At 66.4% G+C, this 57,671-nt stretch carries 49 protein-coding genes (1 of these 49 running past the window's edge); 16 read left to right on the forward strand and 33 right to left on the reverse strand.

Annotation, left to right across the window (positions count from 1 at the left end):
* Positions 1–118: 118 nt before the first annotated feature.
* Complete coding sequence (gene hpnI / locus U5A58_RS18660) at positions 119–1,408, reverse strand: bacteriohopanetetrol glucosamine biosynthesis glycosyltransferase HpnI (RefSeq protein WP_321962561.1); 1,290 nt, start codon at positions 1,406–1,408, stop codon at positions 119–121.
* Between the two features lie 703 nt (positions 1,409–2,111).
* On the opposite strand from hpnI, the gene U5A58_RS18665 reads away from it, so the two are divergent.
* A complete protein-coding gene (locus U5A58_RS18665) occupies positions 2,112–3,116 on the forward strand; it encodes an LLM class flavin-dependent oxidoreductase (protein WP_321962562.1) in 1,005 nt (334 codons plus the stop codon).
* 46 nt (positions 3,117–3,162) lie between these two features.
* On the opposite strand, the gene U5A58_RS18670 is transcribed toward U5A58_RS18665, so the two are convergent.
* On the reverse strand, positions 3,163–4,152 hold the full coding sequence (locus tag U5A58_RS18670; RefSeq protein WP_321962563.1) for an alpha/beta hydrolase: 990 nt from the start codon (positions 4,150–4,152) through the stop codon (positions 3,163–3,165).
* Positions 4,153–4,681: 529 nt separating this feature from the next.
* Between U5A58_RS18670 and glgC the strand changes: the two genes are divergently transcribed.
* The 5 genes from glgC (at position 4,682) to U5A58_RS18695 (ending at position 10,540) form a co-directional block, all read left to right on the forward strand.
* Positions 4,682–5,947, forward strand: a complete 1,266-nt coding sequence (glgC, locus tag U5A58_RS18675; protein ID WP_321917902.1) for a glucose-1-phosphate adenylyltransferase — start codon at positions 4,682–4,684, stop codon at positions 5,945–5,947.
* Positions 5,948–6,026: 79 nt separating this feature from the next.
* Positions 6,027–7,517, forward strand: coding sequence for a glycogen synthase GlgA (gene glgA / locus U5A58_RS18680; RefSeq protein ID WP_321962564.1), 1,491 nt, complete (start codon positions 6,027–6,029; stop codon positions 7,515–7,517).
* Positions 7,518–7,689: 172 nt separating this feature from the next.
* Positions 7,690–8,562: a pyridoxal kinase PdxY gene (gene pdxY / locus U5A58_RS18685; RefSeq protein ID WP_321962565.1), complete on the forward strand. Its 873-nt coding sequence runs from the start codon at positions 7,690–7,692 to the stop codon at positions 8,560–8,562.
* 96 nt (positions 8,563–8,658) lie between these two features.
* Complete coding sequence (locus tag U5A58_RS18690) at positions 8,659–9,120, forward strand: hypothetical protein (RefSeq protein ID WP_321962566.1); 462 nt, start codon at positions 8,659–8,661, stop codon at positions 9,118–9,120.
* 196 nt (positions 9,121–9,316) lie between these two features.
* The gene (locus tag U5A58_RS18695) at positions 9,317–10,540 is read left to right on the forward strand and encodes a branched-chain amino acid ABC transporter substrate-binding protein (protein WP_321962567.1); all 1,224 of its coding nucleotides are present in this window, start codon (positions 9,317–9,319) and stop codon (positions 10,538–10,540) included.
* A gap of 7 nt (positions 10,541–10,547) precedes the next feature.
* Here the strand turns inward: U5A58_RS18695 and U5A58_RS18700 are convergent, their stop codons facing one another.
* From U5A58_RS18700 to U5A58_RS18710, 3 genes are all read right to left on the reverse strand, one after another.
* A complete protein-coding gene (locus tag U5A58_RS18700) occupies positions 10,548–12,509 on the reverse strand; it encodes a DUF3857 and transglutaminase domain-containing protein (RefSeq protein ID WP_321962568.1) in 1,962 nt (653 codons plus the stop codon).
* A gap of 7 nt (positions 12,510–12,516) precedes the next feature.
* Entirely contained in the window at positions 12,517–13,503 is a 987-nt protein-coding gene (locus U5A58_RS18705) for an AraC family transcriptional regulator (protein ID WP_321962569.1), read from the reverse strand.
* Between the two features lie 89 nt (positions 13,504–13,592).
* A complete protein-coding gene (locus U5A58_RS18710) occupies positions 13,593–14,843 on the reverse strand; it encodes an aminotransferase class I/II-fold pyridoxal phosphate-dependent enzyme (RefSeq protein ID WP_321962570.1) in 1,251 nt (416 codons plus the stop codon).
* A 156-nt stretch (positions 14,844–14,999) separates the two neighbouring features.
* Between U5A58_RS18710 and U5A58_RS18715 the strand changes: the two genes are divergently transcribed.
* On the forward strand, positions 15,000–15,878 hold the full coding sequence (locus U5A58_RS18715; RefSeq protein ID WP_321917915.1) for a LysR substrate-binding domain-containing protein: 879 nt from the start codon (positions 15,000–15,002) through the stop codon (positions 15,876–15,878).
* Positions 15,879–15,921: 43 nt separating this feature from the next.
* Here the strand turns inward: U5A58_RS18715 and U5A58_RS18720 are convergent, their stop codons facing one another.
* From U5A58_RS18720 to U5A58_RS18735, 4 genes are all read right to left on the reverse strand, one after another.
* Entirely contained in the window at positions 15,922–16,572 is a 651-nt protein-coding gene (locus U5A58_RS18720) for a hypothetical protein (protein ID WP_321962571.1), read from the reverse strand.
* Between the two features lie 234 nt (positions 16,573–16,806).
* The gene (hutC, locus tag U5A58_RS18725) at positions 16,807–17,502 is read right to left on the reverse strand and encodes a histidine utilization repressor (RefSeq protein WP_321962572.1); all 696 of its coding nucleotides are present in this window, start codon (positions 17,500–17,502) and stop codon (positions 16,807–16,809) included.
* 29 nt (positions 17,503–17,531) lie between these two features.
* Complete coding sequence (gene hutH / locus U5A58_RS18730) at positions 17,532–19,067, reverse strand: histidine ammonia-lyase (RefSeq protein WP_321949147.1); 1,536 nt, start codon at positions 19,065–19,067, stop codon at positions 17,532–17,534.
* Between the two features lie 124 nt (positions 19,068–19,191).
* Complete coding sequence (locus tag U5A58_RS18735; RefSeq protein ID WP_321962573.1) at positions 19,192–20,124, reverse strand: LysR family transcriptional regulator; 933 nt, start codon at positions 20,122–20,124, stop codon at positions 19,192–19,194.
* 116 nt (positions 20,125–20,240) lie between these two features.
* On the opposite strand from U5A58_RS18735, the gene U5A58_RS18740 reads away from it, so the two are divergent.
* Together U5A58_RS18740 and U5A58_RS18745 are read left to right on the forward strand one after the other, a co-directional pair.
* Positions 20,241–21,146 carry an NAD-dependent epimerase/dehydratase family protein gene (locus U5A58_RS18740; RefSeq protein ID WP_321962574.1) on the forward strand — a complete coding sequence of 302 codons (906 nt, stop codon included), beginning with the start codon at positions 20,241–20,243 and terminating at the stop codon, positions 21,144–21,146.
* Between the two features lie 106 nt (positions 21,147–21,252).
* Positions 21,253–21,435, forward strand: coding sequence for a hypothetical protein (locus U5A58_RS18745; protein WP_028208331.1), 183 nt, complete (start codon positions 21,253–21,255; stop codon positions 21,433–21,435).
* Positions 21,436–21,506: 71 nt separating this feature from the next.
* Here U5A58_RS18745 and U5A58_RS18750 read toward each other — a convergent pair whose 3' ends face one another.
* From U5A58_RS18750 to U5A58_RS18760, 3 genes are read right to left on the reverse strand one after another with little or no spacing between them, the layout of a single operon-like run.
* Positions 21,507–22,247 (reverse strand): thioredoxin family protein, encoded by a 741-nt coding sequence (locus tag U5A58_RS18750; protein WP_321962575.1) that lies wholly within the window; start codon positions 22,245–22,247, stop codon positions 21,507–21,509.
* A gap of 34 nt (positions 22,248–22,281) precedes the next feature.
* On the reverse strand, positions 22,282–22,620 hold the full coding sequence (locus U5A58_RS18755) for an SRPBCC family protein (protein WP_321962576.1): 339 nt from the start codon (positions 22,618–22,620) through the stop codon (positions 22,282–22,284).
* On the reverse strand, positions 22,620–23,069 hold the full coding sequence (locus U5A58_RS18760; RefSeq protein ID WP_321962577.1) for a metalloregulator ArsR/SmtB family transcription factor: 450 nt from the start codon (positions 23,067–23,069) through the stop codon (positions 22,620–22,622). The genes U5A58_RS18755 and U5A58_RS18760 overlap by 1 nt, the downstream gene beginning before the upstream one ends.
* Before the next feature lie 141 nt (positions 23,070–23,210).
* Between U5A58_RS18760 and U5A58_RS18765 the strand changes: the two genes are divergently transcribed.
* Entirely contained in the window at positions 23,211–23,606 is a 396-nt protein-coding gene (locus U5A58_RS18765; RefSeq protein WP_321962578.1) for a hypothetical protein, read from the forward strand.
* A gap of 121 nt (positions 23,607–23,727) precedes the next feature.
* On the opposite strand, the gene U5A58_RS18770 is transcribed toward U5A58_RS18765, so the two are convergent.
* A complete protein-coding gene (locus U5A58_RS18770; protein ID WP_321912285.1) occupies positions 23,728–25,128 on the reverse strand; it encodes an NCS2 family permease in 1,401 nt (466 codons plus the stop codon).
* Positions 25,129–25,660: 532 nt separating this feature from the next.
* Between U5A58_RS18770 and U5A58_RS18775 the strand changes: the two genes are divergently transcribed.
* Together U5A58_RS18775 and U5A58_RS18780 are read left to right on the forward strand one after the other, a co-directional pair.
* Positions 25,661–26,698, forward strand: a complete 1,038-nt coding sequence (locus tag U5A58_RS18775) for a PRC-barrel domain-containing protein (RefSeq protein ID WP_321962579.1) — start codon at positions 25,661–25,663, stop codon at positions 26,696–26,698.
* A gap of 11 nt (positions 26,699–26,709) precedes the next feature.
* Entirely contained in the window at positions 26,710–27,963 is a 1,254-nt protein-coding gene (locus tag U5A58_RS18780; RefSeq protein WP_321912289.1) for an MFS transporter, read from the forward strand.
* A gap of 183 nt (positions 27,964–28,146) precedes the next feature.
* Here U5A58_RS18780 and U5A58_RS18785 read toward each other — a convergent pair whose 3' ends face one another.
* Complete coding sequence (locus tag U5A58_RS18785; protein ID WP_051482004.1) at positions 28,147–28,620, reverse strand: DUF3331 domain-containing protein; 474 nt, start codon at positions 28,618–28,620, stop codon at positions 28,147–28,149.
* A 792-nt stretch (positions 28,621–29,412) separates the two neighbouring features.
* A complete protein-coding gene (locus tag U5A58_RS18790) occupies positions 29,413–30,321 on the reverse strand; it encodes a LysR family transcriptional regulator ArgP (protein WP_321962580.1) in 909 nt (302 codons plus the stop codon).
* A gap of 143 nt (positions 30,322–30,464) precedes the next feature.
* Here U5A58_RS18790 and U5A58_RS18795 point away from each other — a divergent pair, with 143 nt between their 5' ends.
* Positions 30,465–31,082 carry a LysE/ArgO family amino acid transporter gene (locus U5A58_RS18795; protein WP_321962581.1) on the forward strand — a complete coding sequence of 206 codons (618 nt, stop codon included), beginning with the start codon at positions 30,465–30,467 and terminating at the stop codon, positions 31,080–31,082.
* Positions 31,083–31,128: 46 nt separating this feature from the next.
* Here U5A58_RS18795 and U5A58_RS18800 read toward each other — a convergent pair whose 3' ends face one another.
* The 5 genes from U5A58_RS18800 to wecB form a co-directional block, all read right to left on the reverse strand.
* On the reverse strand, positions 31,129–32,058 hold the full coding sequence (locus U5A58_RS18800) for a hypothetical protein (protein ID WP_321962582.1): 930 nt from the start codon (positions 32,056–32,058) through the stop codon (positions 31,129–31,131).
* Between the two features lie 9 nt (positions 32,059–32,067).
* The gene (locus U5A58_RS18805; RefSeq protein WP_321962583.1) at positions 32,068–34,614 is read right to left on the reverse strand and encodes a bacteriophage N4 adsorption protein A; all 2,547 of its coding nucleotides are present in this window, start codon (positions 34,612–34,614) and stop codon (positions 32,068–32,070) included.
* The gene (locus U5A58_RS18810; RefSeq protein ID WP_321962584.1) at positions 34,611–36,791 is read right to left on the reverse strand and encodes a glycosyl transferase family protein; all 2,181 of its coding nucleotides are present in this window, start codon (positions 36,789–36,791) and stop codon (positions 34,611–34,613) included. Before U5A58_RS18810 ends, U5A58_RS18805 begins: the two co-directional genes overlap by 4 nt.
* On the reverse strand, positions 36,788–39,091 hold the full coding sequence (locus U5A58_RS18815; protein WP_321962585.1) for a cellulose synthase: 2,304 nt from the start codon (positions 39,089–39,091) through the stop codon (positions 36,788–36,790). The genes U5A58_RS18810 and U5A58_RS18815 overlap by 4 nt, the downstream gene beginning before the upstream one ends.
* A gap of 126 nt (positions 39,092–39,217) precedes the next feature.
* Complete coding sequence (gene wecB, locus U5A58_RS18820) at positions 39,218–40,447, reverse strand: non-hydrolyzing UDP-N-acetylglucosamine 2-epimerase (protein WP_321962708.1); 1,230 nt, start codon at positions 40,445–40,447, stop codon at positions 39,218–39,220.
* A gap of 518 nt (positions 40,448–40,965) precedes the next feature.
* Between wecB and U5A58_RS18825 the strand changes: the two genes are divergently transcribed.
* The 3 genes from U5A58_RS18825 to U5A58_RS18835 all read left to right on the forward strand — a co-directional run bounded on the left by U5A58_RS18825 (position 40,966) and on the right by U5A58_RS18835 (position 43,860).
* A complete protein-coding gene (locus U5A58_RS18825; RefSeq protein ID WP_321962586.1) occupies positions 40,966–41,958 on the forward strand; it encodes a ferritin-like domain-containing protein in 993 nt (330 codons plus the stop codon).
* Between the two features lie 190 nt (positions 41,959–42,148).
* A complete protein-coding gene (locus tag U5A58_RS18830; RefSeq protein ID WP_321962587.1) occupies positions 42,149–42,898 on the forward strand; it encodes an electron transfer flavoprotein subunit beta/FixA family protein in 750 nt (249 codons plus the stop codon).
* A gap of 14 nt (positions 42,899–42,912) precedes the next feature.
* Entirely contained in the window at positions 42,913–43,860 is a 948-nt protein-coding gene (locus U5A58_RS18835) for an electron transfer flavoprotein subunit alpha/FixB family protein (RefSeq protein ID WP_321962588.1), read from the forward strand.
* A 100-nt stretch (positions 43,861–43,960) separates the two neighbouring features.
* Here the strand turns inward: U5A58_RS18835 and U5A58_RS18840 are convergent, their stop codons facing one another.
* From U5A58_RS18840 to U5A58_RS18900, 13 genes are all read right to left on the reverse strand, one after another.
* Positions 43,961–44,764 carry a CoA ester lyase gene (locus U5A58_RS18840; protein ID WP_321962589.1) on the reverse strand — a complete coding sequence of 268 codons (804 nt, stop codon included), beginning with the start codon at positions 44,762–44,764 and terminating at the stop codon, positions 43,961–43,963.
* Positions 44,761–46,140 (reverse strand): MmgE/PrpD family protein, encoded by a 1,380-nt coding sequence (locus U5A58_RS18845; RefSeq protein ID WP_321962590.1) that lies wholly within the window; start codon positions 46,138–46,140, stop codon positions 44,761–44,763. The genes U5A58_RS18840 and U5A58_RS18845 overlap by 4 nt, the downstream gene beginning before the upstream one ends.
* Positions 46,141–46,185: 45 nt before the next feature.
* On the reverse strand, positions 46,186–47,364 hold the full coding sequence (locus tag U5A58_RS18850; RefSeq protein ID WP_321962591.1) for a CaiB/BaiF CoA-transferase family protein: 1,179 nt from the start codon (positions 47,362–47,364) through the stop codon (positions 46,186–46,188).
* A 15-nt stretch (positions 47,365–47,379) separates the two neighbouring features.
* Complete coding sequence (locus tag U5A58_RS18855) at positions 47,380–48,543, reverse strand: acyl-CoA dehydrogenase family protein (protein WP_321912316.1); 1,164 nt, start codon at positions 48,541–48,543, stop codon at positions 47,380–47,382.
* A 38-nt stretch (positions 48,544–48,581) separates the two neighbouring features.
* Entirely contained in the window at positions 48,582–49,427 is an 846-nt protein-coding gene (locus U5A58_RS18860) for an FAS1-like dehydratase domain-containing protein (RefSeq protein WP_321962592.1), read from the reverse strand.
* Positions 49,428–49,585: 158 nt separating this feature from the next.
* On the reverse strand, positions 49,586–50,374 hold the full coding sequence (locus U5A58_RS18865) for a citryl-CoA lyase (protein WP_321962593.1): 789 nt from the start codon (positions 50,372–50,374) through the stop codon (positions 49,586–49,588).
* A gap of 32 nt (positions 50,375–50,406) precedes the next feature.
* Positions 50,407–51,276 (reverse strand): MaoC/PaaZ C-terminal domain-containing protein, encoded by an 870-nt coding sequence (locus tag U5A58_RS18870; protein WP_321949129.1) that lies wholly within the window; start codon positions 51,274–51,276, stop codon positions 50,407–50,409.
* A 21-nt stretch (positions 51,277–51,297) separates the two neighbouring features.
* Positions 51,298–52,089 (reverse strand): enoyl-CoA hydratase/isomerase family protein, encoded by a 792-nt coding sequence (locus U5A58_RS18875; protein WP_321962594.1) that lies wholly within the window; start codon positions 52,087–52,089, stop codon positions 51,298–51,300.
* Complete coding sequence (locus tag U5A58_RS18880; protein WP_321962595.1) at positions 52,086–53,222, reverse strand: lipoyl protein ligase domain-containing protein; 1,137 nt, start codon at positions 53,220–53,222, stop codon at positions 52,086–52,088. The genes U5A58_RS18875 and U5A58_RS18880 overlap by 4 nt, the downstream gene beginning before the upstream one ends.
* Entirely contained in the window at positions 53,219–54,394 is a 1,176-nt protein-coding gene (locus tag U5A58_RS18885) for a hypothetical protein (RefSeq protein ID WP_321962596.1), read from the reverse strand. Before U5A58_RS18885 ends, U5A58_RS18880 begins: the two co-directional genes overlap by 4 nt.
* A 45-nt stretch (positions 54,395–54,439) precedes the next feature.
* Positions 54,440–55,639, reverse strand: a complete 1,200-nt coding sequence (locus tag U5A58_RS18890) for an acetyl-CoA C-acetyltransferase (RefSeq protein ID WP_321962597.1) — start codon at positions 55,637–55,639, stop codon at positions 54,440–54,442.
* 59 nt (positions 55,640–55,698) lie between these two features.
* On the reverse strand, positions 55,699–56,988 hold the full coding sequence (locus U5A58_RS18895) for an acetyl-CoA hydrolase/transferase family protein (RefSeq protein ID WP_415774260.1): 1,290 nt from the start codon (positions 56,986–56,988) through the stop codon (positions 55,699–55,701).
* 2 nt (positions 56,989–56,990) lie between these two features.
* On the reverse strand, positions 56,991–57,671 hold the 3' portion of the coding sequence (locus tag U5A58_RS18900; RefSeq protein ID WP_254356156.1) for an SDR family NAD(P)-dependent oxidoreductase. It continues 225 nt past the right edge of the window; the window shows 681 of its 906 coding nt (coding positions 226–906); the start codon falls outside the window, past its right edge; its stop codon occupies positions 56,991–56,993.

The raw sequence follows: 57,671 nt of genomic DNA on the forward strand, positions 1-57,671 counted from the left end.
CGATGAGTGCTCCGGGTACCCGGGGTGTGTCGGGTGATGATTGAGGTGACAGTCGCATTCGAGCGGGATTCAAGCGGGTATCAAGCGGAAATCAAGCGCCAGCATTGGAACGACGCGTTCAACGAGCGTCCGATCCTTCTACGGCAGGCCGCTGCCCGCGCGCGCGTGCGGCCATGGCGGAAGGCGCTTCGGCCTCGGGATTGGCGACGCTCACGCGTACGCCGCGCCAGATCACGTGCGAGCCGAACGCGGCGGAAAGCCACTGCAGGGCCAGCAGCACATCGCGCAGCGGCACGAGCGGCAAATCGCGCCAGAACGCTCGCCAGCTTCCGCTTGCTCGCGCGTGCAGTATCAAACGTGCAATGATACCCGCCGTCGTGGCCGTGGCGAGCGAGGCCAGCGCGGCACGCGTCGTCGCGCACGCGCCGATGCCCGCCCCCGCCGCGAGCAAGCCGTATAACAGCGCGCCCAGCACGAGCCACGGCGTGGGAAACGTAATGAACAGTGAAGCGAAGCCCGCCGGATTCACCGAGCGGATCGTGCGCAGCCAGCGGGTCTCGCGCAGCCAGAGCGAGCCGAACGTCGGCTCGATCACGTCGGTGGCCACCACCACTGGCGCGAGCACCGTGGCAAGGCCGTGATCGCGCGCGTAACGGGCAAGCAGATAGTCGTCGGCGAGGCAGTCCTTGAGCGCGGCGAATCCGCCGATGCGTTCGAGCGTCGCGCGGGAAAGCGCGAGCGTCGCGCCAAAACCGAACGCGCGCGAGCCCGTGGAATGCGCCACGCGCACCGAGGGCGCGAACCACTCGTTGATGAACAGCGCGCCCACGCGCGGCCAGAAACCGCCGATGCTGCGGGCGCTGTAGAGACAGGTCACGACGCCTACGTCCGGGTCGGCCAACGGCGCGGTGACGATCTCCAGATAATCGGGTTCGACGGCGATATCGCTGTCGGCCACGACGATCGCGTCGTAACGCGCGCGCGCAGCCAGATTGATGAGGTTGCTCACCTTGAGATTGCTGCCATGCACGCGCGGGTCGATCACGAGTTCGATGTCGTGGCCCGGGTAAGCCGACTGCAGCCGGCGCACGACGGCGATGGCCGGATCCGCCGGCGAGGACACGCCGAACAGCAATTGAAAGCGCGGATGCCGCTGCTCGCAGAAGGTCGCGAGATTTTCGTAAAGGCGCGGCTCGGCGCCGCACAAGGGCTTGAGCACGCTCACGGGCTGCGGTTGCGCACGGCGCGCGCGGCGCGCGGCTTCGCGCACGAGCGCGGCGGAACCGAGGCGCGGCATGGTGAGCGCGGCGACGAGGCCGTAGAAAGCGGCAACGCTGCACAGCACGACCACGCCCCAGACGAGCACGGGCCAGGGCGCCGGCATGGCGAAAACCTGCGACACCGTCATGGCGCGCCGCCTAGCCGGTTTACGTGGGGCAACCCGCGCTCGCCGGCGGCTGCGCGCAAGGGGTGATACTCCTGCGGTGCCCCGACCGGAATTCGCGTTCCACCACGTACCATTTCCCTGCCCTGAAAATCCAGAAATAAACCGCGCATCGTAGCCGTATTACGCATTGAAGGCTAGAAACCCGACAATTGATGCCGGTTTGCATGATGCAAGGCAATTGAACAAACAAAACAAATGGAGATAAACCGTCGCATGAAACGACTGAATATGGTCGATCCCCGATTCGACGCGGAAAATTGTATCAGCAAGCACTGTCGCCTGCTTCCGACAGACGCGGGAAAATGCGTTGCGAAAGCTGCAAAAACGTAACTATTTCAGCTATTACACAACCGCCTTCCAGAGCTTTTTCGCTCCGAAAAAATTCGGTAAGCATATAGCAATGATTCTTTAATGAATTTGAATTAAAACGCGCGCTTTGTATTTAAACAAGAGTAGTTCTCGTTAATATTCAAATCGAATGGGCGTAGAAAAAATCCGCCCTGTCTGAATCCACGCTGGTGGCATGGGTTCCTGGTGGCCCCCAGCACGAACAAAAGTGCTTTGGCACAATGGCCGCACCTTGCGACTGCCTTGCGGCTGCGTGTCGAGAAACCGGCGCACCGCATGCGCGTTCGTGCTTTCCATACCAGGCCCAGGCTAGCCCATGACCCTATTCTCCGTACTCGACCTCTCGCCCATCCCGGCGGGCTCCCATGCCGGTGCCGCCCTGCAAAACACGCTCGATCTCGCCCGGCATGCCGAACACCTGGGCTACCACCGCTTCTGGCTGGCCGAGCATCACAACATGACGGGCATTGCGAGCGCGGCGACCTCGGTCGTGATCGGCTACGTGGCGGGCGGCACCCAAACCATCCGCGTGGGCTCGGGCGGGATCATGTTGCCGAACCACGCCCCGCTCGTGATCGCCGAGCAGTTCGGCACGCTCGAAGCGCTCTACCCCGGTCGCATCGACCTTGGCCTCGGGCGCGCGCCCGGCACCGACCAGACCACGGCGCGCGCGCTGCGCCGCGACCTGCAGGGCAGCGCCGACAGCTTCCCCGACGACGTGGCCGAACTGCAGCGCTATTTCGCCGCCCCCGTGGAAGGCCAGCGTGTGCGCGCCGTGCCCGGCGCGGGGTTGAACGTGCCGCTCTATATCCTCGGCTCGAGCCTGTATGGCGCGCAGCTTGCGGCGGCCATGGGCCTGCCGTTCGCGTTCGCCTCGCACTTCGCGCCCGACCATCTGCTCACGGCGCTGCGCCTCTACCGTTCGCAGTTCCGTCCATCTGCCGCACTCGCGAAGCCCCATGCGATGGTCGGTGTGAACGTGTTCGGCGCGCCCACGAACGAAGAAGCGCGTTTTCTCTTCACCTCGCTACAGCAGCAGTTCGTGAATCTGCGGCGCGGTACGCCGGGGCAGCTGCCGCCGCCGGTCGAGCAGATCGCGGCGAACGAGTTCGAGCTGGCCGGCGTGTCGCACTCGCTCGTCTGCTCCGTGGTGGGCGACCAGGAAACCGTGCGCGCGGGCCTCGCTTCGGTGATCGAGCAGACCGGCGCGGACGAACTCATCGTCACCGCGCAGATCTACGACCACGCGGCGCGGCTGCGTTCGTTCGAGATGGCGGCGCAGGCCCGCGACGAACTGAAGGAAGCCGCCGCGGGACGGTAACCGGAACGCGCCGCTTGCGTCGCGTTCGGCAAAGGCGCACGCACTCCTAGTGCGATGGGTTCAACGCGTCGAGCCCCTTGAGCAGCGCGGCATGAAACGCCTGCGGGTCCTGCATCTGCGGCGCGTGCCCGAGGTCGGCGAACTCCACGAGCGTCGCGTGGGGAATGGCGCGCTGCGCAGCTTTGGCCAGCACCGGATAGTGCCCGAGCTGCGCACGCACCTCGGGCGGTGCGAGATCCTTGCCGATGGCGGTCGTGTCCTTGTCGCCGATGAGCAGCAGCGTCGGCATCTGCAGCTGGCCGAGTTCGTAGACCACCGGCTGCGTATAGATCATGTCGTACAGCAGCGCGGAGTCCCACGCCACCTGCGCCTTGCCGGACCCGCGATACATGCCCGCGAGCATCTGCACCCACGGCTCGTAGGCTGGCCGCCACTGCCCCGCGTAATAGGTGGCCTGCTCGTAGCGGCGAATGCCGTCGGCGCTCGTCTTCAGCTCGCGCGCGTACCAGTCGTCCACCGAAATCGAGGGCACGCCTTTCGCCTTCCAGTCTTCGAGCCCGATCGGGTTCACGAGCACGAGCTGCTCGGTTTCCTGCGGATACATGAGCGCATAGCGCACCGCCAGCATGCCGCCCGTCGAATGGCCGATGATCGTCGCCTCATGCACGCCGAGCGCCGCGAGCAGCGCGTGCGTGTTGCGCGCGAGCTGCTGGAAGCTGAACTGGTACGAAGCGGGCTTGCTCGATTTGCAAAAACCGATCTGGTCCGGCGCGATCACGCGGTAGCCCGCGGCATGCAGCTCGCGGATGGTGGCGTCCCACGTCGCCGCGCAGAAGTTCTTGCCGTGCAGCAGGACCGCGGTGCGTCCGTTCGGTTTCGCGGGCTGCAAATCCATGTACGCCATATGCAGCGTTTGCCCCTGCGAAACGAACGCAAAGTCATGCACGGGGTGCGGATACTCGAAGCCCTGCAGTTCGGGGCCGTACGCGAGACCGTCGGGCGTCTGGGTCGCGGCTTGAGGTGAAGACGCGGTCATCGGCGCTGCGCCGCTCGCCTCTGTCCCGGCGGCGAAAGCGCCATGACAGAACGCGGCCGCACTCAATGCGGCAACGAAAGGGGCAAAACGGGCAAGCGTGTGGTTCAGGATGGCTCTCATCGATCAGGAGTCGGGCAAAAGGTCGGACAGAAAACAGCACGCCGAAATGGCGCCGGTACAGCCAGCGATTCTAGCGGCCCCGCCCTGCTCCTGCCCGCTTGTGCGCGCGGCATGCCGCTTGCTCTGCTTGTTCCACTCGTCCCGCTTATTCCGCCTGCTCCATTCGCTGCTCACGAACGCCTCGCACGAATGTGGCGCGCATGTCCGGACCCGCTGACAGGCAATTCGCGCTACGCTAGAACAGTCAATTCAGGACGCACGAGACGTCCGCGGCGCACGGCACGCGTGCTGCATTGCGCAACGCGCCGCATCAGGGACGCGACAGGCACACCAGAGAAGGACCGCACTGGCCCGGGCAGGACGAGGCGGGCCGCGGCGGCCGCACCGGGGGCACAACAAGGAGACGACCATGGAAACTCCGGCAAGCCTCAACGATCTGCAACGCACCACCCTCGCCATCGTGCTCGCTGGCGGCCGCGGCACACGCCTCGGGCCGCTCACCAACAAGCGCGTGAAGCCGGCCGTGTACTTCGGCGGCAAGTACCGCATCATCGATTTCGCACTGTCGAACTGCCTGAATTCGGGCATCCGCCGCATCGCGGTCGTCACGCAGTACAAGGCGCACTCGCTCTTGCGCCACCTGCAGCGCGGCTGGGGCTTCCTGCGCGGCGAATTCAACGAGTTCCTCGACCTGTGGCCCGCGCAGCAGCGTGTGGAAGGCGCGCACTGGTACCGCGGCACCGCCGACGCCGTGTACCAGAACATCGACATCATTCGCTCGATTCGCCCGAAGTACGTGGTGGTGCTGGCGGGCGACCACATCTACAAGATGGACTACACGCGCATGATCGCCGACCACGCCGCGAGCGGCGCCGACTGCACGGTGGGCTGCATCGAGGTGCCGCGCATGGAAGCGCGCGCGTTCGGCGTGATGGCCGTGGACGAGACGCGCCGCGTGACCGGCTTCGTCGAGAAGCCCGACGATCCGCCCGCCATGCCCGGACGCCCCGACATCGCGCTCGCGAGCATGGGCATCTATGTGTTCGACACGACCTACCTCGTCCAGCTGCTCGAAGAGAACATTTCGCGCTCGGCCACCGATCACGACTTCGGCAAGGACATCATTCCGCGCGTCGTGAGCGACGGTCACGCGATCGCCCATCCGTTCAGCATGTCCTGTGTGTCGTCGGACCCGGCCGCCGAACCCTACTGGCGCGACGTCGGCACCGTCGACGCCTACTGGTCCGCCAATCTCGATCTCGCTTCGACCATTCCCGCGCTCGACCTCTACGACCGCAACTGGCCAATCTGGACCTACCAGGAGCAGTTGCCGCCCGCCAAGTTTGTGCGCGACCTGAATGGTCTGCAGGGCTCGGGCACCAACCTGATCGTGTGCGGCGGCAGCGTGATCTCGGGTTCGCAGATCTCGCGTTCGGTGCTCTCGTCGAATGTCGTCGTGCAGTCGTTTTGCAACATTGCCGAGGCAGTCTTGTTGCCACAGGTGACGGTGGGCACGAGTTGCCGGCTGCGCAAGGTCGTGGTGGACCGCGGCTGCACGATTCCCAACGGCACCGTGATCGGCGAAGACGCCGCGCGCGACGCCGAACGCTTTTATCGCACCGAGAGCGGTGTCGTGCTGGTCACGAGCGAGGCGCTGGCGAAGTTGCCGGGCTAGCTGAGTGCCTGGCGAGGTTCATACGCTCAAGGACGCGCCAACCCGCAAGCAACCCGAGCACCGAGAGGACTGACTCCCGATGACCATTCGCGTCCTGCACGTAGCCAGCGAGCTGTATCCGCTGCTGAAGACCGGCGGCCTCGCCGACGTCACCGCCGCCCTGCCCGCCGCGCTGATCGAACTGGGCGCCGACGCGCGCCTGCTGCTGCCGGGCTTCGCACCCGTCGCGGCGGGTCTCGAGGACCTGCGGCCCGTCGCACGTCTTGCGCACACCTTCGGCGCGCCCGAGGCCACGCTGGAACTCGGGCGCCTGCCCGGCAGCGAGCTTGCCGTCTACATGATCCGCGCCGACGCCTTCTATGCACGCCCCGGCAACCCCTACCTCGACGCCGAACACGTGCCCTATGGCGACAACGCGCAGCGTTTCGCGCTGCTCGGCTGGAGCGCGGCGCAGCTCGCGCTGCATCTCGATCCCGACTGGGCGCCCGCCATCGTGCAGGCGCACGACTGGCACGCGGGGCTCGCGCCGGCCTATCTGCGCGCGGCGGCGCGCGAGCGCGGCAAGAGCGTGGCGCCCGGCGGTGCGCGCTCGATCTTCACGATTCACAACCTCGCGTACCAGGGCATCTTCCCCGTTCAGCAGTTCGACTCCCTCGGCCTGCCACGCGACTTTTTCGACATGCATGGCGTGGAGTTCTATGGGCAGCTTTCATTTCTGAAAGCCGGTCTCTATTTCGCCGACAAGATCACAACGGTGAGCCCGACCTATGCGCGCGAGATTCAGACGGTCGCCCAGGGCGGCGGCCTCGAGGCGCTGCTGCGCGGACGCGCGCACGATCTCGTCGGCATCCTCAATGGCGTGGACTACGCCGTGTGGAATCCCGCGAGCGACGCGGCCATCGCCACACGCTATTCGGCCATGCGCCAGAGCGGCAAGATGCACTGCAAGGCCGCTTTGCAGGCGCGCTTGAAGCTCGCCCAGAAGCACGACGCCCCGGTGTTCGGCGTGGTGAGCCGGCTCACCGAGCAAAAGGGCCTCGACCTGCTGCTTGCGGCGTTGCCCGAGATCGTCGCGCGCGGCGGCCAGCTCGTCGTGCTCGGCACCGGCGACGCCAGCCTCGAACAGGGCTATACGCGCGCCGCGCAGCAGCATCCCGAATCGGTGGCCGTGGAGCTTGGTTTCGACGAGACGCTCGCGCACGAGATCGTTGCGGGCGCCGACGTGATGATGGTCCCCTCTCGCTTCGAGCCGTGCGGCCTCACGCAGCTCTACGCGCTCGCTTACGGCGCCCTGCCGCTCGTGCACCGCGTGGGCGGACTCGCCGATACGGTGGTCGACGCGTCGCTCGAAAATCTCGCCGATGGCCTCGCGACCGGCTTCGTGTTCGAGCGCTTCGAGCCCGACGCGCTCGCGGCCGCGATCCGCCGCGCCTTCGCGTTGTATGGGCGCAGCCGCGACTGGCGCGAGACGCGCTCGCGTGCAATGCAGCAAGACTTCGGTTGGGCGGCATCGGCGCAACGCTACATGACGCTCTATCGCGAACTGACCGGTCAAAACAGCGCGGCTTAGCGCTTTCCCACGCGAATTCCAGTCGATTGGCAAGCACCGTTGCGGGCGCGCATGCAACACCGCGCCCACGCATCCATCGACTGCGTACGGCGAATTCGGTTATCGTTGCTGCACCTGCGCAAGGCGCGGCGTGCGTTGCGCGCCGCAAGCCACAACGAAATCTGGACCGGCCATGAAAAATGTTCTGAGCATCCAGTCGCACGTCGTGTTCGGTCACGCGGGCAACAGCGCCGCGGTGTTTCCCATGCGCCGCCTCGGTGTGAACGTCTGGCCGCTCAACACGGTGCAGTTCTCGAATCACACGCAATACGGCCACTGGAGCGGCGCCGCCATCGGCTCGGACGAAGTCGTGGATCTCGTCGAAGGCATTGGCGCGATCGGCGTGCTGCCGCGCTGCGACGCCGTGCTATCGGGGTATCTGGGAGCGCCCGAGCAGGCCCAGGCCGTGATCGAGGTGGTGCGCGCCGTGAAGGCCGCCAACCCGCAGGCGCGCTACTTCTGCGACCCGGTGATGGGCACGCTCGACAGCGAAAAAGGCTGCCGCGTCGAGCCCGGCATCCAGGCGTTCCTCGTGCGCAACATGCCCGAGGTCGCCGACGCGATGATGCCCAATCACAGCGAACTACAACGGCTCGTGGGCCGCGAGATCGAAACCGCCGAAGAAGCCGTGCTCGCGTGCCGCGAAGTGCTCAGGCGCGGCCCGAAGCTGATCCTCGTGAAGCATCTGCTCGACCGCAACAGCCCCGCCGACCGCTTCAACATGCTCGTCGTGACCGAGCACGAAGCCTGGCTCGGCCAGCGCCCGCTCTACCCATTCGCGCGCCAGCCGGTGGGCGTGGGCGACGTGACGAGCGCGGTGTTCGTCGCTCGCCTGATGCTCGGCGACTCGATGCGCCGCGCGTTCGAGCACACGCTCGCGGCAGTGAACGCCGTGGTGAAGGCGACCTACGACGCGGGCCGTTACGAACTGGAGATCGTCGCGGCGCAAGACCAGATCGCGCGCCCGCGAGAATGGTTCGATGCCTGGTCGGTGGATGCCGCCTAGACTAAGGAGGTGCGCGCGCGGCCTATAATGCGGTCCGCATGATATGCGGCGGCGGCGGAAGCGGCCGCGGCGCCCACCGTCTTTAGAGAATGACCGATGTCCGATTCAATCCGTAGCGAACAGGAAGAGTATTTCGAGCAGCTTTGCCTTGCCGTCGACGCCGGCGAGACGCACGAGCAGGAAGCGATCGAATACTTCGAGGAACATAGTCACGAAAGCGATTTCGACGCCGCCGTGTGGCTCGACATCGCGCTTTACCATGCGCCCGACGTCGCGCGCGGCATCATCGACTTCGTCGACGAAAGCGACCGCCAGCGCAGCGACATTGCCCAAACCATTGCCGACACGCTCGACATCTCGTACGGCGACGACGAATGCGAACGCTTCGAAGCGACGATTCGCTTCGCGCTCGCCAACAGCATTCCCGTGGATCTCGATGTGGTGCTCGACGGCTGCAATCGCGCGCTCGACGACCTCGAAGGCTGGGCGAGCGCCGACACCATGGCGCCGCTCGTGGGCCTGCGCGACGCGCTCTTCGAACTGCAACGGGACAACTAGTTCTATCCGCACGAGCAAGCAGCCGTTCGTAAAACACGTTCTGGCAAGCCGCAGCCGCTAACCGCAAGACCCAGCAAAGCCTGGCAAGACCCGAAGACGAGACGCCCCGCCTACGCGCCACGGCCGGCGCGCGGCGCGGCGTACCCGGAAAAAACGCACACAAGAGCACCGCGCCGCTGCCGCGCAAGGAGTCACGATGAGTCTCGCCACCGCGCCCAGATCCGCCACCGCCTACGCATTTGCCACGGCGTGCCGTGCGAGCGGTAAGCGCCGCAGATTGGGCAAGCTTGCAGCCGGACTCCTGATCGGCACGCTGTGCGCAATTGGCACCGGCAGCAGCGCGCTGGCCGCCGGGCCACTCGACGTACGCATCGGTTTCGTCTCGCCGCTCTCCGGCGACTACGCGAACTACGGCCGCGACCTGGAAAACGGCGTCCAGCTCGCCCTTGACGAAGCGAACGCGCAAAACCTCAAAATAGGCGAGCAGACGGCGCACTTCGAACTCGTGCCCATCGACGACCGCAGCGACCCGCGCCTCGGCGTGCAGGCCGCCGCAACGCTCGCGAACGAGGGCGTGAACGCCGTGGTCGGCCACTTCAACTCGGGCTCGGCCATTCCGGCCTCGCGCATCTACGAAAGCGCCGGCATACCGATGATCAGCCCCGCCGCCACCAATCCGGTCATCACCTCGCAAGGCTTCGCCAACACCTTCATGGTGATTGCAAACGACGCGCAAAACGCAGGCGTAGCCGGCGCTTGGGCCGTGGACGTGATGAAAGCCAAACGCGTCGCCATCATCGACGACCGCACCGCGTTCGGCCAGGGCGAAGCCGACGTGTTCGAGCACGCGGTGCGCGAGCATGGCGGCAACGTGGTCGCGCGCGAGTTCGCGGAAAGCATCGCGAGCGACTTCGGTCCGCAGCTATCGAAGATCAAGGCCGCCGATGTCGACCTGCTCTACTTCGGCGGCCTCGCCCACCAGGGCGCGGCGCTCGTGAAGCAGATGAAGGCGCGCAGCATGAACGCGCAGTTCGTGGGCGGCGGGGGCGTCGCGAACGCCGACTTCACCCGCGACGCGGGCGCGGCCGCCGAAGGCGCAATGGCCTGGGAATACGGCCGCCCGCTCGCGCAACTGCCCGAGGGCCCGCGCTTCGAGCAGGCCTATAAAAGCCGCTTCGGCACCGACGTGCTCGCCTACGCGCCGTTCGGCTACGACGCGGCGTGGGCCGCGATCCATGCGATGGTCAACGCGAAGTCGGCAAAGCCCGAGGTGTACCGCAGCGCGCTCAAGGCGCTCGCCTTCGACGGCGTGACGGGCCGCATCGCCTTCGAGCCGGATGGCTCGCTCAAGAACGGCGCCTCCACGCTCTGGCAGGTGAAAAAAGGCGTGTGGGTGCCGGTGACGACGCGCGGCGGCTGAGCGCCGCTCATCGCGCCTGCGCCGCAGGCGCCGCCCGCACGACGATCTGGGCATGCGTGTCGCGCTCGATCCGCAGGAGCGTGTCGCGCATCTGCGCGAATTCGTCGGCTGTGCACATCTGGTGGCCAAAGCGCGCCGATAGCCGCCGCTCGATCTGCACCGTGCGCGAGCGCGCGTCGAACACGTAGTGCGATGTGTAGTCGACAAACGCGTCGCTCACTTGCGTATCGTGCGGCACGTCGGTCACGCGCGCGAACGCGGGCAGTTCGATTTGCGCGCTCTCCGCAAACTCACCCCCGATGCACGCCCACGGTTGCGTCCGGCGCGGCTGGGCAAGCCAGCTGTCGATCTGCGTGGCGATGCCGCCCGTGAAACTGCTCGTCGCGGGAATCGCGGTCGTGCCGTCGCGCCAGACCATATGATCGAGCGTGCCTTGCATCGTCACCGAAAACGGGCCGTCGGTCGCGTCCGTCGCGCTCGTGCTCACGCGCGCGCTGCCTGCGAGGCCCGTGAGCCGCAGGCGTTGCGTCGCGAGTTGCTGCGCCCCCGCGTGCGTCGCACGGCGAAACGAATTGCGCTCGGGCTCGGCACCCGCGCCCTCGTCTTGCACGTAATAGCTGTAGGCGGCGTCGCCGGATGGGGCGATGTCAAGCGAGAGGCGCGCCGTGCGCTCGCGCCGCTCGGTCGCGGGCGTGCGCGAGAGCACGCCCTGGTCGACGAGCAGTACGGGCCGGTCCATCGCGCCCGGCGGCAAGTAGCCGAACGCGTAGCCGCCCGACGACGTGTCGGCGTACACGCCCAGGTCGGGTAGCCACGCGATCGCGTGATTGATCGCGTGCGCGCCATAGCCCGGCACGTCGGGCAGTGTGTAGACGGGGCCGAGATTGAGCAGCACGGGCTCGGCGCGGATGCCCACCGCCGCCAGCAGCGCGCTGAAAAGCGCCACGTGGTCCTTGCAGTCGCCGTAGCGGTTGCGCAGGATATCGGTCGCGCGATGCGGCACCGCTGCGGTCTCGCCAAGAAAGAGCGCGACGTAGCGAATGTTGAAACGCATCCAGTCGTAGATGCGGCGCGCCTTCTCGCGCGGGTCGCTCACGTCCGACGTGAGCGCAAGCGCCAGCGACGCAATGGCCGGATCGGCCGAGGTGGTGTCGGCGGCGGCTGCGCGGTAGCGCGCGGCGAACGCGGCGAAGTCGGGCACGGTGGAAACCATCAGCCGGTCGCCCCAGTTCACGTAGGCCACCGCGCCCGCTTCGAGCGGCGCATAGGGGCCGTGCCGGTAGTCGAAAGCGTAGCGGGTGCGGCCGTTCGCCGTCTCGGGGGCGAGCGCCGTATAGCCGCGCGCATCGGCATGAAGCGGCACGTTGGCGGGCAGATCGAAGATGAGGCGTTGAAATTCGACGGGTTCGCCGGTCGGCTCGACGAAGTACGAGAACGTGCCCGCTTCCAGCGCTTTCGCACGGCGCTTCGCAAAATGCAGATGCACGCGCGAGCCGACCTGGACGCCAGGAAAGATCACCGTGCGCAGCACGCCGTCCTCGAACGTGGGCGCGCCCGCCGAGCGCGGCTCCTGCACGTCGCGTATGCCGCTCGCGCCAACGGCGTGCGTGGTGCCGTCCGGGTCGATGGTTTCGGCCGCGAGTTTCGTGATCGTTTCGATATCCTTATTGAACCAGACGTAGCGCTGGGCAATCTCGTCCACGCCGGCAGTCGTGTTCGCGCGCAGCACGGTGTCGTCGTCCTCGACGACCGAGCCGTCCTGCTGCACGACGAAAAGATGCACGTCGCGCTCGAGCGTGAACGGAGGGAGGTCGATTTGTGCGGCACTGCCGGGGGCCCCGGTGATGCCGGGGCTTCCGTCGCTCGCTTGTGCGCGGGCTTGCCCGCTCGCGAACGCAAGGGTCAACGCAAGGGTCAACGCAAGGCACGACGCGACCGCGGCGCGCCTGAACCACTCGCCTCGCGTCATGGTCGCCTCAGGTGCGCACTGCCGCTTGCGCGGCGTTCGGCCATGAGGTCTGCGCGAGGTGGCGCCCGCGCTGCGCGGCACGCCACGCACGCGGACTCGCGCCGAACTCCGCGCGAAACGCGGCGTTGAAGTTCGACAGGTCATTGAAGCCACTCGCGAGCGCAACGTCGACGATTCTCGCTTCGTCGTCGGCGGCGAGACGCAGCGCGGCGGCGCGCAACCGCGCACGCAGCAAATACTGATGCGGGGTCACGCCGGCAACCGCCGAGAACGTGCGCAGAAAATAGAACTCGCTCACACCCGCCGCGCTCGCAAGGCTGGCAAGCGTATGCGCGTCGTCGGGCGTCTCGTCGATCAGGCGCAGCGTCGCGACCACGCGTGCCGCCGCGGCGGCGCCCGGCGTGGCTGGCGCAAGCGCGTCCTTGCCGCTCGCCACCACACGCAAGGTCGCGAGCGCCAGTTCCAGTGCGATTTCATCCCACGCTGCGCCGCCGAACTCGCTCGCGTGACTCCGTTCCTGCGCGAGCGCGTCGGTGCAAGCGTGCGCCACGAGCGGCGCGAGCGCGCGCACCGGCGGCACCCGCGCGGCCCGCCAGCGCCTCGCGCCTGGCGCGAGCCCCGCGGCCGCGGCCTGCTCGTCGAGCCAGGCCGGGTCGTAATGGAACGAAAGGCAGCGGTCGCCCGCCGCATGACGATGCCCACATTCGAAGCAGGCACCGGTTTCGCCCAGCATGAGCGCGCCGGGCGTCATGAGCGCGCGTGCGTTGCCGCTGCGGTAGCCGAACACGCCTGCCGCCACGATGGCGAGGCACGCGCTCGAGTGGCGCTCCTCGTAAGGCCGGTCGCCGGGCCCGAGCGTACAGACGACGTCGTCGACCGACCAGCCCGCGCCCGCCGCGAGCGCACGCGCCGTCGGCGCACGGCCACTATCGGCGCGGCCTTCGCGCTCGCGCTGGGCAAGCGCGCGTTGCAGGGAAGCGGCGAGACCTTGCACGGCAACCTCGCGTGAGTTTGGCTACATTCGTGGGCTACGTCTGCCGTTGTAGCACATCGACGCGAGAGCCGCCGAGCCGGCCCTGAGCGCTACGCCGTGCGTTCGTCGACGGCGCGCAGCAGCGAAAGCGCGATGCCCTCGGCGGCGAGGCGCACCTCGTCGAGCGACGGATACGACGGCGCAATCCGCAGATGGCTGTCGTGCGTATCGACGCCATACGGAAACGCCGCGCCCGCGGGCGTGAGGACGAGGCCCGCCGCCGCCGCGAGTTCGACGGTGCGCCGCGCGCAGCCCTCGGGCGCGTAAAGGCTGATGAAATAGCCGCCGCGCGGCGCGTTCCAGCTCACACCGGGCACGGCGGCGAGGCGCGCGCGGAACACCTCGTCGACAGCGTCGAACTTCGGCTTGAGAAGCGCTCGATGGCGCGCCATCAGTTCGGTGAGCGTTGCGCGGTCGCGCAGAAAGCGCACGTGGCGCAACTGGTTGAGCTTGTCCGGCCCGATGGTGCGCACGGCCGAATGCCTCTGCCACCAGGCCACGTTGCGCGGCGCCGCGGCGAGCCACGCGAACGCCCCGCCGCCGAACGTCACTTTCGAAAGCGATGCGAACATCTGCGCGCGCTGCGCATGACCCGCCGCCGCGCAGGCCTCGAACACGTCGAGCGTCGCAAGCGCTTCGTCGGTGAGAGGGTGGAAGCGGTAGGCATCGTCCCAGAAGAGACGGAAGTCGGGCGCGGCTGGCATGGCGGCGAGACGCCGTATGACCTCGTCGGACCAGATCGCGCCCGTCGGGTTGCTGTAGAGCGGCACGCACCACATGCCCTTGATCGACGGATCGTCGCGCACCAGCGCTTCCACGCGGTCCATGTCGGGGCCGTCCTCGCGCATCGGCACGGCGATCATGCGCACGCCGAGCGCCTCGCAGATCGCGAAGTGGCGGTCATAGCCGGGCACCGGGCACAGGAAGGCGATCTCGCCCTGCGCGCGCCACGGCGCGCCGATGTCCGCGCCCTCGCCCACCGGCACGCCATGCAACAGCGCGAACGTCAGCGCGTCGTGCATCAGTTCGAGGCTCGAATTGCCCGCCGCGATCACCTGCGCGGCCGGCACGCCGAGCAGTTCCGCGCCCAGCTCGCGCGCCTCGGGCAAGCCGCTAGCGAGGCCATAGTTGCGGCAATCGAAGCCGTCGCGCGCGAGGTACCCCGCCTGCCCCGCTTCGTCGATGAGGGCCTGCGAAAGATCGAGCTGCTCGGGCGAAGGCTTGCCGCGCGACATGTCGAGCCGCATGTTCAGTTGCTGGAATCGTTCGTAGGTTAAATCGACGGGCGGCGACATCAACATGGGCTTCTCCCAGAAGCGAAGAACTGCGGCTAAGAACTGCGGCGAAGGGCTGCGCGGGGAACGGCGCGAAAGGTCGGTACGTCCCCAGTATCGGCCTGCCCCCGCGTTCAGACAAACGCGTTATATTGAAGCCTTCTATCAATTTTTCTTATACCAATGAAGACCCTCGACCTCGACGTGCTCGCCATGGTGGTGGCCGTCGCCGACGCCGGCAGCTTCGTGCGCGGCGCCGCGCTCGTGCACCGCTCGCAGGCGGCGCTCAGCATGCAGATCCGCGCGCTCGAGGAATCCATCGGCAAGCCTCTCTTCATCCGCGCGCCGCGCAGCGTCACGCCCACGCCCGACGGCCAGACGCTCATCGCCTACGCGCGGCGCATGCTCGCGCTGCGCGACGAAGCGTGGGCCTCGCTCGCGCACCCGGAGGTGACAGGCCGCGTGTCGATCGGCGTGCCCGACGACTATGCGTCTTCCCTCATGCCGCCGGTGCTGCGCAAGTTCTCGGCGAACTGGCCGAAGGTGGAAATTCAGGTGATCGGGCTGCCGAGCAGCGCGCTCATGCCGCTCCTGAAAGACAACAAGATCGACCTCGCCTGCATCACGCGCACGCACGGACTGGCGGGCGAGTTCATCCGCTTCGAGCCGATGGTGTGGGCCGCACCGCCCGCGGCGGTCAGCGCGGCGAGCGGGCGCGAGATCTGGCGCGAGCGCCCGCTGCCGGTCGCCCTCTTCGGCGGCGGCAGCGTCGCGCACACGAACGCGATCCAGGCGCTGGAGCGCGCGAAGATCGCTTATCGCACTTCATATGAAAGCCCAAGCCTGATGGGCCTGTGCAGCATGGTGGCCGCGGGTCTCGCCATCGCGCCGCTTGCGCGCTGCGCGGTGCCCGAGACGTTCGTCACGCTCGGCCGCCAGCATGGCCTGCCGGCGCTGCCCGAGCTGGAAGTGGTGCTCGCACGCAGCGCGCGCTCGAACCGCCCGCCGTGCGACTTTCTCGCCGATCAGATACTCACGGAACTGCGCGTACAGGAGCGCTGATTCATCAGACGACGCTGCGTCAAACGATGATTCGGGCAACGAATCATTCGTCGCCCAGCCGCGAAAGCAGCGCGTAGAGGCGCGAGACATGCCGCAGCAGCATCTCGCGATGTTTCTCGATCTGTTCGAGCCGCCCTTCGAGATCGGCGCGCACGCGCTCGTCAGGGTCGGCGTAGTTAATGACGTCTTCAATGCGCGAGCGCAGCACCGCAGGCTCGACCGGCGGCACGCTCAGGTAGCGCTCGAGCTTGCGCACGTCCTGCGCCGCGAGATCGCGGATCTTGCGCATGCCCGCAAGACGCCGGTGCGCGTCTGTCGTAGCCGGCGCCTCCTCGCGCTTCGCGCCCTGGCCGAAAATCGGCTCCACGCGCAGCACGGGCGCCTTGCGCACCGGATGCGCCGTGCCGCGAAAACGCGCGCGCGGCGTCTCGCTCGCGATCGCTTCGCGCGTCTCGTCGGGCACGTCGGTGCTCTCGTGCTTCACGTCCATCCAGCCTTCGGGCAGGCCCGTGACGGCTTCCACGCCGCGCACGAACTCCGCGCTGAAGTCGCGCTCGCCCGACACGATCAGCTTCATGTAGCTCGCGGAAAACGTCATCATGCGCGCGAGCCGCGTCGCAGACCCAACCTCGCGCGTGAGCAGCGCCAGATTGGCCCGCCACATCGGCATGAGCGTGGCGTTGGCATCGTCCATTACGGAGCTCCTCCTTCGTTCGCGTCACGTCTCAATAATACGGGCTGCGGCGCTGCACGCGCGATTTCCCGCGCCGTCCGGCCCGATTGGCGCGATGTTGTCGGCGATCTGCAACGGCAGCAAGACGCATGCCGGCGCAAATCGGCCGGGTACGCGAAATAGGCTGAGGAAACGGCGGTGTGCGGCGCAGCGCGGGGGGGCGCGCGCCTGGGCGGCCCCACCTAGGCGGCCCCGCTAGAAGTGCCCGGTGAAGCGGTAGCGGCTGCCCGGATGCCACAGATTGGCGACCGAAGCGACGAGCCCGCGCGAGCGTGTGCGCCGGTGCAGCACGAGGCACGGCTCGGACTCGCCCATGGCGAGGTGCGCGCGCGTATCGGCCTCGGGGGCGAGCGCCTCGATGCGGTACTCCACGCCCTGCAGCGGCGCGACATGCACGAGGTACTGGTTCGGCGTGATATGCGTGAAGTCCTGCGCCGCGTAGTCGGGCGCGATCGCGGGATTGACCCAGCGCTCTTCGAGCTGTACGGGCTCGTCGTTCTCGAAGTGGAGCACGCGCGAGTTGAACACCTGGTCGTTCGCGGCAAGCCCCATTTCTACGGCGAGCGCCTCGTCGGCGTGATGCACGCCAATCTCGAGCACCTCGGCGCGGTAGCGGTGGCCGCGCGCGAGGATTTCGTCGGAGATGCTGCGGATGGAGACGAGCGTCGACTCGTACTTGGGCCGCGCGACGAACGTGCCCGCGCCCTGCACACGCGTGAGCACCTGTTCCGCGGTGAGTTCGCGTAGCGCCCGGTTCACGGTCATGCGCGCGACCTTGAACTCGCGCGCCAGTTCGTTCTCCGATGGCACCTGGTCACCCTCGCTCCACTCACCGGCGTGAATGCGCGCGAGGATGAAGTCCTTGATGCCCTGGTATGCGGGAGCGTTCATCGCATTGGCCCGTGCCGCAGCAACGCGGCTTAGCGCGCCTCGGATTCGAACGAGAGCGGGCTGTGCGAAGCGATCGCGCCGTTCTGCACGAGACGCGTGATCGCTTCGATGTCCGGCGCGAAGTAACGATCCAGATCGTAATGCGGCACTTCGGCGCGCACCGACTGCATCACGTGCGCGAGCGCCGGGCTCGTGTGGTGCGGCGCGCGCAGGTCCACGCCCTGGGCTGCCGCGAGCAACTCGATCGCGAGAATGTTGGCCGTGTTGTCGGCGATATCGGCGAGCTTGCGCGCGGCGAACGTCGCCATCGAAACGTGGTCTTCCTGATTCGCCGAGGTCGGCAGCGAATCGACCGAGGCCGGATGCGCGAGCGTCTTGTTTTCCGAGGCGAGTGCGGCGGCCGTGACGTGCGCGATCATGAAGCCCGAGTTCACGCCGCCGTCCTTCACGAGGAAAGGCGGCAGGCCCGACAGCGTGGCGTCGATCAGCAGTGCGATGCGACGCTCGGCGAGCGCACCGATTTCGGCTGCGGCCAGCGCGAGATTGTCGGCGGCGAAGGCCACCGGCTCGGCGTGGAAGTTGCCGCCCGAGAGCACTTCGTTCGTTTCCGGGAAGATCAGCGGATTGTCCGACACCGCGTTCGCCTCGATGAGCAGCACCTGCGCCGCGTGGCGCATCTGGTCGAGACACGCGCCCATCACCTGCGGCTGGCAGCGCAGCGAGTACGGGTCCTGGACCTTGCCGCAATCGCGGTGCGAGAGATTGATCGCCGAGCCTTCGAGCAGCGTGCGATAGGCCGCGGCTGCATCGATCTGGCCGCGATGGCCGCGCAGTTCGTGAATGCGCGCGTCGAACGGCTTGACCGAGCCGGCCGCTGCATCCACGCAGAGCGCGCCCGACACGAGCGCCGTGCGGTACAGGTCTTCGATCGCAAACATGTTGTAGATGGCGAGCGCGGCGGATGCCTGCGTGCCGTTGAGCAGCGCAAGACCTTCCTTTGCCTGCAGGGCGAGCGGCTTGAGGCCCGCGGCGGCCAGACCCGCTTCGGCGCTCGCGCGTTCGCCGCGGATGAACACTTCACCAATGCCGAGCAGCACCGCCGACATATGCGCGAGCGGCGCGAGGTCGCCCGAGGCGCCCACCGAGCCCTTCACGGGAATGAGCGGCAGCACGTCGGCGTTGAACAGCGTGATGAGCGCGTCCATCACTTCGCGGCGGATGCCCGAGTAGCCGCGGCCCAGGCTCGAGAGCTTCAGCGCCATCAGGAGGCGCACGACCGGACGCGACATCGGCTCGCCCACGCCCACGGCGTGCGAAAGCACCAGGTTGCGCTGCAGCAGTTCGAGCTGGTCGCTCGGGATGTGCGTGCTCGCCAGACGCCCGAAGCCCGTATTGATGCCATAGGCGGGCTCACCTTTCGCCGTGATCTCGGCAACGGCGCGCGCGCCGGCGTCGATGGCCGCGAAGCTGGCCGGATCGAGCTCGAGCCGCACTGCCTCGCGCGCGATCTGGCGCAGTTGGGGCAGGGTCAGATGGCCGGGCGTAAGGCGAAGGGTCGGGAGCATGGTCGAATCCTGTCTATACAAGTCGCGAAAGTGGCCGAAGTCTAGCCTGGCGCGCCTGTCTATACAACTCCTCTTTGCGGCCCTTGTGGCCTGGGACTATCCACGAGAAGACCGCGAGCGACCGTCACGCATCGAGTTGCAGCCTGCCCCCAATAAACGCGAGGAAGCACTGCACGCGCGCCGCAAGCGCCGCGCTGCGGTAGTACACGGCGTGGATCGGCTGGCGCGATTCGATCAGCGCGTCGTCCAGCACCGTGACGAGGCGTCCCGCCCCACGGTCGGCCGTGGTGAGGAAGTCGGAAAGGCACGCGATGCCGCTTCCGGCGAGCGCGAGCTGGCGTATGGTCTCGCCGCTCGACGCCGAAAGCGCGGGCGCGATGGTGTAGCCGGGTTCGGCTTCTTGCGTCCTTGCGGCCGCGCCCGCCTCGTCGCCGCCGGCCGCACGCAGCGGCCATCCGTTCAGATGCGCGGGCGCCGTAAAACCGATCAGCCGATGTTCGCGCAACGCGGCCACGCTGCGCGGCGTGCCGTGCGCCGCGAGATAGGCGGGACTCGCGACGATGCGCAAACGGCTCGTGCCGAGCGAGCGCGCGTGCAGCGTGGAGTCCTGCAGCGTGCCGATGCGAATGGCGATATCCACGCGCTGCTCCAGCAAATCGACGATGCGCTCGTTATTCGTGAGCTCGAGTTCGATCTCGGGATACGCCTCGGCAAACGCCGCGACGTGCGGCACGATGCAGTGAAGCATGAACGGCGTGGCCGCATCCACGCGCAAGCGCCCCGAAGGACGCTCGCGGTGGCGCGTGACGGCCTCTTCGGCATCGGCCATCGCCGCGAGAATGGCGCGGGCGCGATCGAGGAACAGCTCGCCCTCTTCCGTGAGCTGCAAGCGCCGCGTGGTGCGCAGAATCAACGCGACGCCCAGTTGCTTTTCGAGCCGCGTCAGCGCGCGGCTCACGCCGGATACGGTTTGCTCGAGCTTTTCGGCGGCGGCGGTGATCGACCCCGCATCGATCACGGTGACGAATACGAGCAGTTCGTCGGTCGACGTCTTCATCGTTGCTATTGTTGATTTGCAGTCAAGATTCATTTGAGACTAACACGGTTTTTGCAAACGCCGGATGCCCCGATACTGACTTCCATCGCAATCGAGCACAGGACCAGGAGCAACCCATGAAAGTATTCGTGACAGGCGCAGGCGGTTTTATCGGCGGCACGATCGCGGCGCATCTCGTGCGCGCGGGCCACACGGTGCGCGGCCTCGTACGCCGCCCCGAGCAGTTCGCCGACCTCGAAAAACTCGGCATCACACCCGTGCAGGGCGATCTCGACGACCGTGCGACGCTGATGGAGCAAGCACGCGCCGCCGACGCCGTGATCAACGCGGCCAGCAGCGACCATCGCGGCGCGGTCGAGGCGCTCATCGACGCGCTCGCAGGCTCCGGCAAGACGCTTCTGCACACGAGCGGCTCGAGCATCGTGGGCGACGCATCGGGCGGCGAAGCGACCGATCGCATCTATTACGAAGACGCCCTGCCCGAGCCGACCGCCGACAAGGCGCCGCGCGTGGCCATCGACGATCTCGTGCTCGCGGCGGCGGCGCGCGGCGTGAAGAGCGCCGTGCTGTGCAACACGCTGATCTATGGCGTGGGCGCCGTGCCGGGCGCCGCAAGCGTGCAACTGCCGCGGCTCATCCGTCAGGCGGAGAAGAGTGGCGTGATGCGCCACGTCGGGCGCGGCCTGAATATCTGGTCGAACGTGCATGTCGACGACGTGGCCGAACTCTATCGGCTCGCACTCGAAAACACGCCGGCGGGCACGTTCTACTTTGTCGAAAGCGGCGAAGCGAATTTCCGCGACATGACCACGGCGCTCGCCGAAGTGATGGGTCTCGGCGCACCGCAGGACTGGCCGCTCGAAGCGGCGATCGAGGAATGGGGTTACGAAATGGCGTCGTACGGCCTCGGCTCGAACAGCCGCGTGCGCGGCGAGCGCGCCCGCAAGCTGCTCGGCTGGCAGCCGCAGCGCACCTCGGTCACCGACTGGATTCGTAAAGAGATGCCAAAACCGCAAAGATAAGTGCTGTAGAGCACGTTATTGTTGCGTATCCGTAAGGTCGATTCGCTAGAATCCGAGCGTCTTGCACTAGCCGCTGGCGCGTTGCGCGCCGGCACCGGATACGCCGATGCTACTCGCGCTGAACTTCTACTGGCTGACCAATCTGCTGGCCGTGCTGTTCATCGTCGCGTGCCTCTACGACACGCGCTACGACGAATATGGCACGCTGACGCTCGCCGCCGGCGCGATGGGACTGATCGTGATGGCGATCGAAGTGCTGCTGCGCCCCGCGTTCGAGATGTCGCTCTAGCCCATTTCTTACGCTGACATCGCAGCAGCCTTTCGCTGTACTAACAACCGTCTGTCTTCATTGCGCGGCAACTACTGCCTCTCGTGCGCACAGCACGATGACTGCGCGGGCGCATCTTCATAGCGATCGTGGTGACGCATCCACTCGCGCATGTCCTTCTCTTCGTTGCGCCCCTTCGCGGTGAGTTCCAGCATCGCATACGTCCCGATCAGCATGTCCCCGCCGCGCGCGTATGTCGAATACGTGTGGTACACGTTGCCCGCTTCGTCGCGATAGAACGCGCTGACGCCGGGCAGTTCGTCGCTCATGTATTCCTGCTCGGTGTAGTTGTAGATTGCCTTGCCGCGCGCCTTGTCGGCTTCGCTGAACGACACGTGATAGTCGAAGTTGAAGTCGCTCGCATTCGACGATACCCACGGAAAACGCCAGCCCATGCGCCGCTTGAACGCCTCGATCTTCGCGAGCGGCGCGCGCGACACGGCCACGTAGGTCACGTCGTGATGCTCCAGATGCGGCAGCATGCCGTCCACGTGGTCGGAGAGGAACGAGCAGCCTGGGCACCCCTCTTCCCAATCCGGTCCGAGCATGAAGTGGTAAATGACCAGCTGGCTGCGCGGCCCGAATAGCTCCGCAAGCGTGCGCGAGCCTTGCGGCGTGTCGAACGTATAGGTTTTCTCGACTTTCACCCACGGCAGCGCCTGACGCTTCGCCACCAGCGCGTCGCGTGCATGCGTGAATGCGCGCTCCTCTGCCAGCAACGCCTTGCGGGCCTCGAGCCATTCGGCCTCCGAAACGATCTTGTGCGTCTCCATCGTCCAATCCTCCTTTCGGTTACATGCGCGCCGTTCAGGCGAACAGCGCCACCAGGTGATCGATCGCGCTTGTCCAACCCTCGTTATGCGAATCGCGCGCCGCTTCGTCGAAGAAACGTTCGTGTTTGAGCGTGAGGTCGGTGGCGGCCCCATCGGCGCGCAGCGTCACCGTGACGAGCGACTCGCGCTCCGGCGTGCTGCGCCACGCCCACGTAAATACGAGCTTTTCGTCCGGCACGACTTCGAGATACGTGCCGCTCACGTCGTGCTCCTCGCCGTTCGCGCCGCGCATGATCACGCGAAATCGCCCGCCCACGCGCACATCCGCTTCAGCGTGGATGCAAGTGTTGTCGAGCGGTTGCATCCAGCGCATCAGTTGCGCCGGCTGCGTCCACGCGGCGTAGACCTTCGCGGCAGTGGCGTTGAGCCGCCGCCGGATGGTGAGACTTGGAGCTTGCCAGGTGCCGGGTCCGGCTGCGGGCTGGGTAGACATGCATCTTCCTCCACGAAAGCGGCGAGTCGATCGAGCGTTTCGCTCCAGAAGCGTTGATAGTGCGCGAGCCACTGCATCGCGTCCTCCATCGGCCCCGCGGCGAGCCGGCACGCCACAGTGCGGCCGGTTTTCGCGCGCGTGACGAGGCCCGCCTGGGCGAGTACGTCCAGATGCTTCATGACCGCGGGCAGCGACATCGCGAACGGCTGCGCGAGCGCGCTCACAGAAAGATCGTCGTGCTGCGCGAGGCGCGCGAGCAGCGCGCGCCGCGTGGGATCGGCGAGCGCCGCGAAGGTGCGGTCGAGGGTGTCGTCTTCATACTTAACCATGCGGTTAAGCATAGACGGCGAGCGCGCGATGTCAAGGAAAGCGTCGGCATGGACCTGCGGCGGTGCGCACGACTGCACAGCCGCCACTAGAATGGCCGTTTCACCGCGCCGCGCATTTCCCCATCTCTGCCACGTCACGCCATGCCGTCCAAAATCCGCAACTCGCTGCTCTGGATCTTCGACGCCTTCGAGCGCGAGCCCAGCTACCTCTGCAAGCCCATGTTCGGCTGCGACGCCGCGTATCTGGACGGCCTGCTGTGCCTCGTGGCCGCCGACCGCGACGCGCCGTTCAACGGCGTACTCGTCTGCACGTCGCGGGAGCACCATGCGTCGCTCATCGAAACGATCCCGGCGTTGCGAGCGCATCCCGTGCTCGGCAAATGGCTTTATGTGCCGCAAGCCGATGCGGCCTTCGAAGATACCGCCGCGACGTTGAGCGCGCTTGTCCTCGCGCGCGACTCGCGCATCGGCGTGGAGCCTAAACCGCGCAAGCCACGCAACGCGGGCAAGGGGCGTAACAGCGTGCTGCCGAAGTAACGCGCCAAAACATCACGCGCCGAAAGCCACACGGCCCGCGCCGCCGTGAAGCGACGCGGGCCGTGCAGCCGCCCGGGCGGGCCGCCGTGGCCGCCGGGCGAATGACCGGGTCATCCAGTGATCAGATGGCCCAGCCGCCCAGGTAGAACGCGGCCAGCACGCCGGCGATCACCACCGTGCCCACATTCAGCTTGCGGATCTCGCCGCTCACCACGCGGCCGATCACGAGCGTGCAGAAGCCCAGCATGATGCCCGTGACGATGTTCGCCGTGAGCACGATGAACACAGCGCACACGAGGCCCGACATCGCATCGACCATATCGGCCATGTCGAGGCGGCTCACGCTCGACAGCATCATGAGGCCCACGTACATCAGCGCAGGCGCCGTGGCGTACGAGGGCACGAGGCCCGCGAGCGGCGCGAAGAACATCACCGCGAGGAACAGCACGCCCACCGTCGCGGCGGCGAGGCCCGTCTTCGCGCCTGCGGCCACACCCACCGTCGATTCGATATAGGCCGCCGCCGGCGCGCCGCCCAGGAAGCCCGAGAAGATCGAGCTGACCGAGTCGGCCGTCAGGGCCCGCCCGCCGTTGACGATACGTCCGTTCGCGTCGAGTTGACCGGCCTGCCCCGCCACGGCGCGGATCGTGCCGGTCGCGTCGAACACGGCCGTCATCACGAGTGCCAGCACGCTCGGCAGCACGGCGAGTGAGAGCGCGCCCTTGATATCCATCGCACCAATCAGCGAGGCATGACCCGGCGCCGAAAGCGACGGCCACGCGAACACGCCGTGAAAGCTCACGGCCGGGTCGATGGCGAGACCGAGCGCCGAGATCGCGACGATCACGATCAGGATCGAGCCCGGCACGCGGCGGCGCACGAGGCCGAAGATCGCGGCGAGGCCGACCACGGAAAGGATCACGGGCAGCGAGGTAATGTGGCCGAGCGAGACCGGCAGGCCCGCGCCCGGATTCTTGACGACGAGGCCCACGTCATTGGCGGCGATCAGCAGCAGGAACAGGCCGATGCCGATGCCCGTGCCATGTGCAATGCCGTGCGGGAGGTTGCGCAGGATCCACGAGCGCACGCCCGTCACCGAAATGCCCGTGAACACGAGGCCCATGAGGAACACCGCGCCGAGCGCCACTTCCGGCTTCAAGCCCTTGCCGAGCACGAGGCCGAAGGCCGTGAACGCCGTGAGCGAGATGGCGCAGCCGATGGCGATCGGCAGGCGCGCCCACAGGCCCATGAGCAGCGAGCCGAACGCCGTGGTCAGGCACACGGCCACGAACACGGCGCTGGTGTCGAAGCCCGCCTTGCCGAGCATGCCCGGCACGACGAATACGGAATAGACCATCGCGAGGAAGGTCGTGACGCCCGCAATCGCCTCCTGGCGCAGCGAGCTGCCGCGCGCGGCAATGTCGAAATAACGGTCGATGAAGCCCGAGGCCTCGCCCAACTCGATGGGCTCGGCTTCGGCGGCGGTCGTGCCGGCAAGCGGCTGCGCGTGGGGTTCGATCATGGTGAGTGCCTCCTTTATCAGCATGCTGAAACGGTTCACGGCTCACCAGCCGATCCGTCATCAGGTTTGTCTCGAATGATGTAGTTGTGTCGACGCGTTGCCGGCGCCTGGCTCAACGTCCGGCGCTCATCGTTTTGACATCTCTTTATGGATGGAGCGAAGGTTAGGCGAACACGTTATGCGCTCCCATCGCATGAGTCGCATTGAGTTCATGCCGCGATGCTTATATGCCCGTGTACTGGGCGCGCCGCGCAGGCTGGCCCCGCGTTTACACCTGGACGTACCCGGAAGCCCCTGAACGCGGCGCGGGCGCTTTTCAGGGCGGCCTGACCTGTTTCGTCTGACGAAGGCGCGACGAATCGCCATCGCTACGGCTCGAGCGGGCCTCCTGCCACCCGGCGCGGCGTTTGCGGCACGTCAACCGCGTCGTCATTAAGCGGATCGGCCTGGCGCGCGGGTTACACTCACGCATCCCGACCTGGTTTCCCCCCGCCGCGCGCGTCGCGCCGGCTGCTCCAAGGAGTTTCAGTAGATGAGACGCGGCATCTTGCGTTCCGCACGTCCTGTTTTTCACTTTCCGTACGCCCTGACGCTGCTGATGCTGCTCACGCTTTCGGGCTGCAGCCTGTTCCGGCCGGCCCCGCCGCCCGAGCCGGAAGCGCCCGTGGCCACGGAGCCCGAGCCGGCCGCAAGCGAGCCCGAGGCCGCGTCCGCGCCGGAGGCCGCGAGCGAGCCGGAAACGGAGAGCACAGTGAGGCCTGCGCCGAAGAAGCCGCGGCCCGCGCTGGTGCGCCGCCCCCGTCCGGCGCCGCCGCCGCCCGCGCCCGCGAGTGCCCCGCCGGCACCGCCCCGGCCGCCGCTCGTGCAGGTACGCACACTCGAGCGCGGCACCTTCCGCACGCTGCTCGACAGCGAAGTCCAAAAAACCGACGGCAAGGTCGTGGGCCGTGCCGTCGACATGGTCACGGGCCCCGGCGGCAAGCCGGTCGACGTCGTGGTGAACCTGCAAGGCTTCATGGGCATTGGTGACCGCAAGGCCAACTTCCCGTGGAGCGGCGTGCGCGTGAACACCCAGGCAAAAACGCCCGCCATCACGCTCGCCCTGCCCGCGAGCCAGCTGCAGGTGCCCGACCGGCCCAAAGCCGGTGCGCCGCAGCCCGGCAACCCCGAGGCAAGCGCGACGCGCCTGCCCATGCTCGACGCGGACGTGGAGCGCGCCAACGGCGCCAAGGTGGGCCGCGTGGTGGACGTGCTGCTCGACGGCAGCGCCGCCCCGCAGGCCGTGGTACTCGACGTGAGCGGCACGCTCGAGAAGCGTCATACGATCGCGGCCGACTGGTCCGCGCTGCGCTTCGTCACGAAGAACAATGCGCTCGAGGCGCAGCTCGAAATGAGCGATCAGCAGGTGGATGCCTCGCCGCCCTACGCTCCCGACCAGCCGGTGCACGCCGTGACGCCCGCGGCTCCTCCGCCCCCGGCCGCCCCGGCTGCACAAGCCGCCCCGCCGGCCCAAGCCGCGCCCGCTGCATCGCCTGTCGCCTCCGCAGCCAATGCCCACGGTGCCAAATGACGGACGGCACCATGCAACAACCCAATCCAGACCCGCGCAGCGTGCGCGCGCTCGACTGGCTGAACTTCTTCGTAGCGAACGTGCAGACGGGCTTCGGACCGTTCATCGCGTCGTATCTGGCATCGCACAAGTGGACGCAGGGCGAGATCGGCCTCGCCCTTTCGGTGGGCACGATCAGCGCGATGGTGAGCCAGGTGCCGGGCGGCGCAGCGGTGGATGCCCTGCGCAACAAGAAGGCAGCCGCCGCGTGGGCGATCATCGCGATCATCGTCTCTGCCGTGCTGCTCGCCGCGAGCCCGACCGTCGTGGCGGTCATGGCCGCCGAGGTGTTCCACGGCTTCGCCAGCTGCATGCTCGTGCCAGCCATGGCGGCGCTCGCGCTCGCGCTGGTGGGCCGGCAGAACCTGGGCGACCGGCTCGGCCGCAATGCGCGCTGGGCCTCGATCGGCAGCGCGGTGGCCGCCGGGCTGATGGGCTTGTGCGGCGAGTACTTCTCGCCGCGCTCCGTGTTCTGGCTGACGGCCGCGCTCGCGCTGCCCGCGCTCGTCGCACTTGCGATGATCAAATACGACCAGAATGCCGCTTACGCCAAACCCGCGGCCAAGCCCGGCAAGGCTGGCGCCGCGGCGGGCTCGGGCGAAGCTCGCGAGACGATTTTCGACCTGCTGCGCGACCGGCGCATGCTGACCTTCGCGGCCTGTGTGGTGCTGTTCCACCTCTCGAACGCCGCGATGCTCAACCTCGCCGCCGGCGAGGTGACAGCCGGCATGGGCGACAACGTTCAGCTCGTGATCGCGGCGTGCATCATCGTGCCTCAGGCCATCGTCGCGCTGATGTCGCCGTGGGTGGGCCGCACCGCCCAGGCCTGGGGGCGCCGCCCCGTGCTGATTCTCGGCTTTTGTGCGCTCCCGCTGCGGGCGCTCCTGTTCGCGGCCGTCGGCAACCCGTACTTCCTCGTGCCGGTGCAGATGCTCGACGGCCTTTCGGCCGCCGTGTTCGGCGTGATGCTGCCGCTCATCGCCGCCGACGTGGCGGGCGGCAAGGGCCGCTACAACCTTTGTATCGGGCTCTTCGGACTTTCGGCGGGGATTGGGGCCACGCTCTCGACGGCGCTTGCCGGCTTTATCGCCGACCACCTGGGCAATACGGTGAGTTTCCTCGCGCTCGCGAGCGCGGGCGCCGCTGCGGTGCTGATGGTCTGGCTTGCGATGCCCGAGACGCGCGACGCGCTCGAAGAAGAAAACGCCCGCGACGCCACGGTTTGAGCGGTGCGCCGCCGCAGCGGGCGCCGGTTGCGCCTGCCCCGGCGGACGGTGGCAACCCGCTTTTGTCGGGACGCACGAAAACCGGCGCCCTCAGGGCGCCGGTTCGTGCAAATTCATGACGGTGGCAAGAAAGAGGCAAACCTCGCAAACCCGCGCGGGCGACCGGTACGCCCGTGCAGCCGCTCAGGCGGCCAGTGCCTCGTCCAGACGCGCCGCGACGACGGCGTTGGGAAGGTTGTCGAGCTTGCTCGCGAGGATCATCGCGTCGGCGTTGGCCGGACGATGACGGCGATTCGGGCTCGGCCGGAACACCGCGTCGCCGCGGCGGATCTTCTCGCCGGTCAGTGCGCAAACGGCGCTGCGGCGCGCTGTGCAAACCCGCCACAACTGGTCGGAGTACCGGCCATAGGTGGCGTCGCTCCAGCAAACGGTGATGCTGTCCGGATCATGCCGCCGGATCAAGGTAATGCCCTGCGCGTCCCACGAACGCACGGTGGCGCGCCGCCGGTTGGCCGCCTCCGAAGCGCCGCGTGTGATGGGTACCGGTTTGCAGCTTCTGCCGCCTTCGAATTCGCTGTCCAGGCTTAGCGGCTCGGAAGCCGCGGACAGAAGGTCAATGGTTTGTTGCCAAACGCTGCCGGTATCTAATTTCGTCATAATGCACCTCGTGCACGTGGAAACGATTCAAATATGCCGGTCGAATAAGCACTCTGCCACGTCCGGATTATAGCGTGTCCAACTCGCAATCCACAGGAAAAACGCAATTTTCACACGATAATGCCAAACGCAAAAAACGAGATGGCGGAGCTTTCAGTTCCGACTGTAAGCCTCCAATGTTGGTTTCTTTACATCCGTGAACTTTTTTGCCGATTTGATGATACTTAACAATCCCACTGCGGAAAAAATAACCGGTTTCTGGCTTGATGTCACTAGCGGCGTGACTTTCGAACATAACTGAATTGTTACAGCGCCCGCTGCGCCCCATGGACGCATGCCGCCCGAAACGCCCGCCCAGTGCCCGTCTGACGGCCGATACGCGGAACACACCGGCTCCACTCTTACACACGACACGTGACCGATCAATGAAACGCAATGCCCTATTCGACATAGGTGCATCAGACATATCACATACTAAACGTCAGTCTATTGACCGTAATATTCTCGCACGAAGCTTGCATCATCCTGTGCATCGAATATCGAGACATTCCACTATTCGGAATAGCAATTAATGGATTTTGAATATTCCTTTAGCGGCTTTGCTACCTGTCAATCCTGTCATTGTGCGATGCGCACCATACGAATAGCAACAAAGCGGTGATGTTACAAGCACCGTCATCTGCACCGAAAGAATGCACACTAAACCACCATTGAATCCGCGGTTAAAGACAAACGAATGAAGATATCGCGCGGTGCGTCTTAGGTGCGTCTTAGGTGCGTCCTGGTTTCGCCTCAGGTGACGCGGCCCTGATCGAGAAATTCGCCCGCGCGTACCCTGAGCATCGCGCCGAAGTCATCGAGCCAGCCAATGGAAAGCCGCCAGCTCTGCCAGTAGAGTTCGACGTCGAGCGCCCGGCCCGGCGTGAGCTCAACGAGTTCGCCGCGCGCGAGATGCGGCGCGATCATGCGCTCGGGGCACATGCCCCAGCCCAGACCATTCAGGCAGCAGCGCAGAAAACCGGCCACATGCGGAATCCAGTGCAGCGGCGCATCGATCTGCGCACGCGTGATGCGGCGAATGAAGCGCTTTTGCAACTGATCCTTGGGATTGAACTCGACGCACGGCGCGCGGCGCAGCGTGTCGCGCGTCACGCCCTGCGCGAAATACTGCTCGAAGAACGCCGGCGAGCACACCGCGAGATAGCGCATGCGGCCAAGGCGTGTGGAGCGGCAGCCCTGCACGGGCTCGGCCTGCGTCGTGACGGCGCCTTGCACGCTGCCGTCGCGCATGCGTTGCGCGGTGTGATCCTGGTCGTCGATCACGAGATCGAGCAGAATGCCGCGCTCAACGCAGAAGGCGGCCACGGCGTCGATGAACCAGGTGCCCACGCTGTCGTCGTTCACCGCCACCCGCAGCGTCGGCCGCGCTGCCCCCAGCGCGCTCGTGAAGGTCGGCATCGCCCCGCCCAACTCCGCCTCGAGCAACTGCACGCGCTCCGTGTGACGGCACAGCAGCGCACCCGAAGCCGTCGCGACGCAAGGCTGGCCGCGTTTCACGAGCACGGTGCCCACGCGCTCCTCCAGCAGCTTCACGCGCTGCGAGACCGCCGACGGCGTGACGTTGAGCGCGCCCGCGGCACGATCGAACGAACCATGCCGCACGACGGCGGCGAGCGCATCGAGCAAGGCATAGTCGAGCATTAGCGTTCCTTAATCCGGTTAATGAAAATGAGCTGTTCTTATGCAACTCATGGCGGCAGACTAGCGCCATTCCCTGTCGATGTCCAACGATCGCAGGCGCCGCGCACCGCGCCGCCCGCGCTCCCACTTTGCCCGCAACCGTCATGAACTGGCTCGCTTTCACTCACGGCGCGGCGCTTTGCGCCTCGCTCATCGTCACGATCGGCGCACAGAATGCGTTCGTACTGCGTCAGGGCATCCTGCGCTCGCACGTCGGCAAGATCGTCCTGCTTTGCACGCTGTCCGACTTCGTGCTGATCGGCGCGGGGGTGGGCGGCGCCTCGGCGCTCGTCGAGCGCTATCCGACTTTCGTGCACGTCGTGCTGTATGTGGGGCTTGCCTGGCTCGTGTGGTTCGGCATTGGCGCACTGCGGCGCGCGGTGCGCCCTTCGCACGCGGTGCTGGAAAGCCATGCCGCGACGGATGCGCCCGAGCAGCGCGCGTGGCCGATCATCCTCATGACGCTCGCGTTCACCTGGCTCAATCCGCACGTGTATCTCGACACCTTCCTGCTGATCGGCACGGCCGGCGCGCGCGAACCGCAGGGCAGCCGTCTCGCCTTTGCGATCGGCGCCATGTGCGTGAGCGCGGTATGGTTCGTCGCGCTAGGCTACGGCGCGCGTGCGCTCGCGCCGCTGTTCCGGCGTGCGAGTGCGTGGCGCGTGCTCGACGGCGCCATCGGCGGCATGGTGCTGTTGATCGCCTTTGCGCAATTGCGCTAACACGCGCGCCCACTAAGCACACGGTTGGCGATCGGCGCATGCGCCGCTACTGCGCGGCGCCCTTCGCCTTCTGCTGCAGCAGGCCCTCGACGAGTTCCGGCGACATATAGTGCGGCCCGTCGAAGAGATACACGCGATAACCGTGATAAGCCTCGAGCTGCGGCGCGAGTTCCGCGGCCGTGGCTGCACGAAAGCCCCCACCCTGCTTGGGGCGGAACGCCTCCGCAATGATGCGCACGCGCTTGTGGCCCAGATGCGCCGATAAGGCGTCCGCGTATTCGCGCGCCGCCGCCGGGCCGCGCGCATAAACACCGCAGCCGTCCTGCAGCAGCACGCCGACATCTTTCGGCAGCCAGGTGTCGAGCCATTTCGCCAGCGCCTCGCCGCCCATGTTGCTGGTGTCGTACACGCTGATCCACAACGGATGCGGCAGCTTTTCCAGCAGCGGCGCCATACGTGGCGCGTCGGCCCAGGTGGGATCGACTTCGACGGGGAAATACCAGCCCGTGATGTGCACCGGCGGCCGCACGGCCGCGAGCTTCAGCGATCGGTCGACCAGCGTTTCGAGGTTCTCGCGCGCTTTCTTCTCGTCCGAATAGCCCGCAAGCCCGACGATCACGCCGCGCGCCCATGGTTCATTGGCAATGCGCACCCAGTCGGGCACGCGCGGCGCGGGAATGCCCGCGCCCGCCATGAACGCGACGTCGTCCACGGCGATCCATTGCACCAGCAGCTCGTTCACGCCTAACCGGTCCCAGTCGCCGCGCAGGTCGAGATGGTCGTTATCGGGCTGCCAGACGATGCCTTGCGCGAGCGCATCGGCGTGTGCGGGAACCTGCAGCGTGCAACCTGCAGCAGCCAGCGCGCACAGTGCCGCGCCTGCCAGACGCACGCAGCGCCGCACGACGCACGAACGCTTTCGTGCGGCTTGTGCCGCGTGGCCCGCATTGCCATGGGCCGTTCTTCGCACGATCATCAGGTTTCCTCAATAAGAAAGCACGGCGCCGAAGAACACGCCGCCCGCCCGGTCGTCGCCCGATAGACGCCAACGGTATTGCACTGTCACGTCGACATACGAGCGCGGCATATCGTAGAAGCTGTCGCGGAACCAGTAGCGTGTGGAAACGCCCACCCCCATCCCCACCGGCACGCTGTGGTTGATGCTCGAATCGTAATCCACGCCGGCCACCGCGTATGGAAAGACCGTGAGCTTCGGGCTGATGGTATCGAGCCGCCAAGTGCGGCCCGCCTCGATATAGCCAGTGCCATAGTTCCAGCCGTTGCTCACGTAATGGCCCACTTCGCCGTAGTCTTGCACCGTCCACCACGACGGCACGTCGAGCCGCCGCTCGGTGCCGATGCCACCCGAGTAAGCCAGGCGCAGCAGCCAGTCGGAAGGCGCGCGCGAGCCAATGGGAATGAGCCGCTCGAACGCGATAACCGCGTTGATCGATTCGAACGGCTTCGCACGCGCACCGATCGCCCCGAGCGCCGTGGAGATGCCGCTAGGCGCGTCGCCCTTCGCGCCGACGTCCTGATACACGCGCGCGTAGACCTCGAAGTTGCGGTCGCCGAGCGCGCCGAACGGACGCCAGTATCCTTCGAGGCCCATCTGCCAGTTGTTGTACGAGCCTGGCACTTCACCCGTCGACACGCCGGGCTGCAGGCCCGAGCCGCGATAGTTGACCGCGGCGATGGCGCCCCAGTCGCGCGTGACGTCCGCGTGCGCGTTGCGCAGGTCCTGCAGCTGCACCAACGTGGCGGGCGCAACACCGGGCGGCGGCGAGGTGCCGTAGTCGATCGCGCGTTTGAAATAGCTTGAGGCCAGCGCGTCGAAATTCGCGCGATACGCGCTGTAGCCAGCATCGCCGGCAGCCTGCGGCGGCAACTGCCCGGCTTCGTCGGCGCGCGCGAAATACGTGGCGGCGCGGCGGTCCTCTCCTGCGCGTTGCGCCAGGTACGCCGCGGAAAGCGGCGGCAGCGCGTCGAGCAGGCCCGCGTCGGCCATCGCACGTGCTTCGCGCTTTGCACCCTCCGTGTCGCCTGCGGCGGTGAGCGCATCGATCAGTTCGAGCCGATGCTGCGGATTGCGCGGGTCTGCGGCGACGGCCCGGCGCTGCGCTGCGAGCGCGGCCGCCTGATCGCCGCTTTGCGCTGCGACGATCGCGGCGCGCCGGTCAGCGAAGCCGGGATCGGCTGCGTACACATCGCAGGCGCTGCCGTACTGGTCGATCGTGCAATCGAGCACCGGGCGCGCCGCCGTGGCAACACGCTCGCCGGGCGTGGATGGACCGGCAGTCTGTGCGAGCGCCGCGCGCGCGTAGTAGCGGCGCATGGCGATCAGCGCGTCGGTGTCGTCGCCAACGGGCGGCAGCGTGGCGAGCAGATCGAGCGCGCGCTGAGGCTGGCCTTCGGCCGTCCACACATCGGCGATGATCGCGTGCGCCACCCGCTCGTCACGCACCGACGCGCCTTCGCTCAGCAGCGCCTGCGCGAAATCCTCATCGGCCTGTGCCGCCCTGCCCTGTGCCGCACGCGCATAGCCGCGCAACACGTACGGCATGAGAGTCGGCGTGGCGCCCGATGCAATCGCATCGCCCGCCGCGGTCTCGAGGCCGGCCATGTCGTTCTGTTCGAGCAGCATCTGGCAGAGCAACAGCCAGTTGCCAAGCTGCATTGGCGCGTAGCCGATCGCCTCGCGCATGAGCGCGATCGCCTGCGCGTTGTCGCCGCGCCTGCGCGCGGCCTGCGCCGCTTGCACCGCCGTGGGCGCGAGTCGCGCGCCGATCTGCGTGCGGCGCTCGCGCAACGCCTGGCTGTCGCCGAAACGCCGCTGCACTTCCTGCGCCGCCTGCCAGGCTTCGCGGTCGTGGCCGCCCGCCGAGGCGGCGTCGATGGCGAGCAGGTGCAGACGTAATATGTCCGGCCGCAACGCGATCACGGCGTTCGCCTCGCGCCAGGCGGCGTCGTATTGCTTCGCGCCGTATGATTTGTAGGCATCCTGAGCAAGCTGCCATGCCCGGCCGGTCAGATAGTCGGGCGGACCGGAGCCCGGCGGCGGCGCCGGGCGCGCCGGGCGAGCGCCACCTGTTGCTGCGCCTGGCCGCGCCAGTGCCGCCACCTGCACATCGACCTCGCGGCGCCGTGCCGTGAGCGTCGCGTCGGGACCGATCTGCGCGATCGCGTCGGACAGCGTGCGGCCCGCCTCGCGCCACTGTCCGCGCGCCGCCTGCGAATTGGCAAGCAACAAACGCAGCGAAGCGAGATCGGGCCGTTGACGGATCGCCTCGCGCGCGTAGCGCTCGGCCCCCGCGTAGTCGTGGCGTGCGAAGGCTTCGTAGCCTTGCTGGGCGACGCGATAAGCCGCGCCGCTCAGCGGCAAAGGCTGCGTGCCTTGCGGCAGCGCCTGGGCATGGGCGCGGCCCGCGCCTGCGAGCGCACCCCACAACGCGACGAGCAGCAACGCTCGCGGCACGTTCGTATTACCGCGCGAAAATCGCCTTGCCGCGACATGCTTCGGAGTCCGTCTCATGGCGTAGCGGCGCCTTCGGTGCGCAAACGTTGCTGCTCCGCGATCGCCGCAGCCAGCGCATCCCGAGTGATCACGCCCTGCTCGACCATGAAATCGCCGATGCGCCCGTGCTCGGCCGGCCGGTAGCGTTGCAGCGCGCCTTCGAACGCGGCGCGCTTTACCGCACCGCGTTCGATCAGCAGATCGCCTAGCAGCGGAACGCCCGGCGCGGCGGCGCCGCGTGCCTCGGCGCTCGCCTTCGCTTCATGCGCTTCGCGCACCTGCACCGGCGGCACGCCGCGCAACAGGCGCAAGCCGTCCGCCACCTCGCCCTCGCGCACGATGCGCTGCACGATCGGCAACGCGCATTGGGCCTGCAGTTCCGCGAGCGACGCTTGCACGAGCGGACTCGCGCTTAGCAGCACCTCGTGCCCCTTGCCGTCGTCGCCTTGCGGCAGCACGCGGTAGCGCACCGCGAGTTCGAGCGGCACATCGCCCGCGTAGCGCGTGAGCCGCTCGTGATCGAGCCGGCCGCGCGGCAGGTCTGCCTGGAACGCGATGGCCTCTGCGAGCGTTTCTTCATCGAGCCAGCCGTGCGCCATCAGCACGCGCCCGAGCGGCGCTTCATGCGCGTGCTCTTCCGCTAGCGCCTGCTCCAGTTCCTTCGGCCCGATCGCCTGCCAGGAAAGCAACAGCTCGCCAAGACGCTGCTTGCGATCCGTAAAGCCGTCCGACGAGGGGAAGTCGTGCATGGTCTTGTCCCACACGAGCCGCTTGCCGGTGACGAGATACGCGAGATACATCTTCCACGCGCGCGAGACCGCCATGAAGTTCACGAAGTTGCCGATCACCATGCGCGGCACCGAAAGCACGCCATGCTCCCAGCCGTACAGCCGCGAAACGAAGTACACGCGCTGGATCACGCGCAGCAGCAATGCGACACCGTTGGCCCACAGCACGATGGTCAGAAAGCGCGAATTCGCGAACGGCGACGCGATGAGATCAGGCCGGATGCCAAGGAACTCGGCGTACGCAAAGAGCAGGAACTGCGCGAGCAGCACATAAGCAATGATGCCGACGAACGCCGTGACGATGCCCTTGCGGTCCCGCGCAAGCAGATAGCGGTTGGCGAGCGTGCCGACCCAGCCTGTTTGCTCCCAGCCCTGCAGGCCGATGCCGAGCGTCCAGCGCGCGCGTTGACGGTAAGCGGTCCGAAACGTATCGGGAAAGAACTCGCGCACGCACAGCGGCATGGTCAGCGTGACGTCGCGCTCGGGCCCGAAGCCGAACCACGACTTGCGCCGCGTGGCGAACTCCACGGGAAAGCGCGCAAAGATCGAATGCATGCCCATGCGGCCCAGGCGCTCGCCCACGTCGTAGTCTTCGGTCAGCGTTTCTGTATTGAAGGGCTGATTCTGCGTCTGCTCCGCGAGCCCGGCCAGCGCGCGGCGCGAAAAGCACGTGCCCACACCCGCCGACGGCACCGTGCCGGCCAGGCTCTCGCGCACCACGAGATCCTTTGCATGCCACTCGGCGAACTCATCCATATACGTGCCCGCAACGAGTTCGTACCATTCGCGCTCGAGCGAAGCCACTGGCAACTGGATCATGTCCTTGCGCGGCAACAGATAGTTGAAGAAGCGCAACTCGAGCGGATGCAGCACGTCTTCGCTGTCGTGCAGGATCACGCCCGCGAATTCGATGCCGGTTTCCTTCTCCATGCGAAAGATCGCCTGCACGATCCAGTTCAGGCAATCGGCCTTGCAGGTGGGACCGTCGTGCGGCACCTCCACGCGGTGCAGCTGCTTGTAGCGCCGCCGCATGCGCTCGACTTCAGCAATGGTCGCCGCATCGTTCTGGTAGGTGCCGGCGAACACGACATAGTTCTTGTAGTCGAGCACACGCACGAGGTCGGTCACCATCGAGGCGATCACATCCTCCTCGCGCCAGGCGGGCACCATGATCGCCAGCGGCTGCTGCTCGCGCGTGTAGAGCTGCTCGGCGCGCAACGGCTCATAGCGGCGCTCGATCGTGAAATGGCGGATAACCCGGCGAACCCAGTACCAAGCGTCGATGAAAAGATCGTCGATGCTCGATAGCAGGATCACCACCGCCACCACCGCCGCGAGATACTCCATGCCCTCGTAATAGCGGCCGGCGTAGTAGTTGAGCCACCAGTCGATGGCGTGCGTGCTCACGATCCGCTCTGCGTGTTGTCCGGGTTTTCGACGCTTTCCTGCGCCGCGCGCGCCGCGGCGGCCGCCGCCGTCCTCGCCCGCGCCCGCTTGCGCGCGAAGCCCGCGGCGAGCAGCAGCAACACCAGCACCGCGGTGGCGATGCTCGGCACGCCCCACCCCGCCCAGTGCCGCGTGAGCCAACCGCGTTGATCGTCGTTCGGCGGCACGCCGCCTGGATACTGCGTGTCGAAGGTCTTGAGCACGCCGCTCGCGTCGACGATGGCCACGTCGCCCTGCTGCAACTGCATGCCCGGCGGCAGAACGGGGGCATTGCCCACGCTTCGGTACACGACGCCGGGCGTCGTGCCGGCGCGCACCACCTGAATCAGCCCGAGATTCGCGAGACCCGACATGTCGGCGAGCATCGAGCCGCCGCGCGCCTTGAGCGTGAGGCGGCCATCTGCGAAGCTCGCATGTGCCGCTTCGCTGTCGAGCGCGACATCGGCGGCGAGAAAGGCGTCTTTTGGTTGCGCGCTCTGACCGTTCGGCACCACCTGAAGCGTCGCGCGCGTGGGCGCGACGCCCGCCGCGTTCGCAAGCCGTGCCACGCGCGGCAGCGTCGTTACCGGGTCGGCCAGATAGGCGTCGGGCACGAGCACGTCCGCCGTGCGCGAGAAGCGCGCCACCATGCCCGTGAAGTTTTCGCCGAGCGGCCCCTGGCCGACGACCAGATGGCTACCCGGCAGCACGGCCGCGGGATAGCCCTGCTCGCGCGGGCGGCAGCCGCCCGCCGGCTGGCGCTGGAACAACACGCGCAGCGTATTCGTGGTGCCGAGCGCATAGACGGGAATGTCCGCGCTCACACGTTGCGCATGACCGTCGGTGTCGAGCAGATGCGAGCCGATCAGCACGCCGTTGAAGAAAATCGACGCCGTCTGGCCATTGCGGTCCGCTGCAGGCGCGGCAGCCAGGTCGAGGACGACGCGGCGCGGAATGCGTCCATCGCCCGAGACGGCTGCAAGATCGAAGTTGGCGTCCCATGCCGCGCTCGTTAGCACATCTACCGTTCTCGGCGTGCCCCCGATCAGCGACAGTGCGATCCGGTCGCTCGTGCCTCCTGCGCTCAGGTTCGGCGACGCAGCCAGCTCGTGCACGACGAGCCTGCGCGACACGTCGATCCCGCTCCACGTGCGCGAAAGCGCGCTCACGCCGGTGTCGTCGCCGACCACCACGGTGGGCAGGCCGCCCAGATGCGCGAGGCGCAGCTCGCCCTTCTCTAATGGCGTGGCAAGCGCACCGCCGGAATGCGTGCGCCATGCATCGAAGGCGCTCGCGGCATCGGCGGAAACGGCCAGCACTTCGCCGCGCAACGCGTCGAGCGCTGCACCCGCCTGCGCGCGCAGTGCGTCGTCGGCGACCACGACGTTGGGCGCGAAAGCGCCCGCCGGCGCAAGCGCGATGAGCGCGCCCAGTTCGGCGGGATTCGCGATCTTGTGCGAGCCGCCCGCTGCGAGCGCGGCGAAAGCGGGCACCGCCTGCAGCGCAGCCGGTACTTGCACGGTGCCGAGATTCACGGTGTCGCCCACCGCAGGCATGCGCGTCGTGACGGGTGTCGCACCGCCGCGCATCAACAGCGCTTCGAGCCGCCACGCGACGTCATAAGCCGCGGCGTCGAGCTTGCCGCCGCTCACGAGCACCACCGGTTTCGCAGGCAGCGCGCTCCACGCGGTGCGCACGTCGTTCACGGCCGAGGTGTCGAACTGATACGTGAGGCGCGTGGTGGGCGCGACCTTCCAGACATTGCCGATGGCCGTCTGGTCCGTGCAAACGTTGTCATTGAGAACCGACGACCATTGCAGCCCCACGCGCACGAAACCCGAGGGGCGCGGTGCGCCATCCACGCCGATGCTGAGCGACCCGTCGCCCTGCGCGTCGGTGACGTTGCGCACCTGTACGGGCGAGCCGTCGAGCGAGAGCAGGAAGGTCGTGCGTCCGCCGTTGCCGCGCAGATAATTCGCGTCGAGCTGCAGCGTTGCGTTGCTGATCGGCAAGCCCGCGGGCACCGGCAGATAGAGTTCCTGAATCGCGTCGGGCGCGCGCAGCACGACCGGATCGCGCACGCCGAGATCGGCCAGCGACACAGTTCGCGATTCCACGCGCCCGGCCCCCAATTGCGCGAACGCGCCGGCCAGGTCGCCAGGCGCTGCGTACGCGCAGTGCCCCAGCGCGGCGAGAAGCGCTGCGCCCACATACGCGCAATGCCGCGCACCCACGCCCTTGCGCCCCGCTGCACTCACCTGCCGGATCGAATGGAATCTCACGTGTCATGCCTCATTTTGTGGGCGCGGCGGCGCACCCGCCGCGTGGCGGTCCTTGCCATCCCGCCTATGGAATGCACTGATTGCCTGGTACTGCGATACAACTGCCAAGTGGGAGTCGAATCGGCGTCAGGACGCCGCGTCGGCCTCATCCGTCTCGCCGGGCTCCGGCCGCATGGCGACCACCGGATGCCGGTAGCCAGGCAACTCGCGGCTCGGAAATGGCTCGAAGGGCCGGCCGGTGAGCGATGCGACGATGCGCTCCGAAGCGTGCCCGTCGCCGTAGGGATTGACGCGCCTCGCATAGGCGCGCCGCTCGTCTTCGTTCTCGACGAGTTCGAGCACCGCGCGCACGATCGCCACACGGTCGGTGCCGATGAGTTTCACCGTGCCCGCAGCGAGCGCTTCGGGGCGCTCGGTCACGTCGCGCATCACGAGCACGGGCTTGCCGAGCGCGGGCGCCTCTTCCTGTACGCCGCCCGAATCGGTCAGCACGATCGCCGCGCGCTGCATGAGGCGCACGAACTCGGGATAATCGAGCGGGTCGGTAAGGTGAACGTTGGGTGCGTTGCCGAGCGTGGCGAGCACGGGGCCGCGCACGTTGGGATTCAGATGCACGGGATAGACGATCTGCATCTTGCCGGAATGCGCGAGCGTGGCGAGCGCCGCGCAGATATGCTCAAAGCCCTCGCCGAAGCTCTCGCGCCGATGGCCGGTCACGAGAAGCAACGGGCGGCCGCTGTCCATGGGTTCGAGAAATGGAAATTGCGCATCGAGGCGCTCGCGCAGCGCCGCGTCGTTGTCGAGCCGCTCGCACATGAGATGCAGCGCATCGATCACGGTATTGCCCGTCACGACCACGCGACCACCCAACGCCTCCGCTTCGAGATTCGCGCGCGAGCTTGCCGTGGGCGCGAAGAGCAGATCGCTCACCACGTCCACCACACGCCGGTTCATTTCCTCGGGCCAAGGCTCGAACAGATTGCCGGTGCGCAGCCCGGCCTCCACGTGCCCAACCGGTATGCGCCGATGAAAGGCGGCAATGGCGCCGGCCATGCTCGTCAAAGTGTCGCCGTGCACGAGCACGCGCTCGGGTTGCTCGGCGGCGAGTACATCGTCGAGCCCGCCGAACAGGCGCCCGGCGAGACCGTTGAGCGTCTGGTTCGCGGTCATCGCGCCAAGGTTGTGGTCGGGCACGATGCCGAAGAGATCGAGCACCTGCTGCAGCATGGTCTGATGCTGCCCCGTCACGCAGACGATGGACTTCACGCCTGGCTCAGCCTCAAGACGTTTGACGAGCGGCGCCATCTTGATGGCTTCGGGCCGCGTACCGAATATCGACAGGATGCGCACAGGCAGGTTTCCGGTTAGCTGGAGTGTCCAGGCGCCGCGGCGTTGCCCGACGCCCCCCTTTTACCGACTGTCTTCATGCCATTGCGCCGGCCATCTGCTTGCTGCCGCCTCATTCAAGGCGGCTAAGGGGCCGGTCAGCCGTACTCTACATGCTTAATTAGACCATTGCGTTCGGGCGTGCCGCGACGCAAAGCTCAGTTCATCCGGTCGCGCCGCGATTGTTCAATGATTCGATATGACCCGAACGATTATTGCTTCGGGCGAGACGTATTCGATATTCAAGCCGCATTCGTCCATGCGCGGGCATGAACGATAGCTAACGACTCAACGAGACGGCACGCTCGTCGCTTTTTGCGCGGGTTCGAAGTAAGCTCGTGCGACGATAGCGATCTCTTCTGCATCAACGCGTGCACGCACGGCGACACCCGCCAAAGGCTCCTGCCAGGCCCCGGCCGCGGCGGCACGCGGCCGTGAAAATTCGCCCGCAAACCGCGTGTCCTGGCCACCAGCAAAAGAACAGCGAGATGGACGACCTGATACTCGACGCCTTCGATGCGTCGCAACTCATTCCCGGTTTCCATGCGCCGGCGTTGCCCGTCGAGCGCCCGGATCGCGAGACGCTCGACGCCGCCGAGCACAACACGCGCCACTGGACGAGCCGTGTAAGTGGTGCGCTTACGCGCGGCACCGACGTTCACCGTGACGAAATGTGCCGCATGTTCCGCGAGACCTTCAATCCTTACCGGCCCTCGGTGCTCGATTGGCCGAAACTCGAACCCGCCGCGCTCAAGCGCATCACCGATCTGCCCATCTGGGACATCGCGGTGCAAACGGAAGGCCGCGCGCGCCTGCGCATGGCCGCCTACGCCGCCTCGCTCGACGACGCGGTGATGCGCGACGCGCTCGCGCTCAACGCGTGGGAGGAGAACCGCCACAAGGAAGTGCTTTCGCGCATGGTGGCGGCGTATGGCATCAAGCTGGCGAGCGAGCCGCCCTACGTCTACCCTAAGGACGCCGAATGGGCTTATCTCGTGACGGGCTATAGCGAATGCGTGGACAGTTTCTTCGCGTTCGGCCTCTTCGAAGTCGCGCATCGCTCGGGCCTCTTTCCGCCCGAGCTCATCGACACGTTCGAGCCCGTCATGCAGGAAGAATGCCGCCATATCCTGCTGTTCGCGAACTGGGTTGCCTGGCACCGCGCCCGGCTCGCCTGGTGGCAACGCATTCGCTTCGAGCTGAAAGTGGCTGGCGTATGGGCCTTTCTGGTGTGGGAACGCATCGGCCTCGCGCGCGCCATGGATGCCGACGGCAACGAGCACAAGCACGACAACAACTTCACCATGAACGGCGCACAGCAGGTGACCGACGTGGATATCAGCGTGCCGGATCTCATGCGCCTTTGCCTCGCCGAAAACGAGCGGCGCTTTTCGGGCTACGACACGCGTTTGCTGCGGCCTGAAACCATGCCGCGGCTCGTGCGCTTCGCACTGCGCTTCGTGCGCGACAAAAAGAGCTGACACTCCCCTCACCCCAGTACGCGCGCCGCCTCGTTCGAAAGGACGATTGCGGCGCGCGCTGTTTGCTCCGCTTCAGCGCACTCGAAGCACGCCTTCCACAAAGCTGAATTCCACGCCGCCCACGCGTCTGTCACAGTGACGAAGGTGTTCGTCAACGACGAAAGCATTGTCCCTATCGAGGAGAAAGAGCTTGAAAATTCTGGTGCCCGTCAAGCGCGTGGTCGATTACAACGTGAAGGTTCGTGTGAAGTCGGACGGCACGGGCGTGGATATCGCCAACGTGAAGTTCTCGATGAACCCGTTCGACGAAATTGCGGTTGAAGAAGCGGTACGTCTGAAGGAAGCGGGCGTGGCGACCGAGGTCATTGCCGTCTCGTGCGGTGTTTCGCAGGCGCAGGAAACGCTGCGCACGGCGCTGGCCATCGGCGCAGATCGCGCGATCCTCATCGAGTCGAACGAAGACCTGCAGCCGCTGGCCGTCGCCAAGCTGCTGAAGGCGCTGGTCGACAAGGAACAGCCGCAACTGGTCATCCTCGGCAAGCAGGCTATCGACGACGATTCGAACCAGACCGGCCAGATGCTCGCCGCACTGGCGAACCTCCCGCAAGCGACGTTTGCATCGAAGGTGGTCGTCGCCGACGGCAAGGCGACCGTGTCGCGCGAAGTGGATGGTGGCGCGGAAACGCTGTCTTTGAAGCTGCCCGCAGTGGTCACCACCGACCTGCGCCTGAACGAGCCGCGCTACGTCACGCTGCCGAACATCATGAAGGCGAAGAAGAAGCCTTTGGAAACGGTCAAGCCGGAAGACCTGGGCGTCGATGTCACGCCGCGTCTGAAGACGCTGAAGGTTGCCGAGCCGCTCAAGCGTAGCGCAGGCGTGAAAGTGTCGGACGTTGCGGCGCTCATCGCGAAGCTGAAGAACGAAGCCAAGGTGCTGTAAAGGAGTTGAGAGAAATGATGAATCTGGTTATTGCCGAACACGACAATCAGTGCATCAAGGCCGCGACGCTGAACACTGTCGCAGCAGCACAGAAAATTGGCGGTGATGTGCACGTGCTGGTCGCGGGCCACAACGCGCAGGCCGCAGCCGACGCAGCCGCGAAGATCGCAGGCGTTGCGAAGGTGCTGCTCGCCGACGCGCCGCAACTCGAACAGGGTCTCGCCGAGAACGCCGAAGCGACGGTCCTTGCCCTTGTGCAAAATGCGGCGAAGCACTACTCGCATATCCTTGCGCCGGCAACGGCAGCGGGCAAGAACGTCACACCGCGTATCGCCGCGAAGCTCGACGTCGCACAGATCAGCGACATCACCGCCGTGCATAGCGCCGAAACGTTCGAGCGCCCGATCTACGCAGGCAATGCGATCGCGACGGTTCAATCTAAGGATGCGATCAAGGTCATCACGGTTCGTACGACGGCGTTCGACGCAGTGGCAGCCGCAGGCGGCAACGCAGCGGTAGAAAAAATCGAAGCCGCGGCGGACAGCGGCCTTTCGCAGTTCGTGAGTCGTGAAGTCACGAAGCTCGACCGCCCGGAACTCACGAGCGCGAAGATCATCGTCTCCGGCGGCCGGGGTCTTGGCAGCGGCGAGAACTACACGAAGGTGCTGGAGCCGCTCGCCGACAAGCTCAACGCAGCGCTCGGCGCTTCGCGCGCGGCAGTTGACGCAGGCTACGTGCCGAACGATTATCAGGTGGGCCAGACCGGCAAGATCGTCGCGCCGCAACTGTACGTGGCGGTGGGCATCTCCGGTGCAATCCAGCATCTCGCGGGCATGAAGGACTCGAAAGTCATCGTCGCGATCAACAAGGACGAAGAAGCCCCGATCTTCAGCGTGGCCGACTATGGCCTTGTGGGCGACCTGTTTACGGCCGTGCCCGAACTGGCTGGCGCAATCGGCTAAAACCAGCCGCAAGCTCGCTAGCAAAAACCAAGGCGCCTTTGCGAAAACAAAGGCGCCTTCTTTATCGACGCTACCGCAGCAAGCTCAGCTGCTTTCGTGATCAAACACCCAGAATCCGGCGTGCCTTGAGGATCACCGGCATGTCCACCATCTTGCCGTCGAGCGCCACGGCCGCCCCGCCGCTCGCCTGCACTGCGTCGAGCACGCGCTGCGCCCATGCGCGCTCCGCCTCGCTCCACGCGTACGCGCGATGCACGGGCTCGATCTGCTTCGGATGAATGCAAAGCTTGCCGCCGTAGCCGAATCGCCGAGCGCGCCGCGCCTCGCGCTCCAGCGCCTCTGCGTCGTCGAATACGGTCGACACGCCGTCGACGGGCGCTGCAATGCCCGCAAGCCGCGAGGCCAGCACGATCTGCGAACGGAACGTGTCGAGTTCTTCGCCGTCTCCGTCGATACCCATGTCCACCTGAAAGTCGAGCGTGCCGAACGCCACGCGCAGCACGCCTTGCGCGCCACACAGCGCGTTCAGGCCCACGATGCCGCGCGCGGTTTCCACGATCGGCAGCACATGCAGCGCGCCGTGCGCGCCCGAACGTACCGCTGCGATCTGCTCCGCGCTTTCCGCTTTCGGCAGCATGATGCCCGCCACGCCCGCGTGTGCGCCAAGCGCAGCGGCATCGTCGGCGAACCAGGGCGTGTCGGTGCCGTTCACGCGCACCCACACGGGGCGCGCAGCGTCCAGCGCCGCGAGCACGGCGTCGCGCGCCGCACCCTTTTCCGCGGCCGGAACCGCATCCTCCAGATCGACGATCACGGCATCGGCGCCTGCGCTGCGCGCCTTTTCGAAACGCTCGGGCCGGTTGCCCGGCACGAACAGATAGGAGCGGGAAAGCGCCGCGCTCATGCGCTCGCCCCTGCGCCGAACAGCGAGCTTACGCGCTGCGCCTCGGCTATCCCCCACGCGGCGTCGAGCAGGCGCTGTGCGTCGCTATCGCTCGCTGCGCCCGAAAATGCGGCGAGGCGCACGAACTTCGCTGCGATCTCGTCTCGCGAGAGCGTATTGCCCGGGTCGCCCTTCGGCTCATCCACGCGCCCTTGCAACGTGCGGCCATCGCGCGTCGTGACGCTCACCTTGCCGATCCAGCGAGCGGGATATGCGCGGTCCACTTCCTCGTCGAGCGCCATCGTCACACGCTCACGGAACGCGGCGATATCGCCCGCCGAATAGTCGCGCTCGAACTCGTTCACGCCCGCGTAGCCGCGATAAGCAACGAGGCCCAGCACGGTCCCCATGTTGAACTTCGCCTGGTGAACGGTGCTCGGCACGACCACGCTGCCGAGCACGTCGATCGCCCCCTGATGCACACGCGCCGTCACGCTCGCAATATCGTCGGGATTCAGACGGTGCGCTTCGATCACAGACAGCAACGCGTCGGCGGCCGGATGCGTGTGGCGGCACGCCGCGTGATACTTGAACGACGTTTCAACCGTCGCCCAACGCTCGCCGAGGCGATCGACCAGCTTTGCGGGGTCGGCGTCGCTCGACATGCCCGCCGCCATGCCCTGCGCGCCTTCGAAAATACGCTGCGCGCCGCGAAAGCCATCGGCCGCGAGTTGTGCGGCCATCAGGCCGTTTGCCGCCGCCATGGCTGTGTGCAGTTGCTTCGAATCGGCCGCGTCGCGCAGGAATTCCCACAAGCCACTCGCCTGGGTACCCGCCGAACCGAACGCGTCGAGCATCTGCTCGGGCGTGAGCTTGAGCAGCCGGCCCGCCGCGGCAGCCGCCGCAATCGTGCCCACCGTGCCGGTCGTGTGAAATATCTTGTAGTGCGAACGACCCATGAATTCGCCTACCCGTATACCCACTTCATAGCCGGCCACCGAGGCTGCGATGAACTCCTGCCCTGAAGCGCCCAGCGCCTGCGCGAGCGCGAGTGTCACCGGGAACACGACGGTAGCCGGATGCAGCACCGAGCCGTTGTGCACGTCGTCCTGCTCGACGAAATGCGAAGCGGCGCCGTTGGTCATGGCGGCGAAATACGCCGTGGTGCGAGTGCCGTCGACGATGACGTCGCACGGATCTTGTGCTTCGGGCGCACCGCGCGCGGCGCGCGCGAAACGCGCAATCGTCTCGACCGGACGCGCACCCTTGCCGCCCAGCGCGGAGCCGAGCCAGTCCACATAGAGATTGACGGTGCGCTCGACCACGTGAGGCGGAATCGAATCGAAACGCAGTTGCGAGGCGAAGGCCGCGAGCGCGCGGCTGGGATGATCTGTCATGGCAGCGTAGTTCAGTAATGTCGGTTTGCGACGCGCGAGGCGCGCTCAGATTGCTCCGGCTTCGCGCAGCGCACCGATACGCGCCGCGTCAAAGCCAAGCTCACGCAAAATAGATTCGGTATGCTGACCGAGTGCGGGAACGGCATCCATGCGCGCATCGAACGCGCAAGGCGCGCCCGGCGGCAACAGCGCCGGCACCGTTCCCGCCGGTGTCTGCACCTCGCGCCAGCGCTCGCGCGCCTGCAACTGCGGATGCGCCCACACATCGGCCATCGTGTTCATCTGCGCGTTGGCGATGCCGGCGCGGTCGAGCCGTTCGATGACCTGCGCCGCACTGAGCTTCGAAAACGCCTCGACGATCAACTCACGCAATTCGTCGCGGCGCGCGGAGCGCTGTGAATTCGCGGCAAAGCGTTCATCGGCGGCTAGCTCCGGCTGCGACAGCACGTGTTCGCAAAAGAGCTTCCATTCGCGGTCGTTCTGCAGGCCGAGCATCACCGACTTGCCGTCGCCCGCCGGAAACGGGCCATACGGGTAGATCGTCGCGTGCGAGGCACCTGCGAGCGGCGGCGGCGATTGACCGTCGATCGCGTAATAGAGCGGATAGCCCATCCACTCCACCATGCTCTCCAGCATCGAAACGTCGATGCGGCACCCACGTCCGGTGCGCCCACGCATCAGCAGCGCGCTCAAAATGTTCGAATACGCATACATGCCCGCGGCGATGTCGGCAATCGAGCAACCCGCTTTCGCCGGTTCGCCGGGCGACCCCGTGATCGAGAGAAAGCCCGATTCGCTCTGGATCAGCAGGTCGTACGCCTTGCGCTCGCGGTAGGGGCCGTCGTCGCCGTAACCGGAGATATCGCACACGATCAGCTTCGGGTAGCGCTCGCTGAGCGCCTCGTAGCTGAGCCCGAGCCGCGCCGCTGCGCCCGGTGCGAGATTCTGCACGAGCACGTCGGCGTCGGCGAGCAACGCGTCGAGAATGGGCGCGGCCTCCTTGTGCTTCACGTCGAGCGAGAGGCTTTCCTTCGAGCGGTTCGTCCACACGAAGTGCGAAGCGAGTCCGTGCACGCGTTCGTCGTAGCCGCGCGCGAAGTCGCCCACGCCAGGCCGCTCGATCTTGATCACGCGCGCGCCGAGATCGGCAAGCTGGCGCGTGCAGAACGGCGCGGCAATCGCATGTTCGAGCGTGACGACCTTGATACCGTCGAGTGGTCTCATGGCGCGCGCCTCAGCTCAGAACGAACGCGGCAGGCCGAGCACATGCTCCGCCACGTACGAGAGGATCAGATTGGTGGAGATCGGCGCGACCTGGTAGAGGCGCGTTTCGCGGAACTTGCGCTCCACGTCGTATTCGCAGGCGAAGCCGAAACCGCCGTGGAATTGCAGGCAGGCATTCGCGGCTTCCCACGAAGCGTCGGCTGCGAGCAGTTTCGCCATGTTGGCCTGCGCGCCGCAGGCTTCGTGCGCGTCGAACCGGCGCGCGGCCTCGAAGCGCATCAGGCTCGCAGCTTCGACGTTGACGAACGCGCGTGCGATCGGAAACTGCACGCCCTGGTTCTGGCCGATAGGCCGTCCGAACACGATGCGCTCTTTCGCGTAAGCGCTCACCTTGTCGATGAACCAGTAGCCGTCGCCGATACATTCCGCCGCGATAAGCGTGCGCTCGGCGTTCAGGCCGTCGAGGATGTACTTGAAGCCCATGCCCTCTTCGCCGATCAGGTTTTCCGCCGGGATTTCGAGGTTGTCGAAGAAGAGCTCATTGGTCTCGTGATTGACCATGTTGAGAATGGGCTGCACGGTGAGGCCGTTGCCGATCGCTTCGCGCAGGTCGACCACGAAGATCGACATGCCCTCGGACTTCTTCTTCACATCGGCGAGCGGCGTGGTGCGCGCAAGCAGGATCATGAGGTCCGAATGCTGCACGCGCGAAATCCACACCTTTTGCCCGTTGATCACGTAGCGGTCGCCCTTGCGCACCGCGGTGGTCTTGATCTTCGTGGTGTCGGTGCCCGTGGTGGGCTCGGTCACGCCCATCGACTGCAGGCGCAGTTCGCCGCTCGCGATCTTCGGCAGATACTTGCGCTTTTGCTCGGCCGAGCCGTGGCGCAGCAGCGTGCCCATGTTGTACATCTGACCGTGGCACACGCCCGAGTTGCCGCCCGCCCGGTTGATCTCCTCCATGATGACCGATGCCTCGGTCAGGCCCAGCCCCGATCCGCCGTACTCCTGAGGAATCAGCGCAGCGAGCCAGCCTGCTTTCGTGAGCGCGTCGACAAATTCCTCGGGATAGCCGCGCGCCTCGTCGATCTTGCGGAAATATTCGCCAGAAAACTGCTGGCACAGGTCACGTACGGCTTCGCGGATGTCCTGAAACGAATCTTGTTGCGTGGTTTGCATGATCGATATGAAGTCGCTATGAATGTTCGTGGTGCCGTTCAGGCGAGCGTTGCGGTGGCCTGCATCGTCAGATAACCGTCGTGGTCTTTCGCCCAGAGTTCGACCGAGCGCGCGTCGTCGGAGAGCTTGCCGCACAGCGTGAATGCGTTGCCCGCGAACGTGGGCCGTACCGCGCGAAATGCGTACGTTGCGATCGTGGCGTCGGGCCGCTCACGATGCACGAGGTCGAGCAGCAGCGTAGCGATGAGCGGGCCGTGCACGACCAGGCCCGGATAGCCCTCTTCCTGCGTGACATACGGGAAGTCGTAGTGAATGCGGTGACCGTTGAAGGTCAGCGCGGAATAGCGGAACAGCATGAGCGCGCTGGCGTTGAGCGTGCGCGACCAGGTCTCGCCTTGCGGCGCCACGACGGGCTTGGGCGCGCTCGCACCGGGCTGCGGCGCGTCGCGATAGACGATGTCGTGCTCTTCCTCGATGCACAGCACCCCGCCGCTCTCGTAGCGATGCTGCACCGTCACGAACACGAGGCGGCCGCTGCGACCGGTCTTGTCCTCGATGTTCGCGATGGTGGAAGTGCGTGCGGCCACGTTGCCCGCATGGAGCGGTGCATGAAACGTCAAGCGCCCGCCTGCCCACATGCGGCGCGGCAGTTCGACTGGCGGCAGGAAACCGCCGCGTTTCGGGTGTCCATCGGGACCTGCTTCGGCGAGCGGCGAGACAGGCAGAAAATAGAGCCAGTGCCACAGCGGCGGCACGGCGCTACCGGGCGCTTCGCGGTCGAGTGTGGCGGCGAGCGCGCGCAGCGGGAACGCGGTGATATCGTCGGTGAGCGTTTCGGTCTTGTCGAGCCACGCACTGAGCGATGGCGTTTGCGATTCCGGCATGGCGTTTCTCCGTTGCGAGACTAGTTGCCATACTATGAACGGCTCACGCCGTTTCGCGAAGTTGCCATTGCCGAATCAGCCCTTTCGCTTTCGTTAATCCCCCGACCATTGCTGCGCGATACTTGCGCGCGGCTTTCAACCATCGCCGCGCGCCGCCCTCACGCCTCGCCGCGCAGATGAGCGGAGGCTTCGTCTTCCACACGCTGCCACAGCTCGAACGACATGGGGCGCTCGCCCTCTTCGAGCAGATGGCCAACGAGGCCGATTGCGCGCGCCATCACGCCGAAGCCGCGCACGATGCGCCAGGGAAAGCCGAATTCGCAGCAAATCGCACCGATTGCGCCCGTTGCGTTGATCGGCAGGGCTTTGCCCGACGCCCGCTCGGCCTCCGCGCCAATCAGCTGCATGAGCTTCACATAGCGCCCCGACATGCCGTTTTGCGCGGCCAGTTCGAAAAGGCGCGGTGTGCGCGGATCGATGGGCTTGTGCAGTGGATGACCGAGCCCCGGAATCGGCGTGCCGCGCGCGCGCCATGCGGCGACGGTATCGACGGCGAGCTTTTCCAGGTTGTCGCACTGGGCGTCATAGGGCAGCGCTTCGGAGAGCATGCGGCACGCCCCTTCCATGCTGCCGACGAACACCGACCCAAGCCCGCATAGCCCTGCCGCGACGGCAGCCTGCAGCGACTCGGGCGCGCCCGCATACGTCATGCGCGCGGCGATGGCGCTAGGCGTCATGCCGTGCTCGACGAGCGTAATGACGATAGCGTTGAACATCGCGGACTGCTGCCGCGTGGCCGTCTTGCCCGTGAGTTGCAGAAATGCGAAGTCGCCGAGATTCATGTGTCCGAGCACTTCGTCGGGCAGGCTCTTGCCGCGCACGACAATACGATCGGGTGTGCTGTACGCAATATCGGAGCGCACGAGCGGTTTTGGTTGACGGGCCATAATCCTGATTCCTTCGTTATACAGAATAGCGTTCAGCGCAATTGGGCGCGGCCATGGTTGAGCACGAGCACGTCGCGTTCCAGCACACGCGCGCGAAAGCTCACCTCGTTGCCGTCGCGCCACATCTCGGTACGGATCGTCTCGCCCGGATAAACCGGCGCGGTAAAACGCGCGTGAAATGCCGCAAGGCGTTGCGGGTCGCTTGCGCACAGCGTCTTGAGCACGGCATGCGCGGCCACGCCCCACGTGGCGAGTCCATGCAGGATAGGCCGCTCGAACCCCGCCGCGCGCGCAACCTGGGGGTCGGCATGCAACACGTTGTCGTCGCCGCACAGGCGGTAGAGCAACGCCGTTTCCGGGCGCGTAGGCAGATCGCAATGATGATCAGGGTCGCGCTCGGGCATCGGCGGCGGCGGCGCGGGCGCTTCGTCGCTCAAGCCGTTGTCCGCGCTGAAGCCGCCATCACCCCGGCAGAACGTGAGCTGCGTGACGGTGGCGTACAGTTCGCCGCTTGCCTTGTCTGTAATGCTACGCTGGATTTCGAGCAGCGCGCCCTTGCCCGCGCCTTTATCGACCACGCGCGTGATGCGCGAGCGGCCGACCACGGTTGCGGCCGGCGGCAATGGCTTGTGCATCACGAGGCTCTGCTCGCCATGCAACAGCCGAACCCAGTCGATGCCCGAGCGCGGGTCGCGCGCCCAGAAGCCGGGAAAGCCGAGCACGACGGCAAGTGTCGGCGGCACGCGCAATTCCTTTTCGTAGACGAATGCCAGGTCGTCCGAATCAACGGGATTGGCGCCGTAGCCCACGGCCAGGCTGTAGAGCATGGCGTCGCGCGCGGTATAGGTCTGCTCGACGTCCTTGAACGGCCAGTTGCGCAGCGTGTGATAGTCGATCGTCATGGCTGTGTGCTCGGTGAGAGATCAGGCCTCGGCGGCGGGCCACTTGAAGAGCGGATCGGCCTTTTCGCGAAAGCGCTTCACGGCTTCGCGATGGAATTCGGTCGTGAACGCAATGCCCTGCGCCGCCGACTCGATTTCGAGCATCGCGCGCAGATCGCTGCCAAGCGACTGGTTCAGCGCGCGCTTGGCGAGGCCGAAAGCAATGGGAGACGCAGCCGCGAGGCTGCCCGCGACCTGCGCGGCGCGCGCATGAAGCTTTTCCGGCTCGACCACTTCGAGCACCGCGCCGATCTCCCTCGCTTCGGCAGCGCGTATCTCGCGCGCCGTAAACACGAGGTCTTTCGCGCACGCAAGCCCCACCACGCGCGGCAGCGTATAAAACGCCCCGCAATCGGGCACGAGGCCGACTTTCATGAAAGGCATGCAAAAGCGTGCGCGCGTGCTGGCGATCACAAAGTCGGCGGCGAGTGCAAAGCTGAAGCCCGCGCCGTAGCACACGCCATCCACGGCCGCGATCACCGGGCGGTCGAGGTCGATCAGCATGCTCAGCCAGCCATGCAGGTCGTCGATACGATCGCGTCCCGCCTCGGCGCTGGTCACATTCATGGCGCGTACATCGCCGCCCGAACAAAAGTCATTGCCCGCGCCGCGCAAAATGACCGCACGCACGCTGCGATCGGCACGAATACGCTGCACGGCTTCGAGCAACTCCTCGCGCATCTCGCCGTTGAGCGCGTTCTTCGCCTCCGGGCGATTGAACGTGAGCGTCGCGACACCCGCCTCCTGTGCTACCAGTAGCGTCTTTTCGCTCATGCGCTCACTCCGGCGTTTGCCAGTTCAGCGAGCGCCTTGTCGAGCGCCGTGATGAGATGCACGGGTTCGACGCCCGCGAACTCCACGTCGGGACGCGCGAGGAACGCCTCAATATGCGCCGAGCACGCCTCGCGCGTGGCGGCGAGACCGGTGAACCCGTCTTCGAGCCAGGCGACCGAAGCGAGCGGACGCGGATGCCAGTCGCCATTCACGATTGCTTTGACCACGGTGCCGTCACGCACGAGCAGGCTCAGCCAGATCAGCCCGGCCGGGGCCTTTTCGCGTCCGCGCACGATACGATCGCCCGCGCGAGTGACCGGGCTGTAACGCGTCGCTTCGCTCTTCTCATGGAACCAGCTTTCCTCATGCAGTTCGCGCTCGTATTGCTGCGCGAAAACGAGTTCTTCGCTGCCTAGCGCACCTGACTCGAGCGCCATTTCACCGAACGTGCGGCGAACGCAGGCCGCAACCCAGGCGCTCAGTTCATCGGCGCTCACTTCGCGGCCCAGTTCCTGCTCCAGATACGTATAGCGCGAGCCAAGATCCTTGTGCTTCTTGTCCTTGACCTTTTCGGGCGCCATCGGCATCGCGCGCGCCGCAATCGCCGTGTCGATCGCCTTCACGTTCAGCAGAATGCGGAACGTCAGCACGCCGCCTTCGATCTTCAGCGACGTGGCCACCAGCTTGCGTCCGTCGATCTCGACGTCGTTGAGCGGACGGTAAGCGGCCTGCAGGCCGAACACATCGCGCAGCGCTTCGGCAACATGGCCGAGTATCGTGGGGAACGCCTGCGTCGCCGTTTGGGGCACACCGGGCAGACCAATCGGCAGATAGAACGCGAGAAATGCCGAACCGCGCCCCGCATAGATCGCACCGCCGCCGCTCACGCGCCGCCGCGCGACCACATCATTGCTGCGGCAGAACGGCAGATCGAGCACCTGGTTCGGATCTTCGTTCACGCCTACGGTAATGCTGTCTTCGTTGAAGACGTTCAGATAGACCGTGGGCGGCGCGAGATTTTCGGCGACGGCACGCTCGACAGCCGGCGATACCGAAATCGAGAAGTCCGCATAGCTGTGGCCGCCTACGACGAGGCGCCACGGGGCCTGGGTGTTCGTTGCGCTTGCATTCATGTTGTTTGTCTCCGTTGATCTTCTACCAGCGTTGCGCCTTCGATCTTCGCCACAATCTCGATCGCGTCCGCGTGTATTAGCGTCTGGCGCTTGAAGCGCTCCGCGATGGTCTCGATGGCGGAGCGCTCCACCGCGCCTTCCACCTGCAGCGTGAGATGGTCGCCACCATGTTCCTTCGTGCCGACCACGAGGCGGTACGCACCCGACGCGCCTTCCACGCCCAGCAGCACCGTCTTCAACTCGGACGGATAAACCTTCACGCCCTTGATCTTCACCATCGAATCGGCGCGGCCGAACACCACGCTCGGCAACGACACCGTGCGCCCATGCACGGGCGCGGTATGTTCGAGCACGGTAAGGTCGCCGGTGCGGTAGCGCATGAGCGGCTGCAGTTCCTTCTTCAGATGCGTGAGCACAAGCTCGCCACGCTCGCCTTCGGCAACGGGCATGCCGGTGTCGGGGTCGATGACTTCGGCATACAGCAGTTCATCGAACACATGCACGCCCGTACCGCCGGGGAACGTACGTGCAACGGGCAGGCACTCGGAAAGCGAGTAACTGTCGATCAGCAACGTGCCCGGCATCGCTTCGCGCACTCGCGCGTAAAGCGCCGCATTACCCGTGAACGCTTCGCCGCCCGCGAAGAACACGCGCGGAACCGGACAGCCCGCTTCGATGAGTTTGAGCGCGTGAGACGGATTACCGGCGAGCACCGTCACGCCGCATTGCTGTGCAACGCGAGCGGCACGCTCGGTTTCGCCGGGGCCGTGCGGAATGCATGCGACGCCGCGCGCTTCCATCTGGGTCTGATAGAAAAGCCCCGCAACGAAGAGGTGATAGCCAAAGGTCACCATGCAGACGTCGCCGGGACCGATGCCGCATGCGTCGAGATGCTGGCCACACGCGGCTTCGATTGCGCGCAGATCGGCCGCGCTCTGCAGGATCGGCACGAGCGCAGCGCCCATTGGCGTGAGGTGCACGCGCACCGGCGGCACCGCAGGCGCAAACTTGCCGTAGCCCGGCCGATTCATCTCGGCCACGAGTTCGGCGCGCGTCATGAGCGGCACGCGCTCGGCGAACTCCGCCGCGCTCGCGACGCTGCGCGGCAAACGTCCCTCGTAGAACGGATGCGCTTGCAGTCGCGCTAGCTGCGCGTTCAGTGCATCGAGCATCGTCTCCTCCTTTTTATGTTCAGTAGGGATGCGAATCTTTCGTACTCAAGCCGCGCGATCAAAGATCGCCGCAATCCCCTGCCCGCCGCCCACGCACATCGTTTCGAGGCCGTAGCGGCCCTTGCGGCGCTGCAGTTCATGGAGCAACGTAGTCAACATGCGCACGCCGGTCGCGCCGATCGGGTGACCGAGCGAAATGCCCGAGCCGTTCACGTTCAACCGCGATTCGTCGTGCCAGCCCCAGCCCTTGAGTACCGCGAGCACCTGGCACGCGAAGGCCTCGTTCAGTTCGACGAGATCGAGTTGATCGAATGTGATCCCGGTCTTTTGCAGCAGCTTTTGCACCGCGGGCACCGGGCCGATGCCCATCGTCGCAGGCTCGCATCCCGTGGCCGCCCATCCGGTCAGATAGCCCAGCGGCGTGAGGCCCAGTTTGTCGAGCTGATCTTCGGCGACGATCAGGCACGCGGCCGCAGCGTCGTTTTGCTGGCTCGCGTTGCCCGCCGTCACCGTGCCGCCTTTCATGAGCGGCTTGAGCTTGGCGAGCGATGCCTCGGTCGCGTCGGCGCGCACGCCTTCGTCGCGCGCGAACCGTACCGGGTCGCCCTTGCGTTGCGGCACCGTTACCGCCACCACTTCCTCGTCGAAGCGGCCCGCTTCCCATGCCGCCGCCGCGCGCTGATGGCTGCGCACCGCGTACGCGTCCGCTTCCTCGCGCGTGATGCCATATTCTTTAGCGAGGTTCTCGGCCGTTTCGATCATTCCCGAGATGTAGCCGAAGCGCGCCTCGGGTTGCGAGCGTTCGCGGCCGCGCTCGAGACGGTCGTGCATCTTCACCGAACCGGCGCGCGCGCCCCAACGCATATCGGTCGTGTAGTACTCGATATTGCTCATGCTCTCCACGCCACCGGCCACGACCACGTCGGCCGCGCCGCTCTGCACCATCATCGCGGCGGTCACGACCGCCTGCAGCCCGCCGCCGCAACGGCGGTCGAGCTGCATGCCGGGCACCTGCACCGGCAACCCCGCTTCGAGCGCGGCCCAGCGGCCGATGCAGGGCGTTTCGCTGTTCGCGTACGATTGCGCGAAGACCACGTCTTCGATGCGCGCCGGGTCCACGCCACTGCGCGCGATGGTTTCGCGCAACACGGTGGCCGCGAGCGTTTCTACTGAAACGGGGCGCAGGCTGCCGCCGAACGTGCCCACGGGCGTGCGCACCGGCGCGACTATCGCTGCTCTTCTCATTTCGGATTCCTTTTCATGTTGTCTGATCGTCTGCTGCTTCGCCGGGCACCTTCGCAGCATCACGCCGCGAGCGTGTCCCGTCGCGCGTGGTGCTCTGCGGCCAATTGTTCCCGCCACTCGGGTGGTGCGATGGCGAGCATGCGCTGGGCGCGCTGCGCGAGCGTAAGCCCGCGCAGGTCCGCCACGCCGTGCTCGGTGACGATCACCGCCGCATCGCTGCGCGGCGTGCTGACCGGCCCGGAAAGACGCGCGACGATGCGGCTCCCATGCCGCGTGCTCGCGGCGAGCGCAACGATCGCGACGCCACCGGCCGAGCGCGCCGCGCCGCGCATGAAATCGAGCGCCCCGCCCACGGCGCCCACATAGCGGCCGCCGGCCGCCTCCGCATTGACCTGCCCCGTCAAATCGACTTCGAGCGCGGAGTTGATCGCCACGAACCGATCGAGGCTGCCGAGCACGTCGATGTCGTGTGTATAGGCCGTGGAGCGGAACTGAATCTGCGCATTGCGGTGCGCATGCGCGTAGACCTTGCGCGTGCCCATCATCGTGCCGGCCACGCTCACGCCTCGGTCGCGCGACTTGCGGGCATTCGTCACCACCCCCGCTTCGATCAGGTCGACCACAGCGTCGCCGATGGTCCCGCTATGCACGCCCAGGTCGCGACGATCGTGCAACTGCGCGACGATAGCCTCGGGCAGCGCGCCTAGCCCGAACTGGATCGTGGCGCCGTCTTCGATCAGCGAGGCCGCATGCTGTGCGATGTGCCGCTCGGTGTCGCCAGCCTGTGTAGCCGGCGCTTCCAGCGGCGCGCGGTCGGTGTGGATCAGCGCGTCGAAGTCTTCGGCTCGCAACCTGCGCTCGCCGTAAGTCCAGGGCGCCGCCGCATTCACCTCCGCAATCACCACGCGCGCACTGTCGATCAATGGCACGAGATACTCATGCGCAATCGAGAGGCTATAGCAGCCCGCTTCGTCCGCTGGAGCGACTTGCAGCAGCAACACGTCAATGCGATTCGGCCCGCTAGTCAGCACACTCCGAAACTGCGAGTAGTGACACGGCAGGATGTCGAGCACGCCCTCGCGTTCGAGCCGACGGTTCGTACCCGATGCGCCATAGGCCATGAAGTCGATACAGTCGGCAAACGCGGGATCGAGCGTTTCGGACCACGAAGCGCCCACGAACACGCGAAACCGGCCGCCGATTGCCATGCGCTGCGACATCAGCAGCGCGGTGAGCGTGCACGGCTCCGCGCCGCACTGGCCCCACGCAACCGTGTCGCCCGGACGCACGTACTGCGCGAAATCGAGCTGTGCGGCATCGACCTGGCGCGCCGCGCGCGGGCCGCGCATCATCAGACGGGGTCCCAGCTAAAGACGTCGGCCGACACGTCGAGCGTGTGGAACGACTTGCGCAGCGCCGGCATGGCATGCTCGGCAATCGTCTCCGGCGTCCAGCCCTCGCCGCGATGCACTGAACGCACGGGCCGCGGCTGGCTCATCAGGAAGATTTCGTTGTTGCGGACCGCGAAAATCTGGCCCGTCACATCGGCGGCCTGCTCGCTCGCGAGGTAGACGGCAAGCGGCGCGATCTTCGCGGGCGTCATCTGCTTGATCTTTGCAACGCGCGCTTCCTGCTCCGGCGAATCGATCTTGATCGAGTTGATCATGCGGCTCCACGCGAACGGCGCAATGCAGTTCGAGCGCACACCGAACTTTTCCAGATCGAGCGCGATGGATTTCGAAAGGCCCGCAATGCCGAGCTTCGCCGCGCTGTAGTTGGCCTGCGCAAGGTTGCCGATCAGGCCGGACGTGGACGTCATATGCACGAACGCCCCGCTACGCTGTTCCTTGAAGTGGTCGGCGGCTGCGCGCGAGACATAGTACGAGCCGTAGAGGTGAACCTTCAGCACGGCGTCCCACTCTTCTTCGCTCATCTTGTGGAAGAAGCGGTCGCGCAAAATACCCGCGTTGTTGACCACGCAGTCGATACGGCCAAACACGTCCAGCGCGTTCTGCACGATGCGTGCGGCGCC

This window comes from Paraburkholderia sp. J7, from assembly GCF_905220155.1.
Lineage (GTDB): Bacteria > Pseudomonadota > Gammaproteobacteria > Burkholderiales > Burkholderiaceae > Paraburkholderia.

Coding starts and splice junctions, on each gene's coding strand:
- hpnI (WP_321962561.1), bottom strand. CDS start 1,408: ATGACGGTGTCGCAGGTTTTCGCCATGCCGGCGCCCTGGCCCGTGCTC.
- U5A58_RS18665 (WP_321962562.1), top strand. CDS start 2,112: ATGACCCTATTCTCCGTACTCGACCTCTCGCCCATCCCGGCGGGCTCC.
- U5A58_RS18670 (WP_321962563.1), bottom strand. CDS start 4,152: ATGACCGCGTCTTCACCTCAAGCCGCGACCCAGACGCCCGACGGTCTC.
- glgC (WP_321917902.1), top strand. CDS start 4,682: ATGGAAACTCCGGCAAGCCTCAACGATCTGCAACGCACCACCCTCGCC.
- glgA (WP_321962564.1), top strand. CDS start 6,027: ATGACCATTCGCGTCCTGCACGTAGCCAGCGAGCTGTATCCGCTGCTG.
- pdxY (WP_321962565.1), top strand. CDS start 7,690: ATGAAAAATGTTCTGAGCATCCAGTCGCACGTCGTGTTCGGTCACGCG.
- U5A58_RS18690 (WP_321962566.1), top strand. CDS start 8,659: ATGTCCGATTCAATCCGTAGCGAACAGGAAGAGTATTTCGAGCAGCTT.
- U5A58_RS18695 (WP_321962567.1), top strand. CDS start 9,317: ATGAGTCTCGCCACCGCGCCCAGATCCGCCACCGCCTACGCATTTGCC.
- U5A58_RS18700 (WP_321962568.1), bottom strand. CDS start 12,509: ATGACGCGAGGCGAGTGGTTCAGGCGCGCCGCGGTCGCGTCGTGCCTT.
- U5A58_RS18710 (WP_321962570.1), bottom strand. CDS start 14,843: ATGTTGATGTCGCCGCCCGTCGATTTAACCTACGAACGATTCCAGCAA.
- U5A58_RS18715 (WP_321917915.1), top strand. CDS start 15,000: ATGAAGACCCTCGACCTCGACGTGCTCGCCATGGTGGTGGCCGTCGCC.
- U5A58_RS18720 (WP_321962571.1), bottom strand. CDS start 16,572: ATGGACGATGCCAACGCCACGCTCATGCCGATGTGGCGGGCCAATCTG.
- hutC (WP_321962572.1), bottom strand. CDS start 17,502: ATGAACGCTCCCGCATACCAGGGCATCAAGGACTTCATCCTCGCGCGC.
- hutH (WP_321949147.1), bottom strand. CDS start 19,067: ATGCTCCCGACCCTTCGCCTTACGCCCGGCCATCTGACCCTGCCCCAA.
- U5A58_RS18735 (WP_321962573.1), bottom strand. CDS start 20,124: ATGAAGACGTCGACCGACGAACTGCTCGTATTCGTCACCGTGATCGAT.
- U5A58_RS18740 (WP_321962574.1), top strand. CDS start 20,241: ATGAAAGTATTCGTGACAGGCGCAGGCGGTTTTATCGGCGGCACGATC.
- U5A58_RS18745 (WP_028208331.1), top strand. CDS start 21,253: ATGCTACTCGCGCTGAACTTCTACTGGCTGACCAATCTGCTGGCCGTG.
- U5A58_RS18750 (WP_321962575.1), bottom strand. CDS start 22,247: ATGGAGACGCACAAGATCGTTTCGGAGGCCGAATGGCTCGAGGCCCGC.
- U5A58_RS18755 (WP_321962576.1), bottom strand. CDS start 22,620: ATGCGCTGGATGCAACCGCTCGACAACACTTGCATCCACGCTGAAGCG.
- U5A58_RS18760 (WP_321962577.1), bottom strand. CDS start 23,069: ATGGTTAAGTATGAAGACGACACCCTCGACCGCACCTTCGCGGCGCTC.
- U5A58_RS18765 (WP_321962578.1), top strand. CDS start 23,211: ATGCCGTCCAAAATCCGCAACTCGCTGCTCTGGATCTTCGACGCCTTC.
- U5A58_RS18770 (WP_321912285.1), bottom strand. CDS start 25,128: ATGATCGAACCCCACGCGCAGCCGCTTGCCGGCACGACCGCCGCCGAA.
- U5A58_RS18775 (WP_321962579.1), top strand. CDS start 25,661: ATGAGACGCGGCATCTTGCGTTCCGCACGTCCTGTTTTTCACTTTCCG.
- U5A58_RS18780 (WP_321912289.1), top strand. CDS start 26,710: ATGCAACAACCCAATCCAGACCCGCGCAGCGTGCGCGCGCTCGACTGG.
- U5A58_RS18785 (WP_051482004.1), bottom strand. CDS start 28,620: ATGACGAAATTAGATACCGGCAGCGTTTGGCAACAAACCATTGACCTT.
- U5A58_RS18790 (WP_321962580.1), bottom strand. CDS start 30,321: ATGCTCGACTATGCCTTGCTCGATGCGCTCGCCGCCGTCGTGCGGCAT.
- U5A58_RS18795 (WP_321962581.1), top strand. CDS start 30,465: ATGAACTGGCTCGCTTTCACTCACGGCGCGGCGCTTTGCGCCTCGCTC.
- U5A58_RS18800 (WP_321962582.1), bottom strand. CDS start 32,058: ATGATCGTGCGAAGAACGGCCCATGGCAATGCGGGCCACGCGGCACAA.
- U5A58_RS18805 (WP_321962583.1), bottom strand. CDS start 34,614: ATGAGACGGACTCCGAAGCATGTCGCGGCAAGGCGATTTTCGCGCGGT.
- U5A58_RS18825 (WP_321962586.1), top strand. CDS start 40,966: ATGGACGACCTGATACTCGACGCCTTCGATGCGTCGCAACTCATTCCC.
- U5A58_RS18835 (WP_321962588.1), top strand. CDS start 42,913: ATGATGAATCTGGTTATTGCCGAACACGACAATCAGTGCATCAAGGCC.
- U5A58_RS18840 (WP_321962589.1), bottom strand. CDS start 44,764: ATGAGCGCGGCGCTTTCCCGCTCCTATCTGTTCGTGCCGGGCAACCGG.
- U5A58_RS18845 (WP_321962590.1), bottom strand. CDS start 46,140: ATGACAGATCATCCCAGCCGCGCGCTCGCGGCCTTCGCCTCGCAACTG.
- U5A58_RS18850 (WP_321962591.1), bottom strand. CDS start 47,364: ATGAGACCACTCGACGGTATCAAGGTCGTCACGCTCGAACATGCGATT.
- U5A58_RS18855 (WP_321912316.1), bottom strand. CDS start 48,543: ATGCAAACCACGCAACAAGATTCGTTTCAGGACATCCGCGAAGCCGTA.
- U5A58_RS18860 (WP_321962592.1), bottom strand. CDS start 49,427: ATGCCGGAATCGCAAACGCCATCGCTCAGTGCGTGGCTCGACAAGACC.
- U5A58_RS18865 (WP_321962593.1), bottom strand. CDS start 50,374: ATGGCCCGTCAACCAAAACCGCTCGTGCGCTCCGATATTGCGTACAGC.
- U5A58_RS18870 (WP_321949129.1), bottom strand. CDS start 51,276: ATGACGATCGACTATCACACGCTGCGCAACTGGCCGTTCAAGGACGTC.
- U5A58_RS18875 (WP_321962594.1), bottom strand. CDS start 52,089: ATGAGCGAAAAGACGCTACTGGTAGCACAGGAGGCGGGTGTCGCGACG.
- U5A58_RS18880 (WP_321962595.1), bottom strand. CDS start 53,222: ATGAATGCAAGCGCAACGAACACCCAGGCCCCGTGGCGCCTCGTCGTA.
- U5A58_RS18885 (WP_321962596.1), bottom strand. CDS start 54,394: ATGCTCGATGCACTGAACGCGCAGCTAGCGCGACTGCAAGCGCATCCG.
- U5A58_RS18890 (WP_321962597.1), bottom strand. CDS start 55,639: ATGAGAAGAGCAGCGATAGTCGCGCCGGTGCGCACGCCCGTGGGCACG.
- U5A58_RS18895 (WP_415774260.1), bottom strand. CDS start 56,988: ATGCGCGGCCCGCGCGCGGCGCGCCAGGTCGATGCCGCACAGCTCGAT.